Annotated in this window: 54 protein-coding genes (2 of these 54 running past the window's edge); 39 read left to right on the forward strand and 15 right to left on the reverse strand. The window is 70.0% G+C overall.

Going from position 1 to position 55,879, the window contains the following annotated elements; translation table 11 throughout:
* The 4 genes from G4D86_RS37825 to G4D86_RS37840 form a co-directional block, all read left to right on the forward strand.
* Positions 1–948 carry the 3' portion of a radical SAM protein gene (locus tag G4D86_RS37825; protein WP_163999150.1) on the forward strand. It extends 96 nt beyond the left edge of the window, so only the last 948 of its 1,044 coding nucleotides appear in the window; the start codon falls outside the window, past its left edge; it ends in the stop codon at positions 946–948.
* Positions 945–1,703 (forward strand): hypothetical protein, encoded by a 759-nt coding sequence (locus G4D86_RS37830; RefSeq protein ID WP_163999151.1) that lies wholly within the window; start codon positions 945–947, stop codon positions 1,701–1,703. Before G4D86_RS37825 ends, G4D86_RS37830 begins: the two co-directional genes overlap by 4 nt.
* 135 nt (positions 1,704–1,838) lie before the next feature.
* Positions 1,839–2,654 (forward strand): AmmeMemoRadiSam system protein B, encoded by an 816-nt coding sequence (amrB, locus tag G4D86_RS37835; RefSeq protein ID WP_163999152.1) that lies wholly within the window; start codon positions 1,839–1,841, stop codon positions 2,652–2,654.
* A 128-nt stretch (positions 2,655–2,782) separates the two neighbouring features.
* Positions 2,783–4,093: a PQQ-dependent sugar dehydrogenase gene (locus tag G4D86_RS37840; protein ID WP_205520089.1), complete on the forward strand. Its 1,311-nt coding sequence runs from the start codon at positions 2,783–2,785 to the stop codon at positions 4,091–4,093.
* A 10-nt stretch (positions 4,094–4,103) separates the two neighbouring features.
* On the opposite strand, the gene G4D86_RS37845 is transcribed toward G4D86_RS37840, so the two are convergent.
* Both G4D86_RS37845 and G4D86_RS37850 read right to left on the reverse strand, forming a co-directional pair.
* Positions 4,104–4,685 (reverse strand): DUF2378 family protein, encoded by a 582-nt coding sequence (locus G4D86_RS37845; RefSeq protein WP_240360688.1) that lies wholly within the window; start codon positions 4,683–4,685, stop codon positions 4,104–4,106.
* A 160-nt stretch (positions 4,686–4,845) separates the two neighbouring features.
* Positions 4,846–5,163: a DUF3817 domain-containing protein gene (locus tag G4D86_RS37850; RefSeq protein ID WP_163999155.1), complete on the reverse strand. Its 318-nt coding sequence runs from the start codon at positions 5,161–5,163 to the stop codon at positions 4,846–4,848.
* 165 nt (positions 5,164–5,328) lie between these two features.
* On the opposite strand from G4D86_RS37850, the gene G4D86_RS37855 reads away from it, so the two are divergent.
* From G4D86_RS37855 to G4D86_RS37870, 4 genes are all read left to right on the forward strand, one after another.
* Positions 5,329–5,733, forward strand: coding sequence for a hypothetical protein (locus G4D86_RS37855; RefSeq protein ID WP_163999156.1), 405 nt, complete (start codon positions 5,329–5,331; stop codon positions 5,731–5,733).
* Entirely contained in the window at positions 5,730–6,890 is a 1,161-nt protein-coding gene (locus G4D86_RS37860; RefSeq protein ID WP_163999157.1) for a hypothetical protein, read from the forward strand. The genes G4D86_RS37855 and G4D86_RS37860 overlap by 4 nt, the downstream gene beginning before the upstream one ends.
* Positions 6,891–6,999: 109 nt before the next feature.
* Positions 7,000–8,085, forward strand: a complete 1,086-nt coding sequence (gene amrS, locus G4D86_RS37865) for an AmmeMemoRadiSam system radical SAM enzyme (protein WP_163999158.1) — start codon at positions 7,000–7,002, stop codon at positions 8,083–8,085.
* A gap of 1,163 nt (positions 8,086–9,248) precedes the next feature.
* Positions 9,249–9,470 (forward strand): hypothetical protein, encoded by a 222-nt coding sequence (locus G4D86_RS37870; protein WP_240360689.1) that lies wholly within the window; start codon positions 9,249–9,251, stop codon positions 9,468–9,470.
* A 6-nt stretch (positions 9,471–9,476) separates the two neighbouring features.
* Here the strand turns inward: G4D86_RS37870 and mobA are convergent, their stop codons facing one another.
* Positions 9,477–10,091, reverse strand: coding sequence for a molybdenum cofactor guanylyltransferase (gene mobA / locus G4D86_RS37875; RefSeq protein ID WP_163999159.1), 615 nt, complete (start codon positions 10,089–10,091; stop codon positions 9,477–9,479).
* A gap of 157 nt (positions 10,092–10,248) precedes the next feature.
* Between mobA and G4D86_RS37880 the strand changes: the two genes are divergently transcribed.
* The 11 genes from G4D86_RS37880 (at position 10,249) to epsU (ending at position 22,161) form a co-directional block, all read left to right on the forward strand.
* A complete protein-coding gene (locus G4D86_RS37880; protein WP_163999160.1) occupies positions 10,249–10,518 on the forward strand; it encodes a hypothetical protein in 270 nt (89 codons plus the stop codon).
* 95 nt (positions 10,519–10,613) lie between these two features.
* On the forward strand, positions 10,614–11,876 hold the full coding sequence (locus tag G4D86_RS37885; RefSeq protein WP_163999161.1) for a molybdopterin molybdotransferase MoeA: 1,263 nt from the start codon (positions 10,614–10,616) through the stop codon (positions 11,874–11,876).
* Between the two features lie 82 nt (positions 11,877–11,958).
* A complete protein-coding gene (fdhD, locus tag G4D86_RS37890; RefSeq protein ID WP_163999162.1) occupies positions 11,959–13,350 on the forward strand; it encodes a formate dehydrogenase accessory sulfurtransferase FdhD in 1,392 nt (463 codons plus the stop codon).
* Between the two features lie 343 nt (positions 13,351–13,693).
* Positions 13,694–15,169 carry an exopolysaccharide biosynthesis polyisoprenyl-phosphate hexose-1-phosphate transferase EpsZ gene (epsZ, locus tag G4D86_RS37895; RefSeq protein ID WP_163999230.1) on the forward strand — a complete coding sequence of 492 codons (1,476 nt, stop codon included), beginning with the start codon at positions 13,694–13,696 and terminating at the stop codon, positions 15,167–15,169.
* A 132-nt stretch (positions 15,170–15,301) separates the two neighbouring features.
* Entirely contained in the window at positions 15,302–16,867 is a 1,566-nt protein-coding gene (gene wzx, locus G4D86_RS37900) for an exopolysaccharide biosynthesis flippase (RefSeq protein ID WP_163999163.1), read from the forward strand.
* Between the two features lie 18 nt (positions 16,868–16,885).
* Positions 16,886–17,521, forward strand: coding sequence for an exopolysaccharide export protein EpsY (gene epsY / locus G4D86_RS37905; protein WP_163999164.1), 636 nt, complete (start codon positions 16,886–16,888; stop codon positions 17,519–17,521).
* 3 nt (positions 17,522–17,524) lie between these two features.
* Positions 17,525–18,787 carry an exopolysaccharide export protein EpsX gene (gene epsX, locus G4D86_RS37910; RefSeq protein ID WP_163999165.1) on the forward strand — a complete coding sequence of 421 codons (1,263 nt, stop codon included), beginning with the start codon at positions 17,525–17,527 and terminating at the stop codon, positions 18,785–18,787.
* Positions 18,788–18,797: 10 nt separating this feature from the next.
* Positions 18,798–18,974, forward strand: a complete 177-nt coding sequence (locus G4D86_RS52315; RefSeq protein ID WP_205520093.1) for a hypothetical protein — start codon at positions 18,798–18,800, stop codon at positions 18,972–18,974.
* A gap of 29 nt (positions 18,975–19,003) precedes the next feature.
* Positions 19,004–19,408 carry an exopolysaccharide biosynthesis response regulator EpsW gene (gene epsW / locus G4D86_RS37915; protein WP_163999166.1) on the forward strand — a complete coding sequence of 135 codons (405 nt, stop codon included), beginning with the start codon at positions 19,004–19,006 and terminating at the stop codon, positions 19,406–19,408.
* Positions 19,409–19,410: 2 nt separating this feature from the next.
* Positions 19,411–20,928: a PCP family exopolysaccharide biosynthesis protein EpsV gene (epsV, locus tag G4D86_RS37920; RefSeq protein ID WP_163999231.1), complete on the forward strand. Its 1,518-nt coding sequence runs from the start codon at positions 19,411–19,413 to the stop codon at positions 20,926–20,928.
* Positions 20,929–20,952: 24 nt separating this feature from the next.
* Complete coding sequence (gene epsU / locus G4D86_RS37925; RefSeq protein ID WP_163999167.1) at positions 20,953–22,161, forward strand: exopolysaccharide biosynthesis GT2 family glycosyltransferase EpsU; 1,209 nt, start codon at positions 20,953–20,955, stop codon at positions 22,159–22,161.
* A 148-nt stretch (positions 22,162–22,309) separates the two neighbouring features.
* Here the strand turns inward: epsU and G4D86_RS37930 are convergent, their stop codons facing one another.
* Both G4D86_RS37930 and G4D86_RS37935 read right to left on the reverse strand, forming a co-directional pair.
* Positions 22,310–23,797 carry a M48 family metallopeptidase gene (locus G4D86_RS37930; RefSeq protein ID WP_163999168.1) on the reverse strand — a complete coding sequence of 496 codons (1,488 nt, stop codon included), beginning with the start codon at positions 23,795–23,797 and terminating at the stop codon, positions 22,310–22,312.
* Positions 23,785–25,920 (reverse strand): hypothetical protein, encoded by a 2,136-nt coding sequence (locus G4D86_RS37935; RefSeq protein WP_163999169.1) that lies wholly within the window; start codon positions 25,918–25,920, stop codon positions 23,785–23,787. Before G4D86_RS37935 ends, G4D86_RS37930 begins: the two co-directional genes overlap by 13 nt.
* Positions 25,921–26,203: 283 nt before the next feature.
* On the opposite strand from G4D86_RS37935, the gene G4D86_RS37940 reads away from it, so the two are divergent.
* The 3 genes from G4D86_RS37940 (at position 26,204) to G4D86_RS37950 (ending at position 29,909) form a co-directional block, all read left to right on the forward strand.
* Entirely contained in the window at positions 26,204–28,300 is a 2,097-nt protein-coding gene (locus tag G4D86_RS37940) for a YfbK domain-containing protein (protein WP_338050636.1), read from the forward strand.
* 122 nt (positions 28,301–28,422) lie between these two features.
* Positions 28,423–29,007, forward strand: a complete 585-nt coding sequence (locus G4D86_RS37945; protein ID WP_163999170.1) for a type IV toxin-antitoxin system AbiEi family antitoxin domain-containing protein — start codon at positions 28,423–28,425, stop codon at positions 29,005–29,007.
* Positions 29,004–29,909, forward strand: coding sequence for a nucleotidyl transferase AbiEii/AbiGii toxin family protein (locus G4D86_RS37950; protein ID WP_163999171.1), 906 nt, complete (start codon positions 29,004–29,006; stop codon positions 29,907–29,909). Before G4D86_RS37945 ends, G4D86_RS37950 begins: the two co-directional genes overlap by 4 nt.
* 9 nt (positions 29,910–29,918) lie before the next feature.
* Here the strand turns inward: G4D86_RS37950 and epsH are convergent, their stop codons facing one another.
* Positions 29,919–31,226 (reverse strand): exopolysaccharide biosynthesis glycosyltransferase EpsH, encoded by a 1,308-nt coding sequence (gene epsH / locus G4D86_RS37955; RefSeq protein ID WP_163999172.1) that lies wholly within the window; start codon positions 31,224–31,226, stop codon positions 29,919–29,921.
* Between the two features lie 57 nt (positions 31,227–31,283).
* Here epsH and wzy point away from each other — a divergent pair, with 57 nt between their 5' ends.
* Positions 31,284–32,876 carry an exopolysaccharide repeat unit polymerase gene (wzy, locus tag G4D86_RS37960; protein WP_205520097.1) on the forward strand — a complete coding sequence of 531 codons (1,593 nt, stop codon included), beginning with the start codon at positions 31,284–31,286 and terminating at the stop codon, positions 32,874–32,876.
* A gap of 7 nt (positions 32,877–32,883) precedes the next feature.
* Here wzy and mgtE read toward each other — a convergent pair whose 3' ends face one another.
* From mgtE to G4D86_RS37975, 3 genes are all read right to left on the reverse strand, one after another.
* Positions 32,884–34,203 carry a magnesium transporter gene (gene mgtE / locus G4D86_RS37965; protein ID WP_163999173.1) on the reverse strand — a complete coding sequence of 440 codons (1,320 nt, stop codon included), beginning with the start codon at positions 34,201–34,203 and terminating at the stop codon, positions 32,884–32,886.
* A 202-nt stretch (positions 34,204–34,405) separates the two neighbouring features.
* Complete coding sequence (gene epsF / locus G4D86_RS37970; protein ID WP_163999234.1) at positions 34,406–35,893, reverse strand: response regulator EpsF; 1,488 nt, start codon at positions 35,891–35,893, stop codon at positions 34,406–34,408.
* Positions 35,894–36,261: 368 nt separating this feature from the next.
* The gene (locus tag G4D86_RS37975) at positions 36,262–38,433 is read right to left on the reverse strand and encodes a patatin-like phospholipase domain-containing protein (protein WP_163999174.1); all 2,172 of its coding nucleotides are present in this window, start codon (positions 38,431–38,433) and stop codon (positions 36,262–36,264) included.
* A 321-nt stretch (positions 38,434–38,754) separates the two neighbouring features.
* Here G4D86_RS37975 and G4D86_RS52320 point away from each other — a divergent pair, with 321 nt between their 5' ends.
* From G4D86_RS52320 to epsA, 6 genes are all read left to right on the forward strand, one after another.
* A complete protein-coding gene (locus G4D86_RS52320; RefSeq protein ID WP_205520100.1) occupies positions 38,755–40,497 on the forward strand; it encodes a hypothetical protein in 1,743 nt (580 codons plus the stop codon).
* A gap of 163 nt (positions 40,498–40,660) precedes the next feature.
* On the forward strand, positions 40,661–41,188 hold the full coding sequence (locus G4D86_RS37985; protein ID WP_163999175.1) for a hypothetical protein: 528 nt from the start codon (positions 40,661–40,663) through the stop codon (positions 41,186–41,188).
* Positions 41,185–42,201 carry an exopolysaccharide biosynthesis glycosyltransferase EpsD gene (gene epsD, locus G4D86_RS37990; protein WP_163999176.1) on the forward strand — a complete coding sequence of 339 codons (1,017 nt, stop codon included), beginning with the start codon at positions 41,185–41,187 and terminating at the stop codon, positions 42,199–42,201. The genes G4D86_RS37985 and epsD overlap by 4 nt, the downstream gene beginning before the upstream one ends.
* 9 nt (positions 42,202–42,210) lie before the next feature.
* A complete protein-coding gene (gene epsC / locus G4D86_RS37995; RefSeq protein WP_163999177.1) occupies positions 42,211–42,765 on the forward strand; it encodes a serine O-acetyltransferase EpsC in 555 nt (184 codons plus the stop codon).
* Positions 42,766–42,800: 35 nt separating this feature from the next.
* The gene (gene epsB / locus G4D86_RS38000; RefSeq protein ID WP_163999178.1) at positions 42,801–45,017 is read left to right on the forward strand and encodes a GH44 family glycoside hydrolase EpsB; all 2,217 of its coding nucleotides are present in this window, start codon (positions 42,801–42,803) and stop codon (positions 45,015–45,017) included.
* The gene (gene epsA, locus G4D86_RS38005) at positions 45,014–45,817 is read left to right on the forward strand and encodes an exopolysaccharide biosynthesis glycosyltransferase EpsA (RefSeq protein ID WP_163999179.1); all 804 of its coding nucleotides are present in this window, start codon (positions 45,014–45,016) and stop codon (positions 45,815–45,817) included. The genes epsB and epsA overlap by 4 nt, the downstream gene beginning before the upstream one ends.
* A gap of 13 nt (positions 45,818–45,830) precedes the next feature.
* Here epsA and G4D86_RS38010 read toward each other — a convergent pair whose 3' ends face one another.
* Positions 45,831–46,397 carry an imm11 family protein gene (locus G4D86_RS38010; RefSeq protein WP_163999180.1) on the reverse strand — a complete coding sequence of 189 codons (567 nt, stop codon included), beginning with the start codon at positions 46,395–46,397 and terminating at the stop codon, positions 45,831–45,833.
* A 9-nt stretch (positions 46,398–46,406) separates the two neighbouring features.
* Positions 46,407–47,759, reverse strand: coding sequence for an AHH domain-containing protein (locus tag G4D86_RS38015; RefSeq protein ID WP_163999181.1), 1,353 nt, complete (start codon positions 47,757–47,759; stop codon positions 46,407–46,409).
* 112 nt (positions 47,760–47,871) lie between these two features.
* Between G4D86_RS38015 and G4D86_RS38020 the strand changes: the two genes are divergently transcribed.
* The 5 genes from G4D86_RS38020 to G4D86_RS38040 all read left to right on the forward strand — a co-directional run bounded on the left by G4D86_RS38020 (position 47,872) and on the right by G4D86_RS38040 (position 50,622).
* A complete protein-coding gene (locus G4D86_RS38020) occupies positions 47,872–48,360 on the forward strand; it encodes a hypothetical protein (protein WP_163999182.1) in 489 nt (162 codons plus the stop codon).
* Positions 48,361–48,419: 59 nt separating this feature from the next.
* On the forward strand, positions 48,420–49,148 hold the full coding sequence (locus G4D86_RS38025) for a class I SAM-dependent methyltransferase (protein ID WP_163999183.1): 729 nt from the start codon (positions 48,420–48,422) through the stop codon (positions 49,146–49,148).
* Positions 49,149–49,220: 72 nt separating this feature from the next.
* Positions 49,221–49,802, forward strand: coding sequence for a DUF7691 family protein (locus tag G4D86_RS38030; RefSeq protein ID WP_163999184.1), 582 nt, complete (start codon positions 49,221–49,223; stop codon positions 49,800–49,802).
* Positions 49,803–49,862: 60 nt separating this feature from the next.
* Positions 49,863–50,141 (forward strand): hypothetical protein, encoded by a 279-nt coding sequence (locus G4D86_RS38035; RefSeq protein WP_163999185.1) that lies wholly within the window; start codon positions 49,863–49,865, stop codon positions 50,139–50,141.
* A 19-nt stretch (positions 50,142–50,160) separates the two neighbouring features.
* Positions 50,161–50,622, forward strand: a complete 462-nt coding sequence (locus G4D86_RS38040; protein WP_163999186.1) for a DUF4326 domain-containing protein — start codon at positions 50,161–50,163, stop codon at positions 50,620–50,622.
* Here G4D86_RS38040 and G4D86_RS38045 read toward each other — a convergent pair.
* Positions 50,579–50,944 carry a VOC family protein gene (locus tag G4D86_RS38045; protein ID WP_163999187.1) on the reverse strand — a complete coding sequence of 122 codons (366 nt, stop codon included), beginning with the start codon at positions 50,942–50,944 and terminating at the stop codon, positions 50,579–50,581. The two genes, G4D86_RS38040 and G4D86_RS38045, sit on opposite strands and share 44 nt — an antisense overlap.
* Before the next feature lie 126 nt (positions 50,945–51,070).
* On the opposite strand from G4D86_RS38045, the gene G4D86_RS38050 reads away from it, so the two are divergent.
* The 3 genes from G4D86_RS38050 (at position 51,071) to G4D86_RS38060 (ending at position 53,676) form a co-directional block, all read left to right on the forward strand.
* The gene (locus G4D86_RS38050; protein WP_163999188.1) at positions 51,071–51,373 is read left to right on the forward strand and encodes a helix-turn-helix domain-containing protein; all 303 of its coding nucleotides are present in this window, start codon (positions 51,071–51,073) and stop codon (positions 51,371–51,373) included.
* 211 nt (positions 51,374–51,584) lie between these two features.
* A complete protein-coding gene (locus G4D86_RS38055; RefSeq protein ID WP_163999189.1) occupies positions 51,585–51,968 on the forward strand; it encodes a hypothetical protein in 384 nt (127 codons plus the stop codon).
* A gap of 61 nt (positions 51,969–52,029) precedes the next feature.
* On the forward strand, positions 52,030–53,676 hold the full coding sequence (locus tag G4D86_RS38060) for a sigma 54-interacting transcriptional regulator (protein ID WP_163999190.1): 1,647 nt from the start codon (positions 52,030–52,032) through the stop codon (positions 53,674–53,676).
* A 33-nt stretch (positions 53,677–53,709) separates the two neighbouring features.
* Here G4D86_RS38060 and G4D86_RS38065 read toward each other — a convergent pair whose 3' ends face one another.
* Positions 53,710–54,018, reverse strand: a complete 309-nt coding sequence (locus tag G4D86_RS38065; RefSeq protein WP_121763063.1) for a putative quinol monooxygenase — start codon at positions 54,016–54,018, stop codon at positions 53,710–53,712.
* A complete protein-coding gene (locus G4D86_RS38070) occupies positions 54,015–54,389 on the reverse strand; it encodes a winged helix-turn-helix transcriptional regulator (RefSeq protein WP_163999191.1) in 375 nt (124 codons plus the stop codon). Before G4D86_RS38070 ends, G4D86_RS38065 begins: the two co-directional genes overlap by 4 nt.
* 180 nt (positions 54,390–54,569) lie before the next feature.
* Here G4D86_RS38070 and G4D86_RS38075 point away from each other — a divergent pair, with 180 nt between their 5' ends.
* The gene (locus G4D86_RS38075) at positions 54,570–55,079 is read left to right on the forward strand and encodes a hypothetical protein (protein ID WP_163999192.1); all 510 of its coding nucleotides are present in this window, start codon (positions 54,570–54,572) and stop codon (positions 55,077–55,079) included.
* Positions 55,080–55,249: 170 nt separating this feature from the next.
* A complete protein-coding gene (locus tag G4D86_RS38080) occupies positions 55,250–55,735 on the forward strand; it encodes a hypothetical protein (RefSeq protein WP_163999193.1) in 486 nt (161 codons plus the stop codon).
* Here the strand turns inward: G4D86_RS38080 and G4D86_RS53985 are convergent.
* Positions 55,722–55,879, reverse strand: partial view of a protein kinase domain-containing protein gene (locus G4D86_RS53985; protein ID WP_163999194.1) — the 3' portion only. 3,577 nt of this gene lie beyond the right edge of the window; 158 of the gene's 3,735 nt are visible here — the last part of the coding sequence; its start codon lies beyond the right edge, outside the window; the stop codon is at positions 55,722–55,724. The genes G4D86_RS38080 and G4D86_RS53985 overlap by 14 nt on opposite strands.

Consider the following 55,879-nt stretch of genomic DNA (forward strand, 5'->3'; position numbering starts at 1 on the left):
CTGGATGGGGCGCTGCTGCTGTTCGACCGCGACAGCGGGACGAACGTGCGCTGCGAGGGCCCGGAGACGGCGCACCTGCGCCAGCGCGCCCCGAGGGTGGTGCAGTTCGGCATCACCAACCGCTGCAACCTGGCGTGCACCTTCTGCTCGCGTGACACGGAGGCGCGCAGCGAGTGGACGGCGGACAGCGCCTTCGACGTGCTGTCCGGGCTGGCCGCCGCGGGCGTGCTGGAGGTGGCCTTCGGCGGCGGCGAGCCCTGGGCCTTCCCCCGCTTCGAGGAGCTGGTGTGCCGGCTGCACGGCGAGACACCGCTCGCGGTGAGCTTCACCACCAACGGGCTGGCACTGACGCCCCGGCGCCTCGCGGCGGTGCGCGGGCGGTACGGCCAGTGCCGTGTGTCCCTCTACGACGACAACGCGTGGCGAGACACGGTGGCGCGGCTGGCGGACGCGGGCGCGCGCTTCGGCGTCAACTACCTGGTGACGCCGGAGCGGCTGCCCTCGCTGGAGACGGTGGTGCTGGAGCTGGTGGCCCTGGGCTGCCGGGACGTGCTGCTGCTCAGCTACAACGGCGCGGACCGCGCGCTGCACCTATCCCCGGACGAGGCGCGAGGGCTGGCGCGGCGCGTGGCGCTGCTCGGCCGGGCGCTGGGCAGCCGGTGCACGCTGAAGCTGGACGTGTGCTGGGGCGAGCGCATGGAGGGCGTGCCGCGCCTCTTCGACCGCGCGGACTGCGGTGCAGGGCGCGAGTTCCTCGTGCTCACGAGCGACAGGAAGGTGATGCCGTGCAGCTTCCACCACGTCGCCATTCCGGCGGCGTCGGCGGACGAGGTCATGGCGGTATGGCGTGGGCGGCGCGAGGCGCTGGCGTCCGCGTCGCGGCTGCCGGGGTGCGCGCGCACGCCCGGCTTCGGGCTGGAGTCCCCGGCCTCGGGAGGTGCGGCATGAAGGTGCAGGTCTGGAATGCGTTCGCGAGCAACAACAGCGGCAGCTACACGCTGGTGGGCCGCTTCCCTGAAAAGACGCTCGCCGCCGACGTCGCCGCGGAGCTGGCCCGGGTGGCCGCCGAGCACACCACGTGGATGGAGGAGCGCCGGGAGAAGGGCTGGGATGACGCGCCGCCGTCGCCGCTGGAGGTCTTCATGCAGCGCCACGGCCTGGGTGCGCCGGGCGGCTTCGGGCCGGAGAGCGACTGGCCCCAGTACAGCGAGGACAACACGCCCGTGGTGTGGGCCCAGGGGTATCAGGTGCTCATCCACCACGGCTACACGACGACCCTGCCGCCCGCGCTCGGCGAGTTCTTCTACAAGCGCGGCGGGCGCGTGGAGACGGAGCTGGAGCACTCGCACCACCCCGTCGTGGGCGTGTTCAACTTCTGGGTGGACTACCGGGGTCGCGCGGGCCAGGACATCCCGGCGAGGGCCCTGCGGCTGCTGAATGCCCTGTACGCGGAGGACGGCCCGCTGACGCAGCTCACCGCCCCGGAGCCGCTGCCCGCCTGGCGTACGGGCGGGCGCCCCGATGATGGCGACCTCACCGTGGGCGCCGTGTTCGACGACCTGGCCCAGGGCTTCGCCGCGGTGGGCCGTCTCGCCCGGGAGCATGGCTTCGAGGTCCGGGTGACCATCTTCGAGACGTGGGACGAGACGCGGGACGCGCTCGACTTCCTGAGGCCGTGCCAGCCGCCCCGGCTGTCGCCGTAGCCTCCATTCCCAGACACGCCTTCGTGCAATTCCAATCAGACCCCCGCCCGCCCGGTGGCGCCCCGGCTGGGAGAGCGGGGCTCCCGCATGTCATCCTTGGCAAAAGGCATCAGCGGACTGACCGGTTGGAGGACCATGTCTCGTGTGCGACTTCCCGCCGCGGCGGGCTCCTTCTATCCCGCCAGTCCCTCTGCCCTGGCCACCGCGGTGGACGGGTGGCTCGAGCAGGCCACCGTCGATGCCCCGGAGCGGCCCTCGGCGCTCGTCGTTCCCCATGCGGGCTATGTGTACTCGGGCCCGGTGGCGGCGACGGCCTATGCCACGCTGCGCGCGTATCAGGGCCGGGTGCCGCGCGTGCTGCTGCTGGGGCCATGTCACTTCGTCCCGCTGAGGGGGCTCGCGTATCCGGACGTGGACGTGCTGTGTACACCGCTGGGCGAAGTGCCGGTGGATGAAGACCTGCGGCGGCGCGCGGCGGCGCTCCGGCAGGTGACGGCTTCCACGGAGGCCCATGAGGCGGAGCACTCGCTGGAGGTGCAGCTGCCCTTCCTGCAGCGCGTGCTGGGGCGCTTCCGGGTGCTTCCCCTGGTGGTGGGCACCGCACGGGGCGAGGAGGTGCAGGAGGTACTCGACGCGCTCTGGGACTCCGACGTGTTGCCTGTCGTCAGCTCGGACCTGTCGCACTACCTGCCCTACAAGGACGCTCGGAAGGCGGACCGCGAGACGGCCGAGCGGGTGCTCACGCTCGACGGGCCGCTGGACGCGGGGAGCGCCTGCGGCGCGGCGGCCATCAGCGGGCTGATGCTGGCGGCGCGCAAGCGCGGCCTCCGCCCGAGGCTGCTGGACCTGCGCAGCTCCGGCGACACGGCCGGCGGACAGGACGAGGTGGTGGGCTACGGCGCGTTCGCGTTCTATCCGCCCGGAGAAAGCGTCTCCGGCACGCTGTCCTGAGCCATCCGGGAGATGTGCACACCCGGGCACTCCGCCACGCAAAGTCGTTGCGAGCCGGGTGCATCCCTCGCATGACGAGGGCGCCCACGCTGGCGGCTCCTGCCGCCGGTGATGAAAGGACGCCCTGCTTGCTCCGCCGCGCGACGCTGCCCGCCCTGCTCCTCACCGCCCTGCTTCCTGGCGCCGCCCTCACACAGGCACAACAGCCCGCGGCCCCGCCCTCGCGCGAGCCGCCACCCGCCTCGCGCCTGCGCACCGAGCCGCTGAAGCCCACGCCCATCCACGTGAAGCTGGACGCCCTGCCGAAGCCCTTCGCCACGCAGAGCGCGAGCAAGAGCCCCGACGTCGTCCCCGTGCCCGAGGGCGCCACGCTGCGCGTCCCCGAAGGCTTCTCCGTCAACCTCTACGCGGACGGCCTCCAGCAGCCGCGGTGGATGACGCTCACTCCCGAAGGCGACGTGCTCGTGGTGGAGAGCCGCGCCAACCGCATCCACCGCCTGCGCGATGCGGACGGTGACGGCGTCGCAGAGTCGCGAGAAGTCTTCGCCGACACGTCCAACGCGCTCAACCTCCCCTTCGGCATGTCCTTCAGCACCACGCACTTCTTCGTGGGCAACACCAACGGCGTGCGCCGCTACCCGTACCAGCGCGGCCAGGGCCGGCTCACCGGCAAGGGCGAGGAAGTCACGAAGCTGCCGGGGCTCGGCTACAACCAGCACTGGACCCGCAACGTGCGCGTGGCACCGGACGGCAAGCGCCTCTTCGTCACCGTGGGCAGCGAGAGCAACGTCAACGTCGAGGAGTCCCCGCGCGCCTCGGTGCTCGTCATGGGGCTGGACGGCTCCGGGCGGCAGGTCTTCGCCAGCGGCCTGCGCAACCCGGTGGGCCTGGACTTCCACCCGCGCACCGGCGAGCCCTACGCCGCCATCAACGAGCGCGACGGCCTCGGTGACGACCTGGTGCCGGACTACTTCACCCGCGTGCAGCAGGGCGCCTTCTACGGCTGGCCCTACGCGTACCTGTCGCCGAAGAACCTGGACCCGCGCCGCCTGAAGAACGGCAAGAGCGAGGCGCCCGAGCTCGCCGCGAAGACGGTGACGCCGGACGTGCTCTTCACCTCGCACTCGGCGGCGCTGGGCGTCACCTTCTACCGGGGCTCGGCCTTCCCCGAGCGCTACCGCACCGGCGCCTTCGTCGCCTTCCGCGGGAGCTGGAACCGCTCCGAGGGCACCGGCTACAAAATCGTCTTCGTCCCGTTCGACGCGCAGGGCCGGCCGACGGGCGGCTACGAGGACTTCCTCACCGGCTTCCTCTCGGACCCGAAGGGGCCCACCACGTGGGGCCGGCCCGTGGGACTGCTGGAGCTGCCGGACGGGAGCCTGCTGCTGACGGAGGACGGCAACGGGCGCATCTACCGCGTGCGCCACGGCGCGAAGTAGCCCGCGTGCCTCAGCTGTCCCAGGCCAGCGTGTACTCGCTGTCGAGCAGCGACGTCTGCCACCCGCGCACCTGGATGTCCTGCGCGCCCACGGCCTGCAGGGCGCCCTCGAGCATGCCCTCGTTGTAGGCGACGGGGGTGAAGATGCGCCGCATGTGGATGCGGCCGGCGCGCGGGCCGGTCCACTCCACCTGCAGCTCGCCGAAGTTGATGGCCATGCGGTAGGCCTCGGGCAGCATCTCCACGAGGCGCTTCGGCTCTCCGCCCACCTGCTGCCGCACCTCGGCGCCGAACATGGAGTTGATGAAGGCCAGCGTGCCCTGCACGCCAATCTGCCGCATCGCCTCCTCGAAGCCGCCGAGCTGCGGTGCCAGGTGCCGCGCCGCCGCGAAGAACAGGCGCATGAAGGGTGGCACCGGGTACAGCTCGGTGGGGTCCAGGTCCGCCGGGAAGCCACCGCCCTCGACGATGCGCGCCACCGCCTGCTCGCCGCCGAGGAACCGGACGGTGTCGAGCACCGCCGCGAAGTGCATGCCGCGAATGCCCTCCGTGGGCTCCACGAGGGCCAGCCGTGCGCTCAGCTCGCGCTCCACATCCTCAGGCGTTTCCCACCGTCCGCGCTCCATGGTCGTCAGCCCCCGGTGCGATTTCCGGGTGGGGAATCTGGCACGCCTTCCCGGCCCGTGCGAACTCCTGGCGGCCCCAGGCCCGGCAGGTCTGCTCCCCCGAGCCCGATGCAGCACGTCTGCTGCGTCAGGGCGCGGCCTGGACGACGGCTTCCGATTCCTCACGCCGCAGCCGCGCGTCGAGCACGAAGGTGCCGAAGGGGACCAGCGACGAGACGAAGGCCCCCACCACGCGCACGAGCGACCAGCGGTACGCGATGGCCACCTCCATGAGCGCGAAGAGGAACAGCACGAAGAGCAGCCCGTGCGCCAGGCCCACCACCCGCACCGCCAGCGGCAGGCCCGCGAGGTACTTCAGCGGCATCGCGACGAAGAGGAGGAGGATGAACGACAGGCCCTCCAACAGGGCCACCGCGCGGAAACGTCCAAGGGCTGTCTTGAGCATGGGGCTCTCCGCACCCTGCTTCTCACCCCTGGCGTCCCAGGTCCATGCGTCAGGGTGACGCACCCTCCGAGTCGAATGCGCTTCAGCCGCGCGTGCGGGCTCACGGTATGCTGCGACACACGCGGCGAGTGAAGCCCGCGACTCCATGCAGCGAGGGGGAGCACCATGGCGGACAACGACAAGCTGTCGGGGACCATCCAGATTGCGCGCGCGGACCGGAAGGGCGCGAAGCTCGTGCTGGAGCGGCCGGTGGGGACGCTCAACACCGTCGCCATGCGGCTGGTGGTGAGCGGCAAGGTGGCGGGCCAGGCGCGCCGGCAGTTCCACAACGCCCTCTTCACCGGCCCGGAAACCGTCACGCTGCCCGATGACTTCCTGCCCGGCGCGGCCCAGGGCTGGGTGCAGGCCACCTTCGCCGTCGCGGACGTGACGGGGGCCGGCGCCACCTTCGTGCAGAAGGGCACCCTCGTGCTTCCCAACGGGCAGAAGGAGCTGCTCTGGGACGAGTTCAACCTGCCCGCGGGCGCGCAGGCGGACTACATCAACCTGGTCTGGACGGTGACGGAATGAGGGCAGCCCTCGCAGTCGTGTTGCTCCTGTGCGGCGCGGCGGCCCGTGCGCAGGGCTCGCCCGACGCGGGCACGGCCGAGTTGGACTTCCCCAGCTTCCTGCGCGGAGGCTCCGAGGCCGCCGCGGGCCTGGACATCGCCACCGCGGGCGAAATCGTCCACCCGTCCAACCCCGCCGCGCTGGTGGCCAGCCTGCGCAACGCCGGGGCGGTGCTGAAGGGCGGGCAGACGTCCTTCGTGCTGCAGTTCAATCCCTACCTCCTCACGAAGGGCTACGAGCAGCTCTACCCGGAGGCGCGCGCGGCGCGGAAGCAGCGCCTCAACCGCTACCTGCAGGACAGCGCCGTCACCCTCGCGCTCGCCGACGACACACCCTACGAGGGGCTCACCTTCGACAAGGGCCGCTTCGCCACGGTGATGGCGGGCGCGTCCGTGGACGTCTTCGGGGAGCGGAGCATCTACGGCGACGCGTACAGCACCTGCCTCGACAACGTGCTCGTGGACCCGAGCCTCTACGAGCTCCCCGGTCCGCCGCTGCGCGACGACTTCGCCAGCGACGCCGAGTTCCAGAAGGCGGTGGCCGACCACCCCGCGGCCCTGGAGCGCGCGCGGCAGGACGGCATCCAGAAGATGCGCCTGGGACTCACCTCCTGCGCGCGGCAGGTGCGCGCGTCGTCGAGCGCGCTGTTCGTGTCGGTGGGCGGGCGGTGGGTGACACCGGGCCTCAAGTCGCAGGAGGGTGACGGCGTCGCCATCCAGCGCGGCTTCGGCGCGGCCACGCTGGAGCTGCTGTCCAGCGGCGATGCGAGCGTGGAGGCGACGCTCCAATTGCGCGCGCTCTACGAGCGGCAGAGCCCGGGCGTGCCGATGAGCAAGTGGCTGGACGTGGGCTTCTCGGTGGGCATCGCCTCGCCGCGCTTCCTGCTGCGGCTGGAGGCGACGCAGTCGTTCGCGAAGCTGGAGGACACGGACACGAAGCGGGCCAGCGTCGTAGGCTCCACGCGCATCGTGCTGGCGGACAACTGGACGGTGGGCATTGGCGTGCAGGGCACGGGGGAGGACATGAGCGATGCCATTGGCCAGATTCACCCGAGCCTCACCGTCAACTTCGGGGACTTGCCGAAGCTGCTCCAGCCGCTGCCGAAGCCGCCGGGGTGACCCGTCCGCTCGCCGCGCGGACGGCCGGGCCGGCGCGGCGCAGTGGAGTCGCGTGCGTTAGCGATTGTCCTTCGAGGTCCCGCCGAGGGGCCGGGGGGAGGACATCGCCATGAGCACCGCGTTTCCCGCTCGCTGGTGGCACAAGCTGGAGGACGGGCGTGTGCAGTGCGACTTGTGCCCGCGCGACTGCAAGCTGAACGAGGGGCAGCGCGGCTTCTGCTTCGTGCGCCAGCGCGTGGGCGAGGGGATGGTGCTGGACACGTATGGACGCTCGTCGGGCTTCTGCGTGGACCCGATTGAGAAGAAGCCGCTGAACCACTTCCACCCGGGGAGCAGCGTGCTGTCTTTCGGCACGGCTGGCTGCAACCTGGGCTGCCGCTTCTGCCAGAACTGGGACATCTCCAAGTCGCGCGAGCAGGACACGCTGGCGGACGAGGCCTCGCCGGAAGCGATTGCGAAGTACGCGGCGCGGCTGGGCTGCCGGAGCGTGGCCTTCACGTACAACGACCCGGTCATCTTCGCCGAGTACGCCATGGACGTGGCGGATGCATGCCATGCGCTCGGGGTGGAGACGGTGGCCGTCACGGCGGGCTACATCCACGCGGAGCCGCGGCGGGAGTTCTACGCGAAGATGGACGCGGCGAACGTGGACCTGAAGGCCTTCACGGAGGACTTCTACCGGCGCGTCACCTTCGCGCACCTGCAGCCGGTGCTGGAGACGCTGGAGTACCTGAAGCACGAGACGCGCGTCTGGTTCGAGGTGACGACGCTGCTGATTCCGGGGCAGAACGACTCGGAGGCGGAGGTGACGCGGCTGTCGGAGTGGATGCTGGAGCACCTGGGCCCGGACGTGCCGCTGCACTTCACGGCGTTCCATCCGGACTTCAAGATGCTCGACGTGCCGCCCACGCCGCCGGAGACGCTGAGCCGCTCGCGGAGGATTGCGCGGCGCACGGGACTGCACCACGTGTACACGGGCAACGTGCACGATACCGAGGGCGACACCACGCTGTGCGCCGGGTGCGGCACGGCGCTCATCGTCCGGGATTGGTACCGGTTGCTGTCCTATCGCGTGACGCCGGAGGGACGGTGTCCGGACTGTGGAGCGGAGGTGCCCGGAAGGTTCGACGCGGCACCGGGAGCGTTCGGGGCACGGCGGGTTCCGGTGCGGATTGGCACAGGCGTGCCGCGATAGACGCACTCTCTGCCCTGCATTAGCGTCCGCGGGCAGAGATGCTTCGACTCGGAGCCAGATTGCAGGTCCCTGCACTGCTCCATCTGCCGGAGTTGATGAAGTGCGGCACTCTGTACGCGTGTCTGGCACTCCTGGCTCTCAGCCTGGCGTGCACGGGGACTCGGCGCTCCTATTCGAAGGCGGAGCTGCCCTGGCTGGAGGACAACGACGCGCTCATCGTAGCGCCTGGACCATGGCCGGAAATCCCTTCCGTTGTCGCGGACACGGCCAGCATTCCGGACGACCTGGTGCTGCCCACCCTTACCGCCCTGATGGAGCTGCCGAGTGCCGCGGATGCGTGTGACCCGAGTACCGGCAGGCCCCGGCCCGATGCTTCCGAATACTGTGTCGCAATCTATCGGACGCCAGAGGACTGGCGCGTGTCATGGCCGATTCGGAACGTGATGAGGTCATCCAGCGCGTGCTCTCCCCCGCTGGGAGGAGTCGATGATGCGGACTTCGGGAGGGACCTTCCCGTCTTCGGCTATGCCCACAACCATCCCTGTGCATCCAGCGTCAGCAGCAAGGACCTCGCGGTCTGGCCCCTGGTGAAATCCGATGAAGGGGTATGGGTCATCGTCGCGTATGGGACCAGCCCGAGTGGAAAGCTCGCCCGCGACTCCCGAGGGCGAGTCATTCCAGCCTGGGGATGGCTCGCCACGGGGCACCGAAACGCGCCGCTGTTCTACAAGTGGAATCAAGCGGGCGAGGTATTCAGATGGGATGGAGACAGGAAGCATTGGCAGTTCCAGATGACCTGTCGCCCCCGTCCGCCCAGTCCTTTCAGGCCACAGGGCGGCCCTCCAGATTGCGCTCCAGCCCTCGTCCCGTAGAAGGCCTCAAGGTGCCGCATGTCGAGACCTGAATCCCTGCTCCTGCTCATCTCCCTCCTCATGGGCGGAGCCACTGTTCCGCCTCAGGTGCCTGCCGCGAAGCCAGATGCGGGGTTCATCGCCCCGGGCCCTGATGCGGGTACCGTTGTTACGAGTTCGGATGCAGGGGCAGCCCCGGCACAGGCCAGCACATCGGCGAAGTCCATCCCATGGCCCGAAGAAGAGTTGGCTCCCCTGGCCACGCTGGAAGGGCCCGCCATCCTCGCTGCCCACGCGGCCCTTGAGCAGGTCATGAAGCGCTTTCCCAAGGAAAGCACGCGACAGTGCGCCTTCTCGCCCAAGTCCCTGGAGCTCATCATCGGCTATCAGGCGGGGTGGTACTTCATCCGAGTGAATCACCGCGTCGACCAATGTCCGGGCTGGGGACCCGGTGTCACCCTGGAGTTCGATTGGTTCGAGCTGTACGCCTACTCTCCAGATGGCCGCCTGGAGCGCTATCCGTACATGCCCTGAATCGCGTCACCCCCGAGGCAGCGTGACACCGTGCCGCGCGAGGTCCTCCGGCGTGTTCACATTCACGAGGGAGCGCAGCTTCGGGTCCACCATGCGCAGTGCATCCTCGGGCAACAGCCGCGCGCGGGCACGGGACAGGAGCTGGCGCAGCGACGGGTCCTCCTCCAACGACGCACCCCACCCCGCCGCGAGCGCCGTCCGGTAGGCCGCGAGCAACGGCTCCAGCCGGCCCGCGACCTCGAAGCACACCGCGTCCACCGCCTCATCCCGTGCGCCCAGCAGCACGCGCAGCGCCTCCGGCGAGACGAAGGGCATGTCACACGCCACCGCCACCACCCACGGCGTACGCGCCGCCATCAGCGCCGCGTGGACTCCTCCCGGCGCGCCCTTGCCCGGCACCGTGTCCGCCACCGTGCGCAGCCCGAAGTGCGCATAGGGCTCCGGCACGTTCGCCACCAGCAGCACGTCCCCGAAGCGCGGCGCCTGCGACAGCAGCCGCTCCAGCACCGTGCGGCCCGCTACCGCCAGCAGCCCCTTTGGCACGCCGGACAGGCGGCGGCCCTGGCCTCCCGCGATGATGGCCAGCGTCACGTCGGGGAACTCAGGTCCGGCTGCATCCATCGCGCGCTCCTGTTCCTGACGTGAGCAGCGTACCCCGCTTCCGTGCACTCCTGCCGCCGTGAGCCCGGGCACACGCTCCTGTGCTAGGGGGTGCACACCTCCACCCATGTACCGGGGCGTTCCGACGGGCACGTGGGTTGCCGAGACACGGTCCACCATGCCCAACGCGCCCACGCGCCACCCTTCGCCTCGTCCCTCGGCCGCCCGCGTTGGCTTCATCGCCCTCCTCGTCGGCCTGCTGCTTCCTCCCCTGGCGGGATTCGTGCTCGACATCCTCTTTGGGGCCTCGCCGGCAGGCTGGGTCCAGATTTCCATGGCCTATCTGGGCTTCTTCCTCGGCCTGTTCACCGGGCCCATTGCGGGCGCCGGGGCCCTGCTCTTCATGGGGCTTCGCGCCCTGCTCCGTGGAGAGCACAGGAACACCTGACGGCCTGTCGCCCCCTCGCGAGGTCAGCAGCCGGACGGACGGAGGGGCCCCGTGGACAACGGCCAGGGCCCACGGCGTAGGCTGCGCGGCCACGCATGCCGCTCACGCCCCTCTCCACCGCCAGGCAAGCCGCGCTCGACGCCGTTGCTCCGGCGGCACCGGAGCGCGTGTCGCTGCTCGAGGCTCACGGCCGCTTCCTCGCGACCGCCGTCACCGCGGCGCGCTCGCTGCCCGGCTGCGACAACTCCGCCATGGACGGGTGGGCCGTGCGCGCCGAGGAGACCCGGGGCGCCAACCGAGACCGTCCCGCGCGCCTGCGCATCGTCGACGCCATCTACGCCGGCGCCCTGCCCTCGCGCCCGCTCCAGCCCGGCGAGGCCGCGCGCATCTTCACCGGCGCCCCGCTCCCCTCCAGTGCCGACGCCGTCATCCGCCAGGAGGCCGCGCGCGCCAGTGACGACGGGCTCCACGTGGACGTCTTCATCACCGTCCCGCCCGGTAACGACATCCGTCGCACGGGAGAAGAGGTGGTCGCCGGCACGCCCCTCTTCGCCCCCGGGCAGCGCGTGGGTGCCGCGGTGCTCGGCGTGCTCGCGTCCATGGGAGAGACGGCCGCCTGGGTGCGTCCCTCGCCGCGCGTGGCGGTGCTCGCGACAGGAGACGAGCTCGTCTCGCCCGGCACGCCCGCGCTGCCCCACCAGGTCTACGAGAGCAACCTCATCCTCGTGGCCGCGCTCGCCCGGGAGGCCGGCGCCGACGTGCGCCACCTCGACCGCGCGCGCGACGACGAGGGCGCCTTGCGCGACGCCATCTCACGCCTCGCGCCCCAGGTGGACGTGCTCATCACCACCGGCGGCGCCTCCGTGGGCGACAAGGACCACGTGAAGCGAGTGCTGACCGCGCTCGGTGCGCGCTTCCATGTGGACGGCGTGGCCCTCAAGCCCGGCAAGCCCGTGGCCGTGGCGCGCCTCGGTGACACCGCCGTCGTCGTGCTGCCCGGCAATCCTGGCGCGGCCACCGTCGCCTTCGACCAGTTCGCGCGCCCGCTGCTCCTCAAGCGCCAGGGCGTCCTCGAGACACGCCGCCGCGTCCGCGCCCGCCTCTCCGAGCCGCGCCACAAGCAGGCCGGGCTCACGTACCTCATCACCGCCGCGCTGGAGCACTCCGGCGACGGCGAGCCCCTCGCGCGCCTCCGTCCCCAGGGCGCCGGACAGATTCTGCAGAACGTCCACGGCGAGGGCTGGGCCGTCCTCCCCTCCGGCCGCGCCGACTTCGCCGAGGGCGACTCCGTCGACGTGGAGCTGTTCCACGACTCCGCCTACGTCGCGGCGGACACGACTCCCGGGGTGCCGGCATGAGCGCCGTCCCTACCGTCGCGGGCATTGCTGGAAACGACCTGCGTCTCCACCGCGCCGACACCACCAACTCGGGTGCCCTCGCATGAGCCCCGTGCCCGCGCTCAGCATCGTCGGCTGGTCCGGCTCCGGGAAGACGACGCTGCTCACGAAGCTCGTCCCGGAGCTCGCCGCGCGCGGCCTGCGCGTCGCCGTGGTGAAGCACTCCTCGGACGCGCACCCGCTGCACCGCCCGGGCAGCGACACCGCGCGCTTCCAGGAAGCCGGCGCCGTGCTCACCGGCTTCGCCACGCCCTCGGGCGTACAGCTCACCACCAGCGACGCCCCCGCTGACGCACTGCCTCCGCTGTTCCGCCGCTTCTCCGGCGCCGTGGACCTGATCCTCGTGGAGGGCTGGAAGGACGGCCCCCTCCCAAAGCTGGAGCTCTGGCGCGAGGGCCTCGGTCCGCCGCTCGCCCCGTCGCGCCCGGAAACCCTCGCCCTCCTCACGGAGTCCTCCACCCGGCCCACGGGCGTCTCCCCGGAGCTGCGCCTCCTCCATCCCGACGACGTGCGCGCCGTGGCCGACCTCCTCCTGATGCACCTGCGCCCGGGCCGGCGCGGGCCGCTGCCTCCCGCGGACTCGCGCGGCGTGACACGGCGCCTCGTGCAGCGCTGGGACGGTGCCGCCCTCTCCCGCCCCGAAGAGGACGACGTCGCCGTGGAGGAGCCGCTGGAGATTCGCGTCAGCGGAGACTCCGTCGCCATCACCATGCGCACCCCCGGCCACGACCGCGAGCTGGCCACCGGCTTCCTCTTCTCCGAGGGCATCCTCCAGAGCGTGGACGACCTGGGCACCCTCGCCCACTGCGGCCGGCCCGGCGAGGAAGGCTGGGGCAACGTGCTCGACGTGACGCCCGCCTCCGGCGCCGTGCTCGACGTGGAGCGTGTGCGTGCCGCGCGCAGGGGCACCCTCACCACCTCCGCATGTGGGGTCTGCGGCCGCCGCAGCGTGGAGGACCTGCTCGCCGTCTGCCCGCCCGTGCCGCCCGGCCCCCAGCTCCCGCCCGAGGCCGTGGCCCGCGCCACCGAGTGCCTGCGCGACGTGCAGCGCATCTTCGCCCGCACTGGTGGGGTCCACGCCGCCGCCGCGCTCGACGCCGACGGCCATGTCCTCGCCGCCTATGAGGACGTCGGCCGCCACAACGCCGTGGACAAGGTGGTGGGCGCCCTCGTCCTCGCCGGGGCCGTACACAACGTGCGAGTCCCTCGCACCCCACTGACACGTCAACCGGCAGTCCTCGCCGTCAGCGGACGCGTCAGCTTCGAAATCATCCAGAAAGCAGCGGTGGCTCACATCCCCGTGGTCGCAGGAGTTTCTGCAGCGAGCTCCCTGGCGATTGAACTGGCCCTGCGTTCTGGAATGACGCTGGCGACGTTCGTCCGGGACGGGCGCTTCAACATCTACACCGCCCCCGAGCGCCTCCGCCTTCCGTAACCCCGCGAATCTCCGTCGGCCCCAATCATGACGCCCCGCGTTCCAAGCCTCCGCGAGATCCAAGGTCAGACCGGCACCGTAGATGCACTCTCGCGGCGCGGCGCCACGAATGATTCGGGGAGGCGTGCGCGTCAGGGAAGCGAATTCATGGGGCTCAATCGACCCGGGACCAAGGTCGGGACGATCCCAAGAATTCACCTCCTGTCACGTCTTACTTGCAGAGCGACGGTTGCAACGCGTCGCAGTATCGATGATAAGTAGTTCTTTCCGACTTGAAGATTTTTAGCCTCAACGGCATCCTCTGCCTGAACTGAACAAAAGCATGCACTCAGCGCAGAGGGGGGTGGAGACGATGAGCAGCGCAACGGCAAGTGCGGCGGTCGGGGCTCCTGGAACGGCGTCCTCCCAGGGCGAGGGTCTGGCGGAGGTCCAGGCGCCAAAGCTGGCGCCGGGGTTCGCGGCGAAGCTGAACCTCACGGTGGACCTGGTGTTGATGACGGCGGTGCTGGTGGTCGCCTCGTGGCTGGGCGGCATGCTCACCCCGGAGTCCGGCTGGGTGGTCACCGGGCTGGTGGCGGCGTCGCTGGTGACGTGGATCATCACCGGCACCGCGCTGTGCCTGTACGACTCGCGCTTCGCCGAGCGCAGCAAGCTGGACCACGTGGCGCTCGTGTCCGTCACGACGCTGGCGGTGGTGACGGTGCTGGCGCTGGTGGGCGTGGCGCTGCCGGACCGCGTGACGATGACGGGCGTGGCGCCGCTGCTGGTCGTCTTCTGGCCGGTGGCCCTGCTGCTCCGCCTGTTCGTCTTCCGTCCGGTGGCCGCGCAGGAGCGCCCCATGGACTCGGTGCTCATCGTGGGCACCGGCGCCATGGGCCGCTACACGGGCGAGGACCTGGTGAGCCGCGGCCGCCGTCAGGTGCTGGGCTACGTGCGCTTCCCGGAGGACACGGGCTCGGGCGAGCTGCCCGCGCGCATCATGGGCTCCGTGGAGGACCTGGAGCGCATCCTCCGCAACACGGCGGTGGACGAGGTCTACATCGCGGGCAACACGCTGAAGCAGGGCGAGTCCATGCAGGCGGCCATCAAGCTGGCCGAGCGCTTCGGCGTGCCCTTCGCGCTGCCGGCGCACAGCTTCCGCCTGGACCGCGCCCGCCCCATCGAGCGCCGCGCGGTGTCCGACGGCTTCCTGCACTTCGCCGCGGTGAGCCCCAAGCCGCACCAGATGGCCATGAAGCGCCTGTTCGACATCTGCGTGTCGGCCGTCGCGCTGTGGATGCTGCTGCCGCTGCTCGCCGCCGTCGCGGCCGTGGTGAAGCTCACCTCCAAGGGCCCCATCTTCTTCAAGCAGCTGCGCGTGGGTCAGAACGGCAAGCCGTTCTACATGCTGAAGTTCCGCTCCATGGTGGTGAACGCCGAGGAGCTGAAGGAGAAGCTGGCGGCGATGAACGAGCAGACGGGCCCGGTCTTCAAGATGAAGAACGACCCGCGCATCACCGGCATCGGCCGGTTCATCCGCAAGTTCTCCATCGACGAGCTGCCCCAGTTCATCAACGTGCTGCGCGGCGAGATGAGCATCGTCGGCCCGCGCCCGCCGGTGCCCAGCGAAGTCGCCAAGTACGAGACGTGGCAGCGCCGCCGCCTGTCCGTGCGCCCGGGCCTCACCTGCATCTGGCAGGTCTCCGGCCGCAACCAGATTTCCTTCGAGGAGTGGATGTACCTGGACATGCAGTACATCGACCACTGGAGCCTCACCAGTGACTTGACGCTGCTGTTGCAGACCGTGCCGGTGGTGCTCACCGGCCGAGGGGCCAGCTAGCACTCCAGGCGCGGGGCCCACCAGGCTTCCAGGCAGCCAGTCTCACGCGGGGGCGGCATTGACGTGCCGCCCCCGCTCGTCTTCTATGCACCCGGGCATGACCGGCCAGGGCCGGGGGGGCCCGCTTCCACCGTGAACAGTCCCAGCCATTCCATTCCGCAGGACGCCGAGGCACGCGACTCCGCGTCCTCGCACGAGGCAATGGGCGCGGTCCGCAACGGGCTGCAGCTCGGCGGCTCGCTGCTGGTGACGTACGTCATCGCCATGGGCGTGCGCTTCCTGCTGCCCAAGCAGATGGGCGTGGAGCGCTTCGGCAGCTTCAACTGGGCCGACAGCTTCTCCGCCGTCTTCTTCGTGGCCACGCACCTCGGCCTGGAGATGTACATCCGCAAGGAGGTCACCCGCCGGCCGGAGCACGCCAGCGACTTCTTCGGCGCCACGTTGCTCATCCGCATGGCGCTCACCGCGGTGCTGATGGGTGCGCTGGCGTACGTGATGGCGCACGACAGCCACTCGCCCGAGGTGCGGCAGCTCGTCTACGTCTCCGCGGTGGCGCAGTCGCTCATCATGGTCAACGCGACCATGGCCGCGCTGCTGCACGCCAAGGGCAAGGTGGCGGGGCTGTCCATCTCCAACGTCGTCACCAAGCTGGTGTGGGGCGGCGGCCTGTTCCTGGCCGTCGTGCTGAAGGCGTCGCTGCCGTGGTTCGCGGTGTCGCTGGTGGCGTCGGAGGCCGTGAAGCTGGGCGTGGGCTGGTACCTGGCGAAGCAGCACATGGGGCTCACCTTCAAGGTGGACCTGCCCGCCACGTGGAGGGTGCTGCGCAAGAGCCTGCCCTTCTTCATCACCGGCGCGGCGCTGGCGACCAACGGGCGCCTGGACGTGATGATTCTGGGCCTGAAGGCCTCCCACGAAGAGGTGGGCTACTACGGCGCCGCGTGGAACATCGCGGGCCTCACCTTCTTCCTCAACCCCGTCTTCACCTGGGTGCTGATGCCGCTGGCGTCGCGCGCGGCCGAGCGCTCCGAGGCGGAGCTCACCCGGCTCATCCGCCGCGCGCTGGAGGGCACCCTCGTCATCACCGTGCCCCTGATGATGCTCATCGTCCTGGGCGCGCCGCTGTGGGTGGGCCTGCTGGGCGGCAAGTTCGGCCCGTCCGCCATGGCGTTGCGGCTGATGTCGCCGCTGTTCGTGCTCGCCTTCGTGACGATGAACGCGGGCATGTGGCTCACCATGACGAACCGCGAGTGGTGGGTGACCATCACCAACGTCACCGGCAGCCTGCTCATCATCCCCGCGCTCAACCTGGTGCTGATACCGGTGATGCACTCGGCGCTGGGCGCCGGCGGCGGCGCCGCGGGGACCGCGCTGGCGATTCTGCTGATGGAGGTGCTCGTCACCATCAGCCTGATGGGCCGCATGAAGAGCGCGGCCTTCGACGCCCGCCTGCTCGCCATGATTGGGAAGACGGCGGCGGTGTGCATCGCCATCGCCGTGCTGGACCAGACCGTCTTCGTCCCGCTGAATCCGTGGGTGCGGTTGGGAATCGAGGCGGTGCTCTACGTGGTTGGCGTGCTCGCCACCGGCGCGGTGCGCCCCGCCGATGTCATGGAGGTGGTGCGCGTGGCGCGCCGCCGTGGCAACCCCGCGCCGGAGGCGGAAGCGGTCCCCACCGTGTCCATCTCACCGGCCCCCTAGAGGAAACCTTCGCCGCATATGCCGTCCGCGCTCCGCAAGTCCCCGTCCTCCTCGCGCCTCCCGCTTCGCGCGCTCGCCTGCGCCGCGCTGCTGCTCGTGGCCGCCGGCTGTAGCGGGCTGGGCAAGTACACCTGGGTGGACGAGTACCAGGAGAAGCCGCCCCCGCCGGACGCGAGCTACCGCATCGCCGCCGGCGACCTGCTCAACATCCGCGTGTGGAACCAGGAGGCGCTCACCACGCAGGCCCGCGTGCGTGACGACGGGCGCATCAGCCTGCTCTTCCTGGACGACGTGGAGGCGGCCGGGCACTCCCCCGCCATGCTGTCGCAGCAGATCAGCACGCGGCTGAAGGACTACATCAACCACCCCGTCGTCACGGTGGCGCTGGAGCAGGCGCGCCCCATCAAGGTGACGATGGTGGGGGAAATCAACAACGTCGGCCCGCTGGAAATCGAGACGGGCGCAAGCCTCCTTCAGGCGCTGGCCGGCGCGGGCGGCTTCACCGAGTACGCCCACAAGGACCGCGTCTTCGTCATGCGGCAGGAGGACGGCGTCCCGGTGCGCATCCGCTTCCGCTACGAGGACCTCATCCGCGCCGAGGGCAAGGCCCCGTCCTTCCGCCTGCACCCCGGCGACGTCGTCGTGGTGGAGTAGCCCGTGCTGGGGGCCGCCCTCACCGCCGCGCTGCTCGAGGTGTCCGCCGCCTCCGTCACCTACGACGTGGCGGCGCGGGTCGACTCGCGCGTGCGCTCCAACGAGGACCCGGCCGAGGACGCCCCCAGCATCGCCGGGGACACGGACATCACCCCCACCCTGGGCCTGGCGCTGCGCGACGGCAACACGGCCCTGATGCTGGACTACGCCCCGCGCATCAGTCTGCGTGAAATCACCGCGCAGCCGCGCACCGAAATCCAGCACATCGGCCGGCTCGCGGCGGACTGGCGCCCGGAGCGCGGCCTGTCCCTGCGCCTGAGCCAGGACCTGGTGCTGGGCGCCGTCAACCTCTTCACCACGGACGTGCTGCCGCTGCCGGACGGCGACGGCTCGGACCCGGACGGCCCGCTGCGGCCTCCCGAGGGCGGCGGCCCGCTGCAGCCGCTGCCGGAGGCGGACACCGTCTACTTCCTGTCCTCCGCGACGACGCTGACGGCCAACACCAGCTGGCTGGGCCGGGGCTGGCAACTGGGCGGCTCCACCGGCTTCTCCATCAGCGGCGGGCTGGACGGGCCGGCGCGCGAGGCGGTGCCCATGCAGTACGGCCCGCGCTTCGACGTGTCGCTGAGCCACGCGCTGTCCTCGCTGAGCGCCATCACCACGTCCGTCTCGGTGAACCACTCGCGCTTCTCCACCGGCGCCAACAACACGGTGGTGACGCTGACGGAGGGCTGGGGCCGGCGGGTGAGCCGGCGCACGTCCCTGCAGGCGGGCGCGGGCGTCAGCGTGGTGAACTCCCTGGAGGCCCCGACGGACGAGGAGGACCCGCCAGAAGACCCGGTGGGTGGGCCCGCCACGGAGGTGCCCCGCCTGGAGCTGCTCCCCAACCTCACCTTCTCGGTGGGCCACCACATCCCCTCTCGCACGGCGGACTTCAACGGCAGTCTCGGCACGCGCATCACGCCCTTCGTGGACCGCCTGACAGGTAGGGTGTACCCGAGGGCCGACCTCACCCTGACGGGCAGTTGGATGCTGGGGCCGCGCGTGCGGGTGTCCAGCACGGCCGGCACCGCCTTCGCCGTGGGCGGGGCCACCGGGGACCGAATCATCAACGGTGGCGTGTCAGCCTCGTGGTTTCTCACAAGATGGGTGTCTGTGGATGCCGATACGCGGAGTACGTGGAGCCGCTCGCCCGAGCTGCCAGCGGCCCGCCTGAACTGGGCGGCCTCGCTGGGCCTGTCCGTACGGCAAACTGGTATCCTCTGAGGGCTGAGACATGGCGAAGCTCATCCTGATGTCCGTGCTCTTCCTGACCATCACCCTGCCGGCGATTGCGGCGAGGGACCCGCACCCCGTGCGGGGGTTGAAGAAGGCCATCCTGTGGATCGTCCTCTTCAACGCGGCATACACGTACGGCGTCCTTGTCTGGGTGCCGAGGCTCGGGTTCGGCTGAGCGAGTTTCCGAAGAAAGGCTGACGACGGATGGAGCCCCAACTGCAGACCGTTTTCCTGGTGGAGGACGCCCCCTTCTTCCGGAAGATGCTGGGCGACTACCTCCGGGACATGGGTTTCGAAGAGGTGGTGGAGCTGCCCAGCGGACGCGCGGCGCTCAAGCACCTGGAGACCGCTTCGTGCCCGGACCTGGTGTGCCTGGACCTGACGCTGCCGGACATCTCCGGCTACGACCTGTGTGAAGTCATCCGCCGCACCCCGGCGATGAAGGACGTGCCGGTGCTGGTGGTGAGCGCGCGTGACTTGCCCGAGGACAAGGCCCACGCCGAGGAGGCGGGCGCCAACGGCTACCTGGGCAAGCCCTTCACGCAGGAGGAGTTCAGCCGGCGCGTGCAGCAGGTGATGAAGGGCTACGGGCCGAGGAGGAAGTCGTGACGATGTCCGCGCCCGGGCCTTCCGGGCCGCGCCCGCAGCCGCAGCCGGTGCCGCATCCCCACCCGATGTTCGTTCCGGAGCGCCCGGAGACCTACGCGCCCGCGGACCTCATCGACTGGGGAATGCTCATCGACTCGGTGGGCTACCTGAAGAACTCCATCCTGCGGCACTGGTTCCTCGCCCTGGTGGTGACGGCGCTGGTGTCCGCCATGGGCGTGGGCGTGAGCAAGATCATGCCGCGCAAGTACCACGTCGAAACGCGGATGCTGACGCAGCGCAACTTCATCATCGCCTCGCTGGCCAACCCCGGGCGCTCCATCCCCGTGGACGCGGACCAGCCCACGCGCGCCGCGTGGGAGATGATCATGAAGTACGACAGCCTGAAGACCATCGTCCACAACGCGAAGCTCGTGGAGTACTGGGAGCTGATGCGCTCGCCCATCTCCCGGCTGAAGGAGAAGGTGACGAAGAAGCCGCCCGCGCCCATGGAGGACAAGGCCAAGGAAGACGCGCTCATCGCCATGCTGGAGCAGGCGCTGATTGTCGGCGTGGAGGGCGGCAGCGGCACCGTCACCATCGGCGTGGACTGGGCGGACCCGCAGCTCGCGCTGAACATCGTGGAGGCGGCGCAGAAGAACTTCCTCGACATGCGCCAGGCGGCGGAGATGGGCGCGGTGCAGGAGGCCATCACCATCCTGGAGAAGCAGGTGGTGGAGGAAGCGGAGGGGGTGAAGAAGGCCGTCGCGGATTGGGAGGCGACGGTGAAGCGCCTCGAGCTCAAGCGCCGCAAGGAGGAGGAGAAGTCCGGCAAGAAGAGCCTCCCCGCGGCGAACGGCGGGCTCATCAACACGGACCACATGCTGGCGCAGATGCGCTTCATGATTCAGACAAAGCGCCGGGCCATCAGCGACGTGGAGGAGTTCCGCGCGAGGCGGCTGACGGAGCTGCGCAACCAGCTCTCCGAGGCGCGCGTCATGTACTCGCCGCAGCACCCGCAGATTACGGACATCGAGCAGCGCATCGTCGCGCTCACGGAGGACTCGCCTCAGCTGGTGGCGCTGCGCTCGGAGCTGACCGAGCTCATCAACGAGTACATGCGCAACGGCGGCAACCCGGCGGAGCTGGAGTCGGGCCTCTCCATGACGGGGCTGGCCGCGGGGCCGATGGGAGGCCCGTCCATCGGGGACAACCCGGAGGTGTCGGTGGCGACGGACCGCATCCGCATGCTGGTGGCCCGGTACGGGGAGAAGATGCGGCGGCTGGACCAGTCGAGGACGGAGTTGGAGATTTCGCGCGCGTCCATGAAGCACCGCTTCAGCGTGCTGGCGCCGCCCACCTTCCCGGAGAAGCCGTCCAAGCCGAAGGTGCAGCTCATCATCGCCGCGGGCGTGGTGGGCGGGATTGCCTTGGGCATCTTCGCGGCGGTGGCGCTGGACATCATCCGCCGGCGGATTCTGGAGCGGTGGCAGGTAGAGCGTTTGCTGAAGCTGCCGGTGCTCGCGCAGCTGGAGCGGCGCTAGAACGCGCGCTCGGGGGAGACAGTCGTGACGGTGTGGACCTGGGTGGACCTGGCGCTGTGTGTGGGGCTGCTGCCGGTGGCGGTGGCCTGCGGTTACCTGCTGCTGTTGACGCTGCTTTCGTGGCGACGGACGGCACCGGTGCCTCCGGCGCCCACGCGGAAGTTCGACGTGGTGATTCCGTCGCACAACGAGGAGCTGGGCATTGCCCGGACGGTGGCGAACCTGTCCGCGGTGGACTACCCGAGCGCCCTGCGGCGCATCCTCGTGGTGGCGGACAACTGCTCGGACGCGACAGCGCAGAAGGCGCGCGAGGCGGGCGCCACGGTGCTGGAGCGGCACGACACGGAGAAGCGCGGCAAGGGCTACGCCCTGGCATACGCCTTCGAGTTCAGCCAGAAGGATGGCTTCGCCGACACGGTGGTGGTGGTGGACGCGGACACGGTGGTGTCCCCCAACCTGCTGCACGCGTACGCGGCCCGGCTGGAGCAGGGCGCGCACGCGGTGCAGGCCCACTACGGCGTGATGAACCCGACGTCGTCGTGGCGCACGCGGCTGATTACGATTGCCCTGGGCATGTTCCACAAGGTGCGCTCGCTGGGCCGCGAGGCGCTGGGCGTGTCCTGCGGCCTGCGCGGCAACGGCATGTGCTTCACGCACGCGGTGCTGCGCGAGGTGCCGCACGACGCCTTCAGCGTGGTGGAGGATTTGGAGTACGGCATCCGCCTGGGCAAGAAGGGCCACCGCGTGCACTACGCGTGGGAGGCGGAGGTGCTCGGGGAGATGGTGTCCGGCGAGAAGCAGAGCCGCTCGCAGCGGCAGCGCTGGGAGGGCGGGCGTCGGCAGATGCGCAAGCTGCACGGGTGGCCGCTGCTGAGCACCGCGCTGCGTGAGCGCAGCGGGCTGCTGTTCGACTTGTCCATGGACGTGCTGGTGCCGCCGCTGAGCCAGTTGGTGCTGGCCGCGGTGGGCGGCGCGGTGGCGGCCGGAGTGGTGGCGTGGCTGTCCGGCGGCACGGCGGTGCTGGCGTCGAGCGTGGCGGGCTTCGGCCTGGCGTCGCTGGGCGCGTACGTGCTGCGCGGCTGGTGGGTGTCCGGCGTGGGTCCGCGTGGCCTGCTGGACCTGGCCTGGGCGCCCGTCTACGTGGTGTGGAAGGTGGGCCTCATGCTGCGCGGCCCCGGCGCGGAGAAGCGCGGCGAGTGGGTGCGCACCACGCGCGAGGCAGAGCGCCGCTGAAGGCTGACGGGCGGGTGCCTGCGGGCCCCGCCGCTCGAACATGCACGTGGCGCCGCGATGCCGGGCGGGATGCGGCGGTGCTGACGGCCGCATCAGCTCCGGACATTCGCACCGCCGCACCGTGCAGGCCGCTGCGGCGCGTTCTCCGCTACCCTGCCGCCGCCGTCCGTTGCAGTGCGGCCGACTCCAGCACCTCGCACGCCTCCAGGTACTGCTCCTCGGTGAGCGCGCCCGTCGTCAGCCGCTCGACGATGGCCTGCGGCTCCACCGAGACGTCGTCGCACGTCATGCGCAGGTACGCACCGGGACGCAGCTCGGGAGTGAAGCCCCGGTGCGCGAGCGCCGAGCTCAGCCACCCCACCAGCAACTGACGCACGCGCTGCCGCTGCCCCTCCGGTGACAGCAGCTCGATGCCCGGAGGACGGATGCGCTTCCAGAGCGCCTCGCCCTCCTTCAGCAGTCCCGGCAGGTCGCGCAGCGACATGCGGCTCGGGTCGATGGCCGAGCCCGCCCACTGCTTCTGCATGTCCGGCACGAGAATCTTCTCCGGCAGCTCCTCCCACCGCAGCGCCACCAGCCCCTCGCTGACGGCGCGCTCGAACCACGCCTCCTCCGCCGCCTGCTCGCCTCCGAGCAGCTCCAGGCACCCATTCAACGGCAGCGAGGGAGCCGCGGCTCCGGAGCCTCCAGAGTCCCCGGAGCGCCCCAGCCCGCGCAGCCGCTCCTCCAGCGGCGGGTGCGAGTCCCACGGAGAGGGCGGACGCTCCAGCACCTCGCGCAGGCCCTCCTCCACGTCGCGGCGGCGGCGCTCCTCGGCGACGAAGCGGCGGAACCCCTCCAGCATCGGCACGCGCACGCGCTGCTCGAAGAGCGGCACCAGCTCATGCGCGAAGTACGCCCCCCACAGGGGCCCCAGCACGTGCACCTTGCGCAGGGCCTCGGCCGTGGGCCGGGGCCCGCACACCGATGCCGCGAGCGCATCCGCCGCCAGCTCCTGCTGCCGGGACACCGTGCCCGACATGCGCAGGAAGAACCGCCCGTAGAGCTGGAAGGGCACGTCCAGGAAGAAGGCCGAGTCCTCCAGCGAGTCCACCGCCAGCGCGATGGACCTGCGCGTGCGGTACACCCACGGCCCCAGCGAGAGGTCGCCGCCCGTCTGGTGGCCGTACTCGTGCGCCAGGACGGAGGCCAGCTCCTCGCGGTCGAGGAAGGCGAACAGCGGCAGGCCGATGCCCACCACCGGCTCGCGCTTCAGGCCCAGCCAGCGCCGCTCCATGCCGATGAAGGCCGTGGCCTCGCCGGACAGGTACACCTTGCGCGGCGCGGCCGTGCGCGCCCGCGTGGCCACCTGGTCGAGCAGCTTGAACAGCTCGGGGAACTCCTCGCGCGACAGGGGCTTCGCGTCGTTCTTCTGACGGCTGAACCAGCCTCGCGGGCGCAGCGCCCACAGCACCGTCACCGAGCCCAGGGCCGCCATGATTCCAGCGAGCCCCATGGAGCCGGTGTAGCGCGTCTCGGCCACGGGCACCCAGAGCAGCGCCCCCGCGACGGCGAGCCCCAGCAGCCAGAAGCCCGCCCAGAGGACCACCGTCAGGGCCGCGCGCCGGGCCATGCCCGGGGGATTCACAGACTCCATGACGAAATCGCCTCGCTGACCGGTCCGTGGAGCCAGTCCTCCTGTCGGGCCTGCTCCACCAGCCGCTTGCGCTCGCCCTCCGGCAGCGTCTTGTTGCGCGAGCGGAGGAAGTACGCCGCGGCGCGGAGGTCCGGCGTCAGCTCGGTGGTGTCCAGCGAGCCGCTCTCCCCGAGGATGAAGCGTCGGAACCCATCCATGTCCTCGGGCTGGAGGAACGGAGCGCCGGCCAGGGCGCGCTCGCTGTCCGCCGCCCCGGTGCGTACCGCCTCGCCATAGGCCAGCGCCCAGCCCTCCCCGGAGAGCCTGATGAGCTCGAACATCGCCACGCGCGGAGCCACCGCCAACGCCGCCTTCGGGTCCTTCCCAATCAGCTGCATCAACCGGGTGCCGGGCAGCTCGGGCTCCGACTTCACCGGCAGACGGGCACGCACCCGCAGCCAGTCGAACCCCTCCTCACCTTCACCTTCACCTTCGCCTTTGCCCTCGCTCTCGAGCGCGGCGACGAGCGCGTCCGGTTGGCCCTGGCCCGAGCGCGCCGCCACGAGCGCGTAGAGCTCGGCGCACTCGGCCCGCGTGCGCGCATTGTCGGACTTGAAGACCTGCTTCAAGAGCTCCAGCGCCTCCGCCGGGCGCCCGAGCGCCACGAGCGCGGTGGTCTGTGCCTCGAGGACCTCCGCCGCCGTCTTCTCGTTCTCGGCGCGCAGCCGCTCCCAGCCTTGCGTCGTTCCCGTCCAGTCCCCGGCGAGGTAGCGACCATGCGTCACCGCCCGCAGGACGTTGACGTCCTTGGGGAAGCGCGCGACGAGCTGCTCCATGGCGCGCAGGCCCTCGCCCCCGCGCAGCAGGCGGGCATGGAGGTACTGGGCGGTCGCCGAGTCCGGGGCCGCGCGGGCGCGCTCGGCATACTCGGCGGTGATGGCCTCGAGCTGGCCATTGCGCTGGGCGGCCCACTGGTACGTGCGGTGGGTGTCGGAGTCATCCGGGTGCGCATCCCGCCACGCCTTCGCGACCCGTGCGGTCTCCGCCGGGCCCGCGGCCATCGCGGCCTGGAGCGCGCGCCCGGCGTCCTCTTCGGCCCACCCCGACACATGGGCGGCCGCCTCGGTGAAGGGCAGCGCCTTGCCCGACTGGTCATTCGCCGCCAGGTAGCTGAAGCACACCTGGAGCGGGGGCTCCGCCGGCACCGCGATGCCCAGGTGGCTGCGCGCGACGTGGCTGCTGCCCTTCGGGATGCTGAGCGACTCGGGCGGCTCGGTGAGGACGTAGTCCACCTCGCCCAATTCGACGACGCGCTGCCCGCAGAACACCGTCGGCTTCTCCCCGCTCGCATCCGGATTGGGCCGCTCGGTGTAGACCACCCGCGCCAGGTAGAGCGGCATGGCGCCCGCGATGTTCCACGCCAGCACGCCCGGATGTGTCGTGACGTTCAGCTCCGTCACGTCCACTTCCGCGCCGCCGCGCGTGACGGCGCGCACCGGCTGCGTGCCCATGGGCACGGTGATGGAGACCACCTGGCGCGAGGGCACCTCCTGCGTGCTGTCTCCCAGGGTGACAGTCAATGGCTCCTCGAAGCCGTTGGCCACGTACACGTCGCGGTAGCGCGAGGCATGGAAGGCCCGCGCCGCGCCGGTGGCCACCAGGGCGATGACGGAGAGCGCCACCGCGCGGCTCCACATCCACGGCAGCGTGCCCAGCGGCACGCGCGCGAAGAACGTCCAGGAGCGGCTCATCGGACCGCTGCCCTCGCCCGGGCGCACCACGTAGGCGCCCAGCGGGAGCAGCGGGAGCACGAAGATTGCGACCAGCGCGTGCGTCGCGATGGACGTGCCGTCGTGCGGGTCCGGCTCCGCGTCGCCCAGCATGGTGGCGCCGAAGCCGTTGATGGTGCCAAGGAAGAGGCCCTTGTCCTTGAGCGGCCGGGCGAAGAGGCGGCGCCGGCGCAGCAGCGTGTCGAGCACCTCGCGGTGCGAGCGCAGCCTCCCGAGCCACCGCGCCCACATGAGGGCCCGGTACACCTTGAACGGGTCGCCGCGCTCCACCGCTCGGCGCACCTTCGCGTCCTCGCACAACGCCCTCAGCTCCGGAATGCGCTGGAGCAACCCCGATGGGTCTTCAATCATCATCACTGACACTCTCTGTCTGCTGATTCCCTGGCACGCGTACCGCGCCGCCGGCACCCAACGCCAGACTACCCACAAAGCAGGCCCTCTTGAGGAGCCCCCCTCCCCACGAGGCCAGGTGCTGTGCCCGGTAATTCGTGGACTACCCGCCATGATGGAACGGTGATGAAGCGCGGAGCGCCCCGTGCGGACCGGCGCGGGCGTCTTCCTGAAGATGGCCACCTCCCGATTCACCGAGGTGGCACCGATGCAATCCCTCTCTCGCAGCCTGCTCTGCGGTCTCCTGATGTTGGCCGCACCCGCCGTGGCACAGCCGGATGCCGGCACGGGCGTAAGCGTCATCATCGGCACCGTCATCGAAGTGCAGTCGCGAAAGCCCCTTCGCGACGTCGTCGTCACCGCGACCTCTCCCAAGCTCCAGGGGGAGCAGACCGTGGTCACCGACGCGCAGGGCAACTACCGGATTCCGCAGCTCCCGCCGGGCGTCTACACGCTCCGGTTCGAGGTGGAGCAGCACAAGCCGTACGCGCGCGCCGACATCCAGCTGCGCCCCAACCGCACCATCCGTGTGAACGTGGAGCTGCTCCCCGATTCGCTCGGTGTGGATATGGAGCTCATGGGCGCCCAGCCGACCATCGACGTGGGCTCCACGACGACGGGAGTCCAGGTGGACCAGGAGTTCATCCGGCACATCGCCGCGGCCCGTCCGGGCGGCAAGGGCAGCTCGGCCCACTCCTTCGAGTCCCTGGCCGAAGTGGCACCCGGGGCCCAGACCGACAGCTACGGCGTGTCCATCAACGGTCCGACGTCACCGGAGAACGGCTACGTGGTGGATGGACTGTCCTCGTCCGACCCCGCCTACGGCATCAACGCGAGCCCCCAGGTGACGGCGCCCCCCGCCGCGCCCGCGTCCCGGGTTCGCGCCTCTGAGCGCAACGTGCCGGCCAGGGAGGGCTCCTTCTTCGACATGTACTTCAAGGGGTACGGGGTGAATCCGACGGTGACGACGGAGGAGGAGCGCTTCTCCACGTTCTCCGTGGACACGGACACGGCGGCGTACACGCTGACGCGCGCGTACCTGGAGCGCGGGGCGCTGCCGGACGAGCAGGCCGTGCGCGTGGAGGAGTTCGTCAACAGCTTCGACTACGGCTACGCGGCCGAACCGGATGCGCCCTTCAGCGTCCACGTGGAGGGCTTTCCGTCCCCGGCGCGCAAGGGCTACCAGGTGGTGCACATCGGCGTGAAGGCGCACGAGGTGAGCGCGGAGGAGCGCAAGCCGAGTCACCTCGTCTTCGTCATCGACGTGTCCGGCTCCATGGACGGAGAGGAGCGGCTCGGGCTGGTGAAGCGCGCGCTGCGGCTGCTGGTGCACGCGCTGGACGAGCGAGACAGGGTGTCCATCGTCGTCTACGGCTCGCAGGCGCGCCTGGTGCTCGGGCCGACGAACGCGACGCAGAAGCAGAAGCTGCTGAGCGCCATCGACAGCGTGTCGAGCGAGGGCTCCACCAATGCGCAGGAGGGGCTGGAGATGGGCTACGCGCTCGCGGCGAAGCACCTGGTGAAGGGGGGCATCAACCGCATCATCCTCTGCTCGGACGGGGTGGCGAACAACGGCATCACCGACGCGGACGGCATCTGGGCGCGGGTGAAGGAGCACGCGGTGCGGGGCATCACCCTGTCCACGGTGGGCTTCGGGATGGGGAACTACAACGACGTGCTGATGGAGCGGCTGTCGCACGTGGGCGAGGGGAACTACGCGTACGTGGACCGGCTGGAGGAGGCGCGGCGCATCTTCGTGCAGAACCTCACCGGGACGCTGCAGGTGGTGGCGAAGGACGTGAAGCTGCAGGTGGAGTTCGACCCGAAGGCCGTCGTGCGCTACCGGCTGATTGGCTACGAGAACCGGCTGCTGACGAAGGAGCAGTTCGCGGATGACCGCGTGGACGCGGGCGAGGTGGGCGCGGGGCACGCCGTCACCGCGCTGTACGAGGTGAAGCTGCGCGAGCCCGCCGCGTCCTTCGGCACGCTGCGCATCCGCTACAAGGCGCCGGAGGGTGGCGAGTCGAAGCTGCTCGAGAAGCCGCTGCCGTCGTCGCTGGTGCGTCCGGCGTATGGCCGGGCCGCGCCACCCACGCGGCTGTCGTACGTGGCGGCGGCGTTCGCGGAGAAGCTCCGCGGCTCGTACTGGGCGCGGCCGCTGACCTGGGACGGGCTGGTGTCGCTGTGGGAAGAGGTCGGCCAGCCGCTGAAGGGCCGGGCGGATGTGACGGAGCTGGGGGAGCTGATCCGCAAGGCCCGCGCCCTGGACAAGCGCGAGGACCGGTTCGAGCGCTTCGCGCCCGTGAGCGCCATGGACTTCGACCGGGTGCCCACGGTGCCTTGAGGTGGGAGCAGGTGGGTGAACGCCCCTGCCCGGGTCTGCACAAAACTAAAATGGGGTTTTAGTTTCGTGCGGGTCCGGGGTGGTTCCTTGCACGAAACTAAAATGGTTTTTAAGTTTCGTGCGTGGAGAGCGAACAGGTACGACATGGACCCAGCTGGGACCAGCTCTTCGAATTCGCCGTGGGGCAGGCGGGCCTCTTCACGACGAAGCAGGCGGCGGAGGCGGGGTACTCGCCGCAACTGCTGGTCCACTACGTGCGCATCAAGCGCATCGTCCGGGTTCAGAGAGGGGTGTACCGATTGGTGCACTACCCGCTGGCCGAGGATGAGGAGTACGTCACCCTGTGGCTCTGGTCGGAGCACCAGGGCGTCTTCTCCCACGTGACGGCACTCTCCATGCAAGGGCTGTCGGACGTGCTGCCTTCACGCTTCCACATGACCCTGCCCCTGGCCTGGAAGAAACGCCGGCTTCGGGTTCCTTCCAACGTCATCCTCCACTACGCCAATCTCCCCAGTACCGACCGGACCTGGTGGGGCTCGGTGCCTGTGACGAGTCACCGCAGAACCCTGAGCGACTGTGCCGCCTCGCACCTGTCGCCCGAGTTCCTGCTTCAGGCCTACTACCAGGCCCTCCACCGCGGACTGGTGACCCGGGCAGACATCCCCGACGTGGAACAGGCCCTGAAGCCCTACCTGGAACCCGCATGACGGCGCGCGGGTATGTGTCCCCAGCGGCGTTCAAGCAGGCCTTGGAGCAGCGCCTGCGATCCACCTCACGCGATGGAAAGGAGTTCACGCGCCGCCGCCAACGGCTGGTCTTCGAGCGCTTCCTCGCGCGCGTGGGCCACGTCTTCGGCGATGCCGTGACGTTGAAGGGCGGTCTGGTCCTGGAGCTCCGCATCGAGAACGCACGCGCCACGAAGGATGTCGACCTGCGCCTGACCGACACGCCGGCCGGACTGCTCGCGCGGCTCCAGCTGGCAGGACAGCTCAAACTGGGTGACTTCATGCGGTTCGACATCCATCCCGATGCGAACCACCCCGAGCTCCAGAACGAGGGCATGAAGCACGAAGGCTTTCGCTTCCGTGCCGAGTGCAGGCTCGCGGACAAGCGCTATGCCGATGTCTTCGGCGTCGACGTGGTGCTCGATGACCCGCGCCTGGATGAGCCCGAGTTCATCGTCGCACCGGACGTGCTCGGCTTTGCGGGAGTCGCGCCGCCTCGCGTACGTCTCTACCCGGTGGCGGCGCACATCGCGGAGAAGCTCCATGCATATACGCTTCCGCGCTCTCGCCCGAACACTCGCGTGAAGGACCTGCCAGACCTCGCGTTGCTTGCTGGCGTCGGAGTGATGGAGGCATCCCGGATTCGGGCCGCCCTCGCGGAGACCTTCGGCATCCGCGACACGCACGCGCGTCCGTACTCCACTCCGGCCCCGCCTGATGCGTGGCTCCAGCCCTATGCGGACCTGGCGCACGAGAACAAGCTTCCCTGGAAGACGCTCGAAGAAGTCACGGCGGTGGTCCGTGCCTTCCTCGACCCGGTGCTCGCGGGGGACCACGACCTGCTCTGGGAACCGGACTCCTGGTCCTGGCGGCACCGGCCCTGAGCGCGGCCGTCAGTCCGCCAGCGGCATGCCCCAGTCCGGCTGCCCGCGCTCGTTGAGCAGCCAGCGGTACACCTCCAGCACCTGCTCGGCCTTCGCCTTCCACGTGAAGTACTTGAAGACGCGCTCCCGGGCGCGCTCACCCATGGGACGAATGACGGACGGGTCCGCCACCAGCTTCGCCAGCACCTCGCGCACCCGCACGACGATTTCCTCCGGCGTCCCCATCGGAATCGCGAAGCCCGTCGCCGGGCTCACGATTTCTCCCGGCCCGCCGTAGTCCATCACAATCGGCACCAGCCCCAGCGCCATCGCCTCGCACACCACCGCGCCGCCGAACTCGCGCACGCTCGGGAAGCCGAAGACGTGGTTCTTCGCCAGCCGCCCCTGCAGCTCCTGGTGCTTCACCCACCCGGCGAACGTCACCCCCGACTCAATCCCCTCCCGCGCCGCCTGCGCCTTCAGGTTCGGCATCTCCTGCCCGTCGCCGATGTACTCCAGCACCACCTTGCCCTCGCGGATGAGCGGCGCCGCCGCCTCCATCAGCATGGCCATGCCCTTGTACGGCACGAAGCGCCCCACGAAGGCCACCCGCAGCGGCAGTTCCACCGGGCCCTCCGACTTCGCCGAGCCGAAGCGCCGCGTGTCGATGGCGTTCTCCGGGATGTACACCGTCTTCGACTGCCACTTCTCCGCCACCTGCCCGCGCGTCGCCCGCGAGCCCGTGAGGATGGCCGACGCGTTCTCCCGCGTGGACTTGTAGAAGGGCATCAGCTTGTAGACGTCACGCACGTAGCTGAGCCACTCCTTCTCCCGCCGCCGCGCACCGCCAAAGCCCTTGGGCCACGGCAGACCGCCGTTCATCGGGCCCATCAGGAAGGGCACCCCGGCCGCCTTGCAGCGCGCCGCCAGCGTGCTCGGCGTGGTGGGGCTGATGGGCGTGTAGCGGTGCACCAGGTCGAACTCCTTCGCCTGGATGCGCGCGCCGAAGCGCTGCCAGAGCACCTCCTCGAAGTAGTAGTACGGCAGCGCGCTCAACGCCGTGGCCGTCGTCCAGCCCACGCCCGCGCTGCCGCGCAGCAGCTGCCCCACCTTGTCGAGCGGCTTCTCCACCGGCGTCGAGTCCAGCGCGGTGAAGCCCGCGCCCTCCTGCACCCCCTGCTTGAGGATGTTCTCCCGATTGCGCACGTGGGTGACGAGGTGGACGTCCGCCACCTCGGTCAGCGCGCGGTAGAGCGACCACCCTTCCAGCGGGACGCTCACCCAGTCGGGGTTGCACAGCTCGGCAATCAGGAGGACACGAGGGCGGGAAGCAGGCATGCGTGCCGCTTCATCTATCCCAACCCGACCTCCAGATGTAGCCTCCTCCCGCCCACGATGTACTCCCCCGAGCGCCCACCCTACCTGCGCTACCTCGCGCTCCTCGGCTTCCTGGTGCTGGCCACCGTGGGAGGGGGCATCATCCACCCCATCGTCGCCCTGGCCCCCGTGCTGGGCGTCGCCGTGGTGTGGGTCATCCTCAAGGTGCCCGTCCGCTACCCCGTCTTCGTGGTGACGTACCTGACGCTGGCCGTGGACTACGTGGCCGAGCGCCCCCAGTCCGGCCTCTGGGAGTCCCCGCTGTACCCCATCGGGGAGCTGCTGTTCGCCCAGCTCAGCTACATCACCAAGATTGGGGCGCTGCGCTTCCCCCTCATCGACGTGCTCATCGTCGGGCTGATGGGGCTGGCCATGTACCGGAAGGTGGTGGGGTCCAAAATCGACCCGCCGACGCCGCCCATGCCCCGGCCGCTCATCGCCGTGACGGCGCTGTCACTCTTCGCCCTCTTGTTCATGGAGGTGCGCGGCGTTGTCCGGGGTGGGGACTTCAAGCAATCGCTCTGGCAGTGGCACCAGGCCGCGATGATGCCGTTCATCGTCGCCATGTATCACTACGCCCTGCGCGGTCCGCAGGACTGGCCCATCATCGCGAAAATCGTCATCGCCGCCGGCATCACCAAGGCGCTGGTGGGCAGCTACTTCGCCCTCGTCATCATCCCCGCCCTGGGCATCTTCGTGGAGTACACGACGTCCCACTCGGACTCGATGACGTTCATCTTCTGCCTCCTGGTGGTGCTGGTCCGCTTCATCGAGCAACCCAAGGCGGCGCACCTCATCCGGGGCCTGGCCGTCATCGCCATCATCATCACGGGGATGGTGTTCAACGACAGGCGTCTGGCCTACGTCAGCCTCGTGGGCTGCCTGCTGGCCGCCTTCCTCATCAACCCGTGGACGCCGCTCAAGCGCTTCCTCGTGCGGACGTTGCCGTTCATCGCTCCCTTCCTCATCGTCTACATCGCGGTGGGGTGGAACCGGCCCACGGGCATCTTCGGGCCGGTGGACACCATCAAGTCGCTGATTGAAGGCCAGGGCGGCGAGGGCAACCTGGACTACCGGGACATCGAGAACCTGGACCTGATTGCCACCTGGGCCCAGTTCCCCCTCCTGGGCACGGGGTACGGCCACGAGTTCCTGCTGCCGGTGCCGCTGCCGGACATCGCCTTCGTCTTCCCCCAGTACCGCTTCCACCCGCATGACTCGCTGCTGGGGCTGTTCGCCTTCGGAGGGATGCTCGGCTACACGGGCGTGTGGCTGTACCTCGTGGTCACCGTGTACATGGCGGTGCGCGCGTACCACCGAAGTCCCGTCTCCGAGGACCGCGCCTGCGCGCTCATCATCGTCGGCATCGTGGCCGCGTACATCAATCAGGTGTTCGGGGACATGGGCATCATCTCGTACATCTGCACGTTCCACATCTCGGTCTGCGTGGCCATGGCGGGCAAGCTGGCCGTGCTGTCGGGGGCATGGCCCATGCCGAACAGCACGCTGCTCTCGCTGTCGCCAGCCGCCCCCGTCCCGCCGCCCGGCGCCATCTCCTTCCCGAACCAGGAGGGGACCGCGGCGACGTCCGGCACCAGCAAGGCGTCGTGAGCGAGCGCTAGAGCAGCGTGCCGCGGAGGACGACCTCGGCGGTGGTGAAGTAGATGACCAGCCCGCTGACGTCCACGAGGGTGGCCACGAAGGGCGCGGAGGCGCTCGCCGGGTCGAAGCCCAGTCTGCGCAGGGCGAACGGCAGCATGGAGCCGGACAGCGTCCCCCACATCACCACGCCCAGCACGGACACGCCGACGGTGATGGCCACCCGCGTGGCGTGCTCGCCGTAGCTGTGGAAGATGGACTGCCACAGCAGGATGCGCAACAGACCCACCACGCCCAGCACCCCGCCGAGCGCGAGCCCCGACAGCAGCTCTCGCCGCATGACGCGCCACCAGTCCCGGAGGCGCACCTCGGTCAGCGCCAGCGAGCGGATGATGAGCGTGGAGGCCTGGCTGCCGGCGTTGCCTCCCGAGGAGATGATGAGCGGCACGAAGAGGCTCAACACGACGGCGCGGGCAATCTCCGCCTCGTAGCGGGACATGGCGGTGGCGGTGAGCATCTCCGACACGAAGAGCACCAGCAGCCAGCCGGCGCGCTTCTTCAGCATGGCGACGAAGCCCACCTCGAAGTACGGCGCGTCGAGCGCCTCCATGCCGCCGACCTTCTGGATGTCCTCGGTGGCCTCCTCCTGGACGACACTGACGATGTCGTCCACGGTGACGATGCCCTTCATGTGCCGCTGGGCGTCGATGACGGGGATGGCCGCGAGGTGGTGCTCCGCGAAGAGGCGGCCCACCACCTCCTGGTCCGTCTCCTCCGTCACGGTGACGAGGTCCGTGCGCATCACGTCCCGCACCACCTTGCCCGGCGCGGCCTGGAAGAGCTGGCGCAGGGAGACCACGCCCAGCAGGTGCTGCTCGGGGTCCAGCACGTAGCCGTAGTAGACGGTCTCCACCTTCTCGCGGGCCTGCTTGCGCAGGTAGCTGAGCGCCTCGTCGATGCTCGACTCCGGGCGCACGCGCACGAAGCGGGGGTTCATCAACCCACCCGCCTCGTCCTCCTCGTAGGCCAGCAGCGCCTGCACCTCGCGGCGGGAGGTGTCATCGAGCAGCCCCAGGAAGGTGCCGCGCTCCTCGGGAGGCAGGTGCTGGATGACGTCCGCCGCGTCGTCGGGCGCGAGCACCCGCATCCACGTGCGGCGCTCCCCGGGCAGCAGCGCCAGCAGCAGCCCGGCCTGCTCCTGCGAGGACAGGGAGAGGAAGAAGTCATCCGCGCTCGCGGGGGGCAGCAGGCGGAAGCCCTCCACCCTGTCGCGTGGAGACAGCACCGGCCAGGCGTCCCGCAGCTCGTCTTCGAGGATGGGCTCCGTCTCGGGACTCAAGGTCGCCTCCCTCCACCCGCGCGGCCGGACGGCGCCAGCGCATGTGGCGCCTTCAAGCACGGCGGGCACCGGGAGGGAATCGTTTCGCGCCGTGCGGCCCCGCTATGTCCTGATGGGGACGGACAGCGCGGGAAGGGTGGAGTCGTTGGAGCAGCGAGCAGGCAGGCAGGACGCACGCCGGGGGTGAAGCCCGTCCCCGCGCTCAGCCCCGCGGCAGCACGACGTGGAACGTGCTGCCCTCACCCTCGCGACCTGTCGACTCCGCCCAGATGCGCCCGCCGTGGCGCGCGACGATGCCTCGCGAAATCGCCAGCCCCAGCCCCAGCCCGCCGTAGGAGATTCCGTGCGCGCGGCTGAAGCGCTCGAAGATGTGCTCCAGCTGCCCCGGCGGAATCCCCAGCCCCCGGTCCGTCACCTCCACGTGCACCTGCCCCGGCTCCTCGCGCACCGTGAGCCGCACCGGCCCGCCCCCAGGGGAGTAGCGCAGCGCATTGGCCACCAGGTTGGTGAACACCTGGTCCAGCCGCTCCCGGTCTCCCCGCAGCACCAGCGACTCCGGCGCCTCCACGTCGATGCGGTACTCCTCCGGCAGCGGCTGGAAGTGCTCCACCACCTCGCGCAGCAGGGCGCCCAGGTCCACCTCTCCGGGCTCCAGGTTCAGCTCGCCCCGCTGGAGCCACCCCACGTCCAGCAGGTTTTCCACCAGGCTCGCCATGCGATTCACGCTGCGGTGGATGCCGCGCAGCGCCTTGTCCACTCCCGGCTCCAGCTCCGGCCCCGCCTTCACCTTCGCCAGGTGCGCGTAGCTCCGCGCCGCCTGCAGCGGCGTGCGTAGCTCGTGCGCCGCCATGGTGAGGAACATGTCCTTGGCCTCGCTGGCCGCCCGCAGCACCTCCACCGCCCGCCGCGCGTCGTCGATGTCCGTCGCCGTGGCAATCCAGCCGACGACCTGGCCCTCCTCGTCCCGCTCGGGCAGCGTGCGGCCGAGGAACCAGCGGTACTCACCGTCCTTCGCGCGCCGCAGCCGGTACTCCGCCTCCAGCGGCTGCCCGGTGCGCAGCGACGCCGACCAGGCGTCATGGACGCGCGGCAGGTCCTCCGGATGCATGAAGCGCCGTGTCTCCTCGCTCCGCCGCGCCTGCTGTGGCGTCAGCGCCGCGTACTCCAGCCACCCCCGGTTGGCGTAGCTGATGGTGCCGTCCACCAGCAGCGCCCAGACGAACTGCGGCATCGAGTCCACCAGCCGCCGGAAGCGCAGCTCGCTCTGCCGCTCCAGGATGTGCCGCTCACGCTCCCACAGCGCCGCCTCCTGGGCCTGCAGGCGCTGCTGCTGGCGGTACAACGCGACGAAGGCCTCCACCTTCCAGCGCAGCACGTCCGGGTTGAACGGCTTCACCACGTAGTCCGCCGCGCCCGTCGCGTAGCCGTGCACCAGGTGCGCCTCGTCGCGGCTGTGCGCGGTGAGGAAGATGATGGGCGTGTAGCGCGTGCGCTGCCGCTGGCGGATGAGACGCGCCGTCTCGAAGCCGTCCATCCCCGGCATCTGCACGTCGAGCAACAGGAGGGCGAAGTCCTCGCGCAGCAGCCACCGCAGGGCCTCGGGCCCCGAGGACGCCTTCACCAGCCGCTGGCCGAGCGGCTCCAGGATGGCTTCCAGGGCGAGCAGGTTCGCCTCGTGGTCGTCGACCATGAGGATGCTCGTGGGAGCCGGCTCGGCCTTGACGGAGGCATTCGCGAAGAGTTGCTGGGAGCCTTCCAACGACCTCGCCTCCTTTCTGGCTGTGAACCCTCGCGGTAATCAGCGCCGGGCCTTCCGACAACGGGCCCCCGAGACTCCGGCCCGGTGGCGGACGAGGCGGGAAGGACTGCCCCGGCCAGGTCCCCCAATCATGACGCCAGCCTCCGACCGGGGCCAGTCCATGACCGCATCCCGGCAATCCCACCGAGCCTGCCGCACACCGGGAGCAGGAAGCCTCCGCGGGAATGCGGCCCCTTCCCCGAGAGACCGCACCGTCGCGAGGCAGCACCCACCGTGCGGGGAGGCAGCCACGCCGCGCTTCACGGATTCGGGATGACCTTGAGGACTCCCTCGGGCCTGGGCGGATTCTCCGCGAAGAAGAAGGGCGCGGCGGCCTCGTCCCGGGCCGGATGCTCCCGCCTCCACGCCTGCTGGGACGCGTCCCACTTCTCGACGAGGTCCAGCAACGCCTCCAGGCGCCCCCGGGCCTCCGCGCACCAGCGCGCGTCCTTGCGCCGGTACCACGGCTCGTGCCCGGGGGTCTGCGCCTCCAGCTGGGCCGCGAAGAGCGCGTCGAAGCGCTTGAGCAGGGCCTGCTTCCAGAGGTCCTTCGGGAACAGCCCGCGGACCTCGAGGAGCTGGCGCTCCAGCTCGGACATCAGCACGTGCATGCGGACCCAGCGGTGCTCGAGGAAGTGGACGCTGTCGAGGGTGTCGTAGCGCGTGAGCAGCTCCCGCGCCGCGCAGCGGCCCTTGGCCTGGATGTGCTCGATGACCGCGGGCTCCATGTCCAGGTTGAGGCCGCCCTCGTTCGAGTCCATGAAGAGCTGGAGGATGCGCTCGCGGTAGCCGGGCATCCCCGCCTGCGCGTTGTCGCGGTAGCTCTGCGCCGTCTCGAACACGGCGCGCAGGAAGCCGAGCACGTCGTGGATGGCCGTGCGCTGCGGCCGCGCCTGGTCGAAGTCCCTCGGGTGCGGCAGGAGGACGGAGTCCCTCGGGTCCTTCTCGCCCTGGTGTCCCTCGCGCTGCTCCAGGACGCGCGTCAATGGCGAGTCGTAGAGGGTGATGCCGAACGTCGGATGCTGGGGCACCCAGGCGTCGAAGACGTGGATGGGGAAGTTGCTGGTGATGCCCCCGTCGCTCAGCCAGTGCTCCTCCACGTCCTTCGTCAGGTCGAGCGTCTGCGGCTTGCCGTCACTCCCCTTGCGGTACTTCTCCGTCTTCACCGAGTAGAGCCGCACCGCGCTCAGCAGCACCGGGAAGCTGAGGCTCAGCCGCGTGGCCACCACCAGGGGCATGTCCTCGCCCATGGGGAAGCGCAGGAACTCCTCCGCGTCCTCGTCGCGGATGCGCACGGAGCGGGTGGGCCGGTTCTGCTGGCCCCACGTCACCAGCGCTTCGAGGACCGGCGCCGGGAAGAGGCGGGCGAGGTCGCTCCTCCGGAAGAAGAACGAGCGCGTGCTGCGCGTCATCGGCAGCGTGTAGGGCTGACCGAGCGTGAGGTTGCTCGTCACCAGCTTGAAGTGGATGCCGCCGCCCTTCCGCAATTCCCGCACGGTGATGGGCGCGTCCAGCGGGCCGCGACCCGCCAGCTCGTTGAGGCGCACGTGCAGCCAGTCCGTCAGCGCCAGCCCCGAGTCCTTCGCCAGCGGCGCACCGGCGCCGTCACTGCCGGGACAGATGCCAAACTTCTGCGTGTCCTTCTGGTTCAGCCGGCCGACGACGCGCAGCAGGGTGAGCACGCTCGCGAGCAGTCCGCCCAGCACGGTGCTGACGCCGCTGATGCCCAGAGCCAGGAGCACGACGAGGCTCCCGAACACGCGGGGCACACCTTCGCCCGTCATCCACCACGCGAGGGCCCAGAGGACACTGCCGCTGACGAGCACCGCCGCGAGGACGAGGCCCAGCACGCCCCCGAGGACGTAGGAGCCGGGGACGGACTTCAGGCAGACGCCGTTGACCCGCGCCACCTGCCACAGCCGGTGGACCTGTCGCGCGGCCCAGCTGGGAGGGGGCGGCGGCTGCGCGGGCGGCTGCGCTCCTGCGCCGGTCTGGCTGCGCTCACGCTCCTGCTTCTCGCGCGCCCGCTTGCGCTCCTTCGCGTTGCCCTCCTGCCAGGCCAGCACGGACCTGTAGAGCGGACGGCAGGCGTCGGTGGGCTTGAAGAGGTCTCTCACGAAGCCCGGCCGCGTCAGCTCGTCGTTCATCTCCGCGAGCCGGATGAAGCCGTGGGACTTCGCTCCCCTGGACGAGACGGTCTGCCGGCCGTACTCCGCGGCGGCGGCGGCCGCGGCGGCGATGGCTCCCGCGGAGGCGCCGCCAATCGAGTGGAAGCGGTACTTCCCCGCGAGCTCGAGGATGGCGGGCGGGTAGACGACGCCGCTCGTCACGCCTCCCTTCATGATGAGGTCGCACGCCTGGCCCGGCCTGTCGTTCAGGTGCTCACGCTCCACCGTCGGGGGACAGGCCTCGCCGCTGCCGCTCTCTTGCATCGTTTGCCTCGCTCGCCTCGGCCCTGGGGACCGGGGCGGTATCAGGCGGAGGAAAGCAGAACGGCGTGCACGGAGCGGGAACAGATGGGGCGCTGGTCACGCAGACGACGCACAGGAGCGTGCCCCGGCCGGCGGGCACCACCGGCCTGCCAGCCCGAAGTCTCAGGGCCCCCGAGCCATGGGGATGATGCATCCGCCGGCTTCCGTCGGCCCGGTTCCAGGGTCGCCACGGCCACTTGCCCGATGAACCTTCCTCGCCGTGCTCTCGAAGATTCAGGTGTCACTCCATTGCGGGGGTGACACCGAAGAGGGGGAACAGCCATGGGAAGCACCATCACTGGACCGCAGGTCTCGTCATTCACGTCGGGGGACGTGACCCGGCGCGCGGCGGAGGAAGCCGCCCGGCGCGCAGCGGAGGAAGCAGCTCGACGTGCTGCCGAGGAAGCCGTCCGGCGTGCCGCGGAGGAAGCCGCTCGGAAGACGGGCCAGCCCCAGGACGCCTTCACCTCGCGACGGCCGCTGTCCCGAGCGCCCGACCTGGGCTCGGAGCCCGCCGCCACCACGCTGCGCTCGGAGAACACCCGCGACTCGCAGGCCAACTGCCTGGACCTGGTGGGAGACCAGCTCGCGGCCGACCCCCGGCTGCTCGCCGAGGGCGAGGTGGTCTTCCTGCGCGACACCCGGTCCGGCGCCGAGGGCGACTCCGGCCATGTCGTCATCCGCAAGGGAGACCAGCTGTGGGACCCCGCCACCGGCCAGTGGTCCTCCGTGGGCGACTTCCTCCAGCAGAACCGCCATTACCAGGTCGCCGGCACCGCCTCCGGGCAGGCCGTCCACGACATCCTCTCCGCGCCGCCGGGCCCCGAGCGGGACGCCGCCATCGCGCGCTCGAACATCGACCCGGCGCTGGTCTCCATGTCCGTGGCGGACGGCTTCAGCGGAGACCGCGCCCGGTCCGCCATCCGGACGGCCGCGCGCGACAACGCGGTCATTCCCCAGGGCGCGAACATCGCCGAGGCCAACGCCCTCCGCGAGGAAGCCGCCACTGCCGCCCTCGCGAAGTATGACGCCTACCTCGCGACCCAGCCGGCGGACCTCCCGTCCGACGAGCGCGCGCGCCGCGCCGCCGTCCTCACCCGCGCCGACCTCATCTCGGAGCGCGCCATGGCGGGCGTGACGGACTTCTCCCGCAACGAGTACCTCATCCTCTTCGAGGCCGTGGAGCTGCGCACGGGCGTCCCCGCCGAAATCCTCAAGGCCTACACCTTCGGCGAGTCCCAGGCGCGCTACTACCAGGACCCCTACCCGCGTCAGTTCCTGGAGCCGGAGGACCAGTTCCGGAACATGAACGGAGACGGCTACCCGCAGCTGTGGACCCAGGTCCAGGGCAAGAACGGCTGGCCCACCATCCAGGTCAACGGCCAGCAGGTGCCCGTCAACATCGGCTGGGACGCGGGCGTCAAGCAGGGAGACCGCACCACGGGCGACACGCTGGGGCTGGGAATCACGCAGCTCACCTTCCCCACGGTCACCATCGCCGCGGCCGTGGAGGTCTACCAGAACGGCGAGCGCATCCAGGGCACGGCCGCGGACCCCTTCCCGACGGACGCCAACCTCACGCTGCAGATGCCGGACATCGACATCGCCCGCGCGGTGCAGGACCCGTATTACAACCTGATGGTCTTCGCGAACCTCACGCTCTACAAGGCGCAGCAGGTCTACCCGAATGCCATGCCGTCGGCGGAGGACGCCGCGCGGGGCGTGGGCACGCAGCAGACACCCTTCGGCCCCATGCTGACCTCGTGGCCCGGGCTGGAAGCCGCCCAGCCCGACTGGGCGCTGCTGGTGGCCTTCAACAAGGGCTGGACGGAGGACCAGTCCCGCGCGTTCAACAACGGCACCAAGACGGCCGCCCAGATCTACCGGGAGATTGCCGACAACTTCCTCACGCTCATCAACAACCCCGGCAACACCAACGGACTGATTGCTCCCGTGCGAGCGGACCAGCCGCCCCGGGACCACTCGTTCATCTCCCAGTCCCCGGACCTCTACTCCGCGGGCTGAGACAGGGGCGCCGGGCGCCCACGCGGCGCCCGGCCGGGCCCCTCCCCCCCGCCAGAACCCCGCGAAATCCCTGGGAGCAGGGCAACCGACACCCGCTCCCCTGCCCGCCCGGGCAGGTCGTTGGGCCACCGCCACGCGTTGCGCTATACCGGGCGCCTCCCCTATGGCCGCCGACTCCAGCGCACCCTCCAGTCCCGCGGATGCCACTCCGCCCGACAGCTCCGTGCCCTCTCCGGAGCTGCAGCGGCTGTGGTTCGCGCTCGAGCGCCGCGCCTGGTCCTACCTCACCATCGTCCCCGCCCAACCCGGAGGGCCCGCGCTCGAAGCCGCCACCGCCATCCTCGAGGCCGGCGCGCCCTACGCGTACTCGCAGAAAATCCACCTCCAGGACGCCACCGGCATCACCCCCGGAGACGCCACGCGCCTCGTCGTGCAGCTGCGCGAGCGCATCGCCCAGGGTGAGCGCGTCGTCGTCGTCCTCGACTCCCTCCTCACGCACCCCGCCAGCCTGCCCCTGGCCCTCGCCTCCGACGGCGTCCTGCTCTGCGTCGGGCTCGGCGACACGGAGTTCAGCGCCGCCCGCAAGACGATGGAGTACGTGGGCGCCGAGCGCTTCGTGGGCAGCGTCATCTTCCCCAAGGCCAAGAAGAAGAAGGCCAAGGCCGCGCAGGACAAGAAGAAGAAGCCATGACCGCCGCCGCCTCCACACCCCGCCTCAGCGTCGTCATCGCCACCTACAACCGGCTGCCGCTCATCACGCGCCTGTTGTGGCAGCTCGCCGGGCAGACGCTCCCGCCCGAGCAGTTCGAAGTCGTGGTCGTGGACGACGGCTCGAAGGAGCCCGTGCGCGAGCCGCTGCTCGCCCAGAAGCTCCCGTACCCCCTGCGTGTGGAGGTGCAGCAGAACGCCGGCGCCGCCGCCGCGCGCCACCGGGGCGTGATTGCCTCGCGCGGCGAAGTCGTCCTCGTCACCGATGACGACATGCAGGTGGCCCCGGACTTCCTGGAGCGGCACCTGGCGCACCACCCGCCCGGCTCGCGCCACGTGGTGCTCGGCCGCATCCGCCCGGACCCGTCCATTGGCGACATGCCGCTGTTCGAGCGCTGGTACGCGTACCTCAACGGCCGCATGGCCGACGAATTGTCCGCTCCCGGCGCGCGCGCCCGGGGCACCAACCTGTACACCGGCAACGTGTCCTTCCCCCGCGCCGACTACGTGGGCGTGGGCGGCTTCGACAAGTCCCTGGGTCAGTCCGAGGACGTGGAGCTCGGCGTCCGCCTGGAGAAGGCCGGCTGCACCTTCGTCTTCGCCCGCGACGCGTACGTGCTGCACGGCAGCGACCACGTGTCCTTCGAGCGCTGGCTCAAGCGCGCCAACCGCTACGGCATGTTCGACACGCAGGTGGCGCGCAAGCACCCGGACGTGCGCGGCCTCAATCCGTGGCGGCTGCTCTTCGAGACCAACCCGCTGGCCCGCCCGCTGCTCGCCGCCACCATCGTCGCCCCCGAGGCCACGCGCGTGCTGACGAACACGGTGATGAACGTGGCGAAGACAGCGGACAAGCTGGGGCTGGAGAAGGCCGCCTTCGCCGGCACCTCCGTGGTGTACGGCATGGAGTACCTGCGCGGCGCCCGCAACGAGGCCGGCGGATGGACGGGCATCGCCCGCGAGGTCGCCCGCTACCTGCAGGGGCGAAAGGACTGAGTGGGCACCATGAAGCTCAAGACTTCGATGATTGGCTCGCTCGTCACGGACGCGCTGGAGCTGGCGAAGGCCGCCAACGGCACCACGGACGCGAAGTCCATCGCCAAGGTGGTGCTGACCAGCGACTCGTACCGGATTACGGCGCTCAACCGCGCTCGCGAGGCGGCGCTCGCGTTCCGGATTCCCCTGGTCAACCACGTGCTGCGCGTGACGCAGACGGCGGTGATGGGGATTGAAATCGGCAAGGACGTCACGCTCGGCAGCGGCGTGTACTTCGTGCACAGCCTGGGCGTCGTCATCGGCGGCGACTCGAGGATTGGCGACCGCGTGCGCTTCTACGGCAACAACACCGTGGGCACCGCCAAGGACAACGGCTACCCCGTCATCGAGGATGACGTGTGGATTGGCGCCGGGGCGCGCATCCTCGGGCCGGTGCGCATCGGCGCGCGCTCGCGGATTGGCGCGAATGCGGTGGTGCTCCAGGACGTTCCTCCCGACAGCGTGGCCGTGGGCATTCCCGCCCGCATCTTCCCGCGCAAGGACCAGGACGACGTCGCGCTCTGAGGCGCCGCTGCCGTGCATCCGGGGGAACGAGGCTCATGGAGGTTGATGTGAAGCGTGCGCGGATGAAGGCTGGCGCGGCCGTGCTGTCGTGCGCCCTGCTCGCGGGCGGGACGGTGGCGGTGGCTCGCGCCACAATGGGCACGGACGCGGAGGGCACGGGTGGCTCGGGCGCGGAGGCGCAGGCTCCAGCGACGGACACCGCTCCGAGCGCGCCGGCGGCCCCGGCGGCCCCGTCCACCGCGCCCGTCATGGTCTACGACGGCGGCCTGTCCGCCGGTTGGAATGACATCGGCTGGTCGCCTCGCGAGCTGCCCAAGGGCGCTCCGGCGCGCATGCGCCTGTTCAACTACGGCGGGTGGATTCTCTACCGGCCGAAGCTGGAGGGGGCCTTCGGCGCGCTCGCGTTCCGCTTCAGCGCCCCGGAGGCCTACGGCGAGTTCCTGGAGGCGCGTCTCGACGGCCCCGGCGCCATCACCTTCCCGCGCATCCCGGTGACTCCCGAGCTCAAGGTCAAGAAGGACGGCGAGTGGACGGAGGTCGTCATCCCCATGGACCTGCTCAACCCGCGCGGCGAGGCGTTCGACCGCGTGGTGCTGCGCGCGTCCAAGGACGTGGGCCGCGACTGGGTGCTCTTCGACAAGGTGGCGCTCGTCCCGCTGCCGCCGGAGGTCGCCGCCGCGCTCGCCGCGGGAGGCGGCAAGGCCGGCAAGGGCAACGGCCGCGAGGCGCGCATGTCCATCGACTGCACCGCGCCGAGCCACCGCATCAGCCCGCTCATCTACGGCATCGCCTTCGACGGCCTGCACGAGAAGCAGGACACGCACCAGTTCCGCATGGGCGCCAGCGCGCGCCGCTGGGGCGGCAACCCCACGTCCCGCTACAACTGGAAGCTGGGCGGCGCGTGGAACACGGCCAACGACTGGTACTACGAGAACGTCGACATCGGCGTCTCCTCCGACGACTTCCTGGAGACGAACCGCAAGCGCGGCATCCAGTCCGCGCTCACCGTGCCCATGCTGGGCTGGGTGGCCAAGGACACGAAGTCCGCCGGCTTCCCCGTGTCCCGCTTCGGCGCGCAGCAACGCGATGACAACGGCAACGGCAATGGCACCAGCCGAGACGGCACCCCGCTGAAGCCCGGCGAGCCCTCGCTCACCAGCGTGGAGGCCCCGCCCGAGTTCATCGCCGAGTGGATTGCGTCCATCCGCGAGAAGGACAAGTCCCGCGGCCAGCGCGGCGTCCAGATGTACATCCTGGACAACGAGCCGATGCTCTGGAACTCCACGCACCGCGACGTGTTCCCCGAGCCGCTCGGCTACGACGAATTGCTCAAGCGGACGATTGCGTATGGCACCGCGGTCCGGAAGGCGGACCCCGAGGGTGTCATCGCCGGCCCGGCCGAGTGGGGCTGGACGAACTACCTCTGGTCCGCGGCCGACTTCGCGCCGGGGAAGATGAACCATTCGGACCGGCTCGCGCACGGCAACGAGCCGCTGCTGCCCTGGTACCTGCGGCAGTTGCGCGAGCACGAGAAGAAGACGGGCACGCGCATCCTCGACGTGGTGGACCTGCACTTCTACCCGCAGACCAACGTGGGCGTGGGGCTGGACGGCAACACGGACAAGGAGACCAACGCGCGGCGCATCCGCAGCGTGCGCGGCCTGTGGGACCCGACCTACAAGGACGAGTCCTGGATTGGCGAGCCCGTCCGCCTCATCCCCCGGATGAAGGAGTGGATTGCGGAGAACTACCCCGGCCGGGGCATCTCCATCGGCGAGTACAACTTCGGCGCCTTCAAGCACATGAGCGGCGGCCTGGCACAGGCCGAGGCCCTGGGCCGCTTCGCGCAGGAGAACATCCTCTCCGCCTTCTTCTGGCAGTACCCGCCCGACGCCTCGCCGGTGTTCTGGGCGTTCCGCGCGTACCGCGACTTCGACGGCAAGGGTGGCCGCTTCCAGGACAACTGGGTGCCGGCGAAGGCGGCGGAGGGCACCAGCCTGTTCGTCTCGCGGGACGACTCGGGGAAGAAGCTGGTGGCGGTGGTCCTCAACTTCAACCCCGACGAGGCCGCGCAGGCCCAGATTGAGCTGAAGGGCTGCGGTACGCTCGACAGCGTGCGCGTGCTGGGTTACTCGGGCGCGCCGGGGGGCTTCGCCGAGCAGACTCCCGGTGCGAAGGCGGAGGGCTCGCTGACACAGCGGCTGCCGCCCTATTCCATGACGGTGCTCGATTTGACGGTGAAGAAGCCATGAACGCCGCTTCCACTTCGACGTCCTCCTTCTCCACCGGCAAGCCGCGCCTGCGCATCGGCCAGCTCGCCATCGACCAGCTCACCTTCGAGGAGGCCATCCGCGAGATTGGCCGCCTGGTGGACTTGCACCAGGGGGGCTACGTCTTCACGGCCAACGTGGACCACGTGGTGCTGGCCGAGGACAACGCGGAGTTCCGCGAGGCGTACTCGCGCGCCACGATTTCGGTGGTGGATGGGATGCCCATTGTCTGGGCGTCCAAGGCGATGGACGTGTCGCTGCCGGAGCGGATCGCGGGCTCGGACCTCATCCTGCCGCTGATGCAGGCGGGTTCAGAGCGCAAGTGGCGCGTGTACCTGATGGGCGCGGGCCCGGGCGTGGCGGAGAAGGTGGCGAACACCGTCCGCGAGAAGTACGGGATTGAGGTCGTGGGCTGGGACTCGCCCATGGTGAAGCTGGACGCGGGCGACGCGCAGAACGACCCGATTGTGGCGAAGATTCGCGAGAAGGACCCGCACCTGCTCTTCGTGGCGCTGGGGAGCCCGAAGCAGGAGGTGTGGATTTCGCAGGTGGCGCACAAGCTGGGGCCCACCGTGGCGATTGGCGTGGGCGCGGGGTTCGACTTCATCGCCGGCACCGCGAAGCGCGCGCCGCAGTGGATTGCGAAGGCGGGGTTCGAGTGGCTGTACCGACTGGCGAATGAGCCGAAGCGGCTGTGGCGGCGGTACATCCTGAATGACTCGCGCTTCGCCACGATTCTGCTGCGTGAGTTCTGGCAGCGGACGGGTGGGAAGGCGGAGTAGCGCCGGGAGAGGGCTACACCTCCGTGAACTTCACGCCCGTGGCCTTGATGCGCTCCAGGGAGGTCTTGAGGTCCTCGGAGATGATGAGTGCTCCCGTCCAGCCCTCGGGCCGGAGCACCCTGACATCACCCGCCTTCGCCTTGTCGATTCGCAGGCCGCGCACAGAGGCGTACTGCCCGACCTTCTCGGGCACTCCGTCCTCAGGCGTCCAGCGCTGAATCCGGGACGCCTGCTCATCGATGCAGCGGATGAGGCGGGTGGCCACCAGAAGCAGGTACTGGTCTGGATGTCCCTCGATGTCCACGGGGATGAGTTGTACGTCGTTGGAGGCCAGCTCCGAGAAGAGCGTCGCCACGCGGACATGGACGACGGGGATGCGCAGCCCCGCCTCGGTGAAGTCCAGGGGGCGTCCCGGTTCTTCAATGGGGATGCGCAGCCGCCCCTTCACGTGGACCGGAGTCCCCTGCCTGAACCTGTCAGGGTCCTTCACCTCGCGGCCCCTGCTGTCGGTAGGCGCGTCCAGGTGCCAGCGCCCGGGGACCTGGACGTCATCGTGTAGCTCGAAGAAGCGCCGGGACATGGACGAAACCTACGGGGTTGCCCCGTGGGTGACGAGCAGGTTCAGCTCTGTTCCGGGAGTGGTCACCTCCCTGGCCAGGCGCTTGAGTGCAGCCTCCAGGAAGGCACGACACTCCCTGACCCTTCGGCAGTGGGCCGTTGCCGCATCCAGCTCCTCGAAGACCAGCTCGTGGTACCGCTGGGGGTGAGGCCCCAGGTGTCCCTCGACGGGCACGACGTTCTCGGGGTCCTTCAGCTCCATCCCCGCCTTCCTGAAGATCTTCTGGAACCTCGGCGTCCAGGGGCCGCCGCGCGCGGTGGAGACGCTGTTCTTGTTGGTGGCGAGGTGATGATCGTGGGTGCGGCGACTCTTCGTCCCTCGGATCGACATCGCGACCGCGTTGGGAGCGAGCGCGATGGTGAAGCCCTCGGCCGTCATCGCCACCGACTCCACGCCTCCGATGGCCACATACGAGTAGCCCGCCTGGGCCTCCACCATGAGGGCCGCCTGGGCGGAGCCGGGCAGTCCGGAGGCCTTCACCGCCAGTCCCGCCGTGTTCCCGATGGCAGCGGTGGTCAACATGATGAAGACGCGCGCCGCGCTCTCCCCCAGCACCGCGCCATACTCCTCACCGACTTCACTGAGCTGCTCGAAGGAAGTAGCACGGTCCACCTTCCGCACCAGCGATACCCACCCATCCAGCAGACGCCACACGGTGTCCACGCCCAGGTAGGCGATGGCGGTGGCCGTCAGGAGCGCCGCCAGTCCTTTGCTCACCGGCTCAGGGAGTGCCCAGAGGAGCATGTACATCGTGACAGAGGCCGTGACGGTGGCGAGGAGTGCCTCGGGATTCGCCACGGCCTTCAGGGCATCCGCTGTCTCCTGCCACACCGAGTCCATGGCAATGGCCATGGCGAGTGCGTACTTGCCGTCGCTCGCCAGCAGGGGCCCCTCATCCAGCAAGCGCAGGCAGTCTCCGGGCTGCTCCCTGCGTTCGCACCATCGGCCATAGTCACGTGTCAGCTCATCATCCGCATACGACTCCAGCAGGCGCGGGCCGTCCGCACCCGCGTCCTCACTCAGGGGGATGAGACGATGACCGCGTCCCTCATACCAGTACACGCCACCACGTCTGGGAACGCCGAAGAGAGCTCGGGCCTCGCGTAGTGGGTTGGAGAAGGGCCGCACGTCTCGAGCGAGATCCACCATGACCTCCTGGAACTCGGCGTCATCGACTTCGGCCTCCTCCTGCGCAGTGCCTTCTTCCTCGCGTGGGGTGACGAGCGTGACGTCATGGTCCATTTGGAGGCGCACGAGTCGGGCCGTCGAACAGCCCGTCCCAACGAACAGCAGGAACAGTGGCACTGCCCAACGTCGCGTCATCGGCGTTACCTCTGCGGGCGCTCGCAATTGTCTCCGCACTGCGTAGACAATGGTCGTGGATGCGGTCCACGCAGCACAATCGTGGATTGCCGCTGGCGGACCCATCCGACACATGCCTCGCGAGCCCCCCATCGTCCTGCCCGTCACCCTGCCGTTGCTCGGGCACGCCAACCCGTGGGCACTGCTGCTCGCGAAGGAGGAGGGCCACTCCCTCTCCTCCGCCTCGCTCCTCTCCGAACGCTACGCCCTGAAGAGTGACGAGAAGCCCTTCGTGCGGGAGCTGCTCAGCCGCAAGCGGAACATGTGGGTCTTCCGCTGTGACCAGCGCCGCTTCGCGGGAGACTTCGTCGTGGTGGACATGTCGGAGCCACGCCCCGCGCGGCGTTGGGTCGTCGTTCTCGACCTCAAGCTGGGTGCTCCGCTCGTGCTCGGCGGGGGTGGGGCCGGCATTCAGCTCACCCAGGCACAGCAGGCCGTGGACGCCCTCGCCGCACGTCAGGGCGTCATCGCCCCGGGCACACCGTACGAGCTGGCCACGGGCGACAAGGCCGCCATCCTCGCCTTCCTGCGCGCGGGACGGCACCAGCGGCGTCCCGAGTAGCCCCACTCCCCTGGCCCGGAGCCACTCAGCCCGGGTGCTATCCTGGGCACCTCGAAGCCATGTCCCAGGAGCCCTCCAGCCCGCCGGTGAAGGCGCCACACGACGACGACTTCGCCGTGTCCCTGCCCCGGCTCATCCTCATCCGCCTGTGGTCCATGGTCCTCGAGCTGCTCACGCGGCTCGGGGACCTCGCGGTGCTGATATGGCGGCCCCGGCTGCTCGGGCCCTACCTGGGACTGTGGCTGCGTGAAGCCCTCGTGTCCCCCTACCGGCTGCGCCGCTCCTTCGAGCTCACGCGTCTGCTCCAGGCCAGCGGGCAGACCTTCAACGAATTGATGTACGGCGAGACGCCCGTGCACACCGCGCTGTGGCTCTTCCGCAAGGCCGGGCTCGGGAAGGACGGGCACCTGGTGGACCTGGGCGCGGGGCGCGGGCGCACGCTGCTCGCCGCGCGGTGGCTGGGTGCTCAGGCTCGCGGCGTGGAGCTGCTCCCGGGCCATGTCGCCATTGCCGCCGGGCCGCTGCAACGCGCGGGCGCACAGCTCGTCGTCGGTGACGCGACGCTCGCGGACCTCACGGATGCCACCCACGTCTTCACCAACTGGACGGCGCTCACCCCGGAGACGCGCGCCCGGCTCGTGGAGCGCTTCCGCACCTGTCGTCCCGGCACACGCATCCTCACCGTGACGCGACCGGTGGAGGCCCAAGGATTCACCGTCCTCTCCCAGCACCGGCTGCTCTTCACCTGGGGCCTCGAGCACGTGTGGATTCACGAGTACCGCGGCTGAGCCTCCACGGGTGTTGCAGTCCGCCGCGAGTGGTGACTACATCGGGACGACTTTCGCAGACGGGGGCACTGCGTGGGCTACGGCTTCATGGTGTGGTCGGTGGACACGAACAAGCTGCGGCAGGCGGCCGGCTCGAAGGACGAGAAGCTCCGCCGCATGATTGGCGGACGCTTCAAGCGCGACCTCGCCAGTCTGGATGAGCTGTTCGAGCACTCCATCGCCTCCGGCGGACCCAACACGTACGAAGCCCTGCGGCAGATCATCGACGGCACCGTGCCGGACGGCGCTCGCGGCGGCATCTACTTCTACGCCTTCAAGCTCCTCGTCGAGCACTTCGGACGCTTCCTCGACAACGGCGCCGTGTACCCGTGGAGCTCGCCCGACTTCGCCCCCGTCAACGCCGTGCTGAAGAAGCTGGGCGTGCCCTTCGAGCTGGACTCGCTCCACGGCTCCAGCCTCCCCGTCAAGCTCCCCTACCCGGACGACTTCCCCCTCACCGGCTGGGTCGACGAGGCCGAGGTGAAGAAGGTGGCCGCCGCCTTCGAGGGCGCGAAGACGCCGAAGGGCGAGGAGGCCGCTATCGTGGAGTGCGTCCGGGGCTGGTTCCGGGACGCGGCGGCCCAGGGGCGTGGGCTCGTCAGCTACTATCACTGAGTCACGCAGGACTTCCGGGCCCGCGGCACCGTGGGCCCGAGACAACCAGGAGCAGGACAGATGAAGGCATGGATGGCTGTGGCGGCGCTGGCGGTGGTTCCCCTCGTCGGGTGCGGTTCCTCGCGCGAGCTGAACAAGGCCCGCATCGAGGCGAACACGGCGCGCAAGGACGCGGACTCGCTGCGCGCGGAGAACAAGGCGCTCAAGGACAAGGTCACCGAGCTGGAGGGTGAGGTCGCCTCCGTGACGAAGGAGCGCGACGAGCTGAAGGTCGCCGCCGAGGAGGCCGCCACGCCCGCTGCCGTGCCGGCCTCGGGCAAGAAGCGCGGGAAGAAGTAGGCGCGAGGAAGCCCAGGGAATGAGCGGGACACAGCGCACCACCGCGGTCCACGTGCACGACGGCTGTGACGTGTACGTGGGCCGGGCCTTCCGCGCCTACGCGAAGCCGAGCCCCATCAACCCGGTGCCCGGCCGCTTCGGCAATCCCTTCAAGCCCGGAGGCGTGCGCACTCCGGGCGCGATGTTCCGCACCTACTTCGCCCCGTGGCTCGCGGCGCTGCCGGAGGACGAACAGGCGCGCATCCGCGAGGAGGCCCTGCACCGCATGGGCCCCGACGAGGACGCCTTCGAGTCCTTCCGCTGGTACCTGGAATTGCGCGCCCGGCACGACGCGGACTACCGCGCCGCCGTGCTGGGCCTGCGCGGCAAGCGCCTGGGCTGCTTCTGCAAGCCCGGCCCCTGCCACGCGGACGTCCTCTCCGAGTGGGTGGACGCCCTCAGCGCGACGAGAGGACGAACTGGTTGCCGTCCGGGTCCTTGAACTTCAGGAAGGTACCCCAGGGCTGCTTCTGCGGTGGCCCGTCGAACTCCACCCCGCGCGCGCTCAGCGTCTCGTACGTCTTCATCGCGTCGTCGCACGCGAACGAGCCGTTGAAGAAGCTGCCGATGCGGTCCTCATGGCCCTCGGGCGTGAAGAGGACGACGCCCGTCTCGGCGCCGGGAATCTTCAGCTCGATCCAACGCTGCTTCTCGTTGAACCGCTGGTCCGTGGCCACCTTGAACCCGAGCTTCTCCGTGTAGAACGCGAGGGCCCGGTCCTGGTCGCTCACCGGGATGCTGACGAACTTCACCATCTTGATCATGTCCGCTGTCTCCGCGCGCACCACGCCCGGGCACGCGGAACGTCAGGTAGCGTGGATTGAGCGCCAGCGGAAGGCGCCGCGTATGCACTATAGTGCGAGCAACTATAGCGATAGGGACTACAGCACATGAGCACCGTCCCCGTGGATGCCTATGTCCTCCAGACGCTGATGCCGGACCTGGTGGGGCATGACCGCTCGCCCTCGGCGTTCCTCGTGTACCTGCACCTGTGGCACCGCACGGCGGGTACGAGGGACAGGTCCGTCTCCGCGAGCCTCGCGCAGGTCGCCGAGGACACCGGTCTGTCCAAGAGCGCCGTGCAGGGCGCGCTGCGCCTGCTCAAGCAGCGCAGGCTCGTGAAGGCCGAGCGCGCCAGCCTCACCGCCGTGCCTGTCTACGAAGTCCTCCGGCCGTGGGTGCGCGGGAGGTAGTGACCCGACACGCTTCCGACATGTCGGCGCGCGGCTCCCGACACGCCGCACACGCGCGCCCGACATGGCGGGACGGACGGAAGCACGCGGCGTCAGAGGAGAAAGCGCAGCGGCGGGTCATGGCACACGCACTGCACAAGGGGAGGGCAGGCACGAACGGAGAGTCGCTGGCTCCGACGCGCCCCGCCCACCCACGCGAAGGAGTCGTGCCATGCCGACCGTTTCCGTCCCCAAGCCCACGAACGAGCAGCCCTCGCCGCAGACGACCGAGAGCCTCAAGGCCACGCTCATGAACCAGACCTCGGGGGTCCTCACCCTCGTGAAGTCGGCCTCGGCCCTGACGTGGGTGCAGCCGCCGCCGGGCACCATCGCGGCCGGCCAGTCCGGGCAGTTCACCAGCCCGGGCGACTTCTCCAACGCCGCCAACGGCTACGTCGTCTACCAGGCGACGAACGGCGCGACGTTCACCCTCCAGTGGGCCATTCCCTCCGTGGGCAAGAACAGCATCACCTGGCAGGCCGACGGGGGTCTGTCCGCGCAGGAGAGCGGCTCGCTCGACGGCTGGAACGTGTCGGCCGCGTGGTTCATCTCCTGAGCGCAACCGGGCCTGCTCGTGGTGCTGGAGTAGAGTGAGCCGACTGGCCCCGAGGCCCCCCATGTCCCGCTCGCTCGCCGATGTCTCCACTGCCGCCCTCCCGAAACGGAGTGGCGGCCCGAAGGAGCCCCGCGCCGTCCCGGCGCTGACCGTCGTGTCGCATCCCCTGCCCCGGCGCGTCGGCGAGCGACTGCTGCTCGACGCCATCACCGCCGGCAGGGCGGTGGACCTGTCTCGCAACGGCCCGGACTTCACGCGTCCCGGCTCCGCGCTGGGCGAGCCGCTGTTGGATCCGTTCATCAGCCGCAAGCCGCTGCACCTCGCCCCGGGCTCGCTGCCTGGCAGCGTGCGGCTGACCAACAGCGACGGCGGCACGCAGGTGAGCATCGCCGGCACGCCGATGCAGGGCTCCTGGGAGCTGACCCAGGAGGAGCTGGCCGACGGTGTGCCGCTGGAGCTGGGCGGGCACGTGGTGGTGCTGCTGCACCTGACGGACCTCGCGGAGGAAACGCCCACCGCCGATACGCTGGGCATGGTGGGTGAGAGCACCGGCGTGCGGCGCCTGCGCCGGCACATCGAGCGCGTGGCGGACCTGGACGTGCCGGTGTTGATTCGCGGCGAGACGGGCACGGGCAAGGAGCGCGTGGCCCAGGCCATCCACCAGCGCAGCCGGCGCCGGGATGGGACGTTCCTCAGCGTCAACCTGGGCGCCATCCCCAAGGAGCTGGCCGCCGCCGAGCTGTTCGGCACACAGAAGGGCGCGTACACGGGCGCCACCCAGGGCCGCGAGGGCTTCTTCCGCGCCGCGCACGGCGGCACGCTGTTCCTCGACGAGGTAGGCGAGGCCCCGCCCGAGGTGCAGGTGATGCTGCTGCGCGTGCTGGAGACGGGCGAGCTGTACCCCGTCGGCGGCAGCACCCCCGTCACCGTGGACGTGCGCCTGCTGGCCGCCACGGACGCGAACCTGGAGGAGCAGATTCGGGACGGCCGCTTCAAGGCGCCGCTGATGCACCGGCTCGCCGGCTACGACATCCACGTGCCCCCGCTGCGCGAACGGCGCGAGGACATCGGCCGCCTGTTCCTCCACTTCGCCCGCGAAGAGCTGGAGACGATTGGAGAGGCGCACCGGCTGGACAACGACGATGCGTACGCGGAGCCATGGCTGCCCGCGCCGCTCGCGGTGCGACTGGTGCGCTTCGCGTGGCCGGGCAACATCCGCCAGCTTCGCAACCTGGCGCGGCAGCTCGTCATCGGCAGCCGGGGTCAACCTGGCCTGCTGGTGGAGCCCCGGCTGGAGCAGGAACTGGAGGCCGCGGCCCGGAAGGCTCCGGCCAATGCGATGCCCGCGCCCAGGCACCCGGAGGCGGCTGCCGCTCCTGTTTCCTCCGAGCCCTCGCCCGAGAAGGCGGCGCCGCGCCGGAAGGCGTCGCAGCTCACCGAGCAGGAGCTGCTCGCCGCGCTGCGGGAGAACGACTGGGACCTCAAGGCCACGGCGGAGGCGCTCGGGATTGCGCGGCCCTCGCTGTACGACCTCATCGACAAGAGCCCCAACCTGCGCACCGCCGGGGACCTGAGCACGGAGGAAATCACCCGCTGCTTCGAGGAATGCGACGGCGACCTGGACACCATGGTGCGCCGGCTGGAGGTGTCCCGCCGCGCGCTGGGCCGGCGCTTGAAGGAGCTGGGCCTCACGCCGCGGAACGCCTGATGCGTCCCACGGGCGCGAGCCCGCGCCAGTCCGTCAGCGCTTCACACCGGCGACGGGCGTGAGCGCGTAGTGGCGCATCTCCTCGATGCGACCGACGTAGGGACGAATCTCCGCGAAGAAGCGCGCGAACTCCGGGCTCTTGCGGAAGCCCTGCATGTGCCCCTCGGCCGAGTCCCACTGGATGCGGAGGATGAAGCGCGTCGCATCCTCCGTGCAGCGCGACAGCTCCCAGCCCAGGCAGTGGGACGACGCGAGGAGCGCGTCCTGCGCGCGGGTGTAGCTGGCGATGAACGCCTCTGCTTCGGACTCGGGAATCGTGTAGCGGATGTATTCGACAATCATGCGGTTTTCCTTCGGGGTGCGGGTCGGGGTGCTTCGATACGGGCGCCCACTTCATCGGCGAGGCGCAGGCCCCAGTCGTAGAGCGCCTGGAGCGTGGGGCGCGCGGACTCGCCCCGGGGTGTCAGCGCGTAGAAGACCTGCTTCCCCGCGCCCGGCCGCGTGACGCGCTGGATGAGCCCCTGCTCCTCCAGCTCGCGCAGCCGCTGGGTGAGCATCTTCTCGCTCATGCGCGGCGTCAGTCGCCGCAGCTCCGCGTACCGCAGCGGCCCTTCCTTCAGCCGCGCGAGCATCACGACCTTCCACTTGCCCCCGAGCACTTCCAGCGCGAGCTCGACGGGACAGTTGAAGGTCCGATTCAGGGAAGAAGCCATGTCCGCCCTTCCCTATCCCCCGCCCTCTCCGCAATCAACGAACCATCCGGTGCGTTGACGGCGCGGGAGGTGCACTGACACGTCCCGGACGCGGGTGCACCGGGTCGCACGACTTTCGCGCGGGGCGCACACAGGGCCCTGTACGCTGGTGCCTCGCCGTGAAACGGGAGGGAACCGCACATGCACAAGCGATACGCCGTGGTGGCAGTGGTGGCCGTGGTCTGGGGAAGCGCCTGCGCGACGCGCTCGAAGGGCGCGGAGGCCGGTGAGCCGGAGACCGTCACCATGGAGTCCCAGGGCGCTGGAGCGCGAGATGGGTCACTCTGCAAGGACAGCCTGTCCATCAGCGTGAAGCTGGACGACTCGGGCAGGAAGAAGTTCGACCCGGCGCCCGGCTCCGACTGGCTGCTGTGCAACACCGGCACGATGACCGTGACGAACGACCTGACGTACACGGCCTGCGTCGCCATCGTCGACTCCGAAGGCAAGAACGCCGTGACGCCGAAGAGCGTGTCCTCGGGCGGGAAGACGGACGTCAGCGCGCCCGCGGATGGCCTCTACACGCTCGGCGTCTGCCAGCAGAAGGGCAGCGACTGCACGAGCGGCTGCGCCAACCTGACGGACACCGGTGAGGGCGGCGGCGTCACCGACACCATCAAGGGCAACCTCAGCGTCGTCACCTCCGGGTAGCACGGCCTCCGACGCACGCCGACGTGTCGTCTCGTGCCGCCCGACGTGTCGGCACGCCGGCGCGCAAGCCGTCTCTCCAGGACATCACTCGACACGCCCCCCCGGGTTGCATGGCATGCCACGTGCTCGATGCGCGGGGCATCACGGTGTCGAACCTGGAGGGCAGGTCCATGAAGAAGGCGTCGAGGTTCCTGGCGGTCATGGTGGCGGCAGCAGGTCTGGCCCACGCGGCGCGGACAGATGAACCCCGGGCCGCCGAGCCCAGCGGAGTGTCAGAGGCCTCCGACGACAAGGCGTGCAGGCCCGGGAAGTCCATCGACATCGAACAGCCCGACGGCGGCACCCAGAAGGTGTTCTCGAAGCCCGCCCCGTGGCAGGTCGCCACCCGGAAGAGCGTGACGTTCACCAACAAGACGGGCTCCAACATCTGCCTCGACCTCGTGGGCCCCCACGGCACGAAGCGGCACTTCCTGTCCGCCAGAGGCGGCAGCTGGAATGACAAGTGCAAACTGGCGGAGGCGACCTACACGGTCCGCGCATGCTTCACGTCAAAAAGCAGCTGTCCGGCGGACTGCACGTCCCCGAACGACGAGCAGAACGCCCTGGGCATCACCGAGACCATCAAGGGCGAGCTCGTCGTCGTCACCTCGGGGTAGCGCGCGTCAGGCGGGCCTGCTCGCGCACCAGGGCCTGCTTGCGCGCGCCCTCACCGGCGAGGATGCGCGTGAGCTCCTCGCGGGCCGCGCGCCACTGCTCCTGACGCCGGGGCGCCGGCGGGCCGGGCTGCTCCACCCGCTCGG

It is taken from the genome of Pyxidicoccus caerfyrddinensis (assembly GCF_010894405.1).
GTDB classification, from domain to species: domain Bacteria; phylum Myxococcota; class Myxococcia; order Myxococcales; family Myxococcaceae; genus Myxococcus; species Myxococcus caerfyrddinensis.

Coding starts and splice junctions, on each gene's coding strand:
- G4D86_RS37975 (WP_163999174.1), bottom strand. CDS start 38,433: ATGCAAGAGAGCGGCAGCGGCGAGGCCTGTCCCCCGACGGTGGAGCGT.
- G4D86_RS38070 (WP_163999191.1), bottom strand. CDS start 54,389: ATGGCTTCTTCCCTGAATCGGACCTTCAACTGTCCCGTCGAGCTCGCG.
- G4D86_RS38050 (WP_163999188.1), top strand. CDS start 51,071: ATGAGCACCGTCCCCGTGGATGCCTATGTCCTCCAGACGCTGATGCCG.
- G4D86_RS37850 (WP_163999155.1), bottom strand. CDS start 5,163: ATGCTCAAGACAGCCCTTGGACGTTTCCGCGCGGTGGCCCTGTTGGAG.
- G4D86_RS37985 (WP_163999175.1), top strand. CDS start 40,661: ATGGCCGCCGACTCCAGCGCACCCTCCAGTCCCGCGGATGCCACTCCG.
- G4D86_RS38075 (WP_163999192.1), top strand. CDS start 54,570: ATGCACAAGCGATACGCCGTGGTGGCAGTGGTGGCCGTGGTCTGGGGA.
- epsW (WP_163999166.1), top strand. CDS start 19,004: ATGGAGCCCCAACTGCAGACCGTTTTCCTGGTGGAGGACGCCCCCTTC.
- G4D86_RS37870 (WP_240360689.1), top strand. CDS start 9,249: ATGAAGCGCTTTCCCAAGGAAAGCACGCGACAGTGCGCCTTCTCGCCC.
- G4D86_RS38080 (WP_163999193.1), top strand. CDS start 55,250: ATGAAGAAGGCGTCGAGGTTCCTGGCGGTCATGGTGGCGGCAGCAGGT.
- wzy (WP_205520097.1), top strand. CDS start 31,284: ATGTACTCCCCCGAGCGCCCACCCTACCTGCGCTACCTCGCGCTCCTC.
- G4D86_RS38025 (WP_163999183.1), top strand. CDS start 48,420: ATGTCCCAGGAGCCCTCCAGCCCGCCGGTGAAGGCGCCACACGACGAC.
- G4D86_RS37930 (WP_163999168.1), bottom strand. CDS start 23,797: ATGGAGTCTGTGAATCCCCCGGGCATGGCCCGGCGCGCGGCCCTGACG.
- epsC (WP_163999177.1), top strand. CDS start 42,211: ATGAAGCTCAAGACTTCGATGATTGGCTCGCTCGTCACGGACGCGCTG.
- G4D86_RS38055 (WP_163999189.1), top strand. CDS start 51,585: ATGCCGACCGTTTCCGTCCCCAAGCCCACGAACGAGCAGCCCTCGCCG.
- epsB (WP_163999178.1), top strand. CDS start 42,801: ATGGAGGTTGATGTGAAGCGTGCGCGGATGAAGGCTGGCGCGGCCGTG.
- G4D86_RS38045 (WP_163999187.1), bottom strand. CDS start 50,944: ATGATCAAGATGGTGAAGTTCGTCAGCATCCCGGTGAGCGACCAGGAC.
- G4D86_RS37885 (WP_163999161.1), top strand. CDS start 10,614: ATGCCGCTCACGCCCCTCTCCACCGCCAGGCAAGCCGCGCTCGACGCC.
- epsA (WP_163999179.1), top strand. CDS start 45,014: ATGAACGCCGCTTCCACTTCGACGTCCTCCTTCTCCACCGGCAAGCCG.
- fdhD (WP_163999162.1), top strand. CDS start 11,959: ATGAGCCCCGTGCCCGCGCTCAGCATCGTCGGCTGGTCCGGCTCCGGG.
- G4D86_RS38065 (WP_121763063.1), bottom strand. CDS start 54,018: ATGATTGTCGAATACATCCGCTACACGATTCCCGAGTCCGAAGCAGAG.
- G4D86_RS38035 (WP_163999185.1), top strand. CDS start 49,863: ATGAAGGCATGGATGGCTGTGGCGGCGCTGGCGGTGGTTCCCCTCGTC.
- G4D86_RS38040 (WP_163999186.1), top strand. CDS start 50,161: ATGAGCGGGACACAGCGCACCACCGCGGTCCACGTGCACGACGGCTGT.
- G4D86_RS37855 (WP_163999156.1), top strand. CDS start 5,329: ATGGCGGACAACGACAAGCTGTCGGGGACCATCCAGATTGCGCGCGCG.
- epsD (WP_163999176.1), top strand. CDS start 41,185: ATGACCGCCGCCGCCTCCACACCCCGCCTCAGCGTCGTCATCGCCACC.
- G4D86_RS37940 (WP_338050636.1), top strand. CDS start 26,204: ATGTTGGCCGCACCCGCCGTGGCACAGCCGGATGCCGGCACGGGCGTA.
- epsY (WP_163999164.1), top strand. CDS start 16,886: ATGCCGTCCGCGCTCCGCAAGTCCCCGTCCTCCTCGCGCCTCCCGCTT.
- amrS (WP_163999158.1), top strand. CDS start 7,000: ATGAGCACCGCGTTTCCCGCTCGCTGGTGGCACAAGCTGGAGGACGGG.
- epsV (WP_163999231.1), top strand. CDS start 19,411: ATGTCCGCGCCCGGGCCTTCCGGGCCGCGCCCGCAGCCGCAGCCGGTG.
- epsF (WP_163999234.1), bottom strand. CDS start 35,893: ATGGTCGACGACCACGAGGCGAACCTGCTCGCCCTGGAAGCCATCCTG.
- G4D86_RS38010 (WP_163999180.1), bottom strand. CDS start 46,397: ATGTCCCGGCGCTTCTTCGAGCTACACGATGACGTCCAGGTCCCCGGG.
- G4D86_RS38020 (WP_163999182.1), top strand. CDS start 47,872: ATGCCTCGCGAGCCCCCCATCGTCCTGCCCGTCACCCTGCCGTTGCTC.
- G4D86_RS37950 (WP_163999171.1), top strand. CDS start 29,004: ATGACGGCGCGCGGGTATGTGTCCCCAGCGGCGTTCAAGCAGGCCTTG.
- G4D86_RS52320 (WP_205520100.1), top strand. CDS start 38,755: ATGGGAAGCACCATCACTGGACCGCAGGTCTCGTCATTCACGTCGGGG.
- G4D86_RS37860 (WP_163999157.1), top strand. CDS start 5,730: ATGAGGGCAGCCCTCGCAGTCGTGTTGCTCCTGTGCGGCGCGGCGGCC.
- G4D86_RS38015 (WP_163999181.1), bottom strand. CDS start 47,759: ATGACGCGACGTTGGGCAGTGCCACTGTTCCTGCTGTTCGTTGGGACG.
- mobA (WP_163999159.1), bottom strand. CDS start 10,091: ATGGATGCAGCCGGACCTGAGTTCCCCGACGTGACGCTGGCCATCATC.
- G4D86_RS38060 (WP_163999190.1), top strand. CDS start 52,030: ATGTCCCGCTCGCTCGCCGATGTCTCCACTGCCGCCCTCCCGAAACGG.
- G4D86_RS37830 (WP_163999151.1), top strand. CDS start 945: ATGAAGGTGCAGGTCTGGAATGCGTTCGCGAGCAACAACAGCGGCAGC.
- G4D86_RS37880 (WP_163999160.1), top strand. CDS start 10,249: ATGCCCAACGCGCCCACGCGCCACCCTTCGCCTCGTCCCTCGGCCGCC.
- epsH (WP_163999172.1), bottom strand. CDS start 31,226: ATGCCTGCTTCCCGCCCTCGTGTCCTCCTGATTGCCGAGCTGTGCAAC.
- G4D86_RS37935 (WP_163999169.1), bottom strand. CDS start 25,920: ATGATGATTGAAGACCCATCGGGGTTGCTCCAGCGCATTCCGGAGCTG.
- amrB (WP_163999152.1), top strand. CDS start 1,839: ATGTCTCGTGTGCGACTTCCCGCCGCGGCGGGCTCCTTCTATCCCGCC.
- G4D86_RS52315 (WP_205520093.1), top strand. CDS start 18,798: ATGGCGAAGCTCATCCTGATGTCCGTGCTCTTCCTGACCATCACCCTG.